The sequence below is a fragment of the Xanthomonas sp. Leaf148 genome, from assembly GCF_001423585.1.
Classification (GTDB): Bacteria; Pseudomonadota; Gammaproteobacteria; order Xanthomonadales; family Xanthomonadaceae; genus Xanthomonas.
In genome coordinates this window covers 517408-573638 of the sequence record NZ_LMOP01000001.1, presented here as the reverse complement: position 1 = coordinate 573638, position 56231 = coordinate 517408, and the positions used below count along the sequence as shown (strand labels likewise).

The following is a 56231-nucleotide window of genomic DNA, read 5'->3' as shown; positions in this document are numbered from 1 at the left end:
GCATCAGCTACGGCCGCAAGGAAGAAAAGATGGGCTGGAACAGCCAGCCCACCCGCGGGGTGACATTCAGTGATGTGCGCATCCCGGCCGGCAATCTGCTCGGCAAGGAAGGCGAGGGCTTCAAGATGGCGATGAAGGCGCTGGATGGCGGCCGCATCAATATTGCCGCCTGCTCGCTGGGTGCCGCGCAGGGCGCACTGGATGCCGCACGTCGCTACATGGGTGAGCGCCGCCAGTTCGGCAAGAAACTGGCAGATTTCCAGGCGCTGCAATTCAAGCTGGCCGATATGGCGACCCAACTGGTGGCCGCGCGGCAGATGGTGCACACCGCCGCACGCAAGCTCGATGCCGGCAGCCACGACGCCACCGTGTGGTGCGCAATGGCCAAGCGCTTTGCCACCGATGCGGGTTTTGCCATCTGCGACGACGCACTGCAGATCCACGGCGGTTACGGCTATATCCGCGAGTACCCGATCGAACGCCTGCTGCGCGACAGTCGCGTGCATCGCATCCTGGAAGGCACCAACGAGGTGATGCGCATGATCATTGCGCGGCATCTGCTCAACGGCGAGGAAGAACTGCGATGAGCGCGTGGGAAGGACGTGTGCATACCGGCTTGCAGGTCGGGCGCGATGGGCATGTCGCCATCGTCACCTTGAGCAACCCGCCGGCCAATACGTGGACCGTGCAGAGCCTGGCCGCCTTGCGCGACCTGGTGCATGCATTGGACGCCGACCGCAGCGTGTATGCACTGGTGATCACCGGCGAAGGCGAAAAGTTCTTTAGCGCCGGCGCCGACCTCAAACAGTTTGCCGACGGCGACAAGGCCGCTGCACGCGAGGCCGCGCGTCGCTTCGGCGAAGCATTCGAGGCATTGAGCGCTTTCCGCGGCGTGTCGATCGCCGCGATCAACGGTTATGCCATGGGCGGCGGTCTGGAATGCGCGTTGGCCTGCGACCTGCGCATTGCCGAGCAGCAGGCGCATCTGGCGCTGCCGGAAGCCAGCGTCGGGTTGCTGCCGTGCGCGGGCGGCACGCAGAACCTGCCGCGCCTGGTCGGCGAAGGCTGGGCCAAACGCATGATCCTGCTGGGCGAGCGTATCGATGCCGCCACCGCACACCGTATCGGCCTGGTCGAAGAGGTGGTGGGCAAGGGCGAGTCGCGTGCGCTGGCAATTGCGTGGGCGCAGCGTGCCGGCAAGCAGAGTCCGGTGAGCGTGGCCGCTTGCAAGCGGCTGGTGCAATCCACCCGCCATGGCACGCACGCCGCAGCCTTGGTTGCCGAGCGCGAAGCCTTCGTCGATCTGTTCGAGCAGGCCGACCAGGCCGAAGGGGTTGCCGCATTTTTGGAAAAGCGCGCGCCGCAGTGGAGCAACCGCTGATGACGGACGTCAGCGCAATCGACGAGGCGCCGGTGCTGTTCGAGCAGTGCGATTGTGCCGACGGGCATCGCATCGGCATTGCAACCTTGAATGCGCCCAAGACGCTCAATGGCCTGTCGCTGCAGATGACCCGGCTGCTGGACGCGCAGCTAAGTGCATGGGCCGACGATGCGCAGATTGCCTGCGTGGTGCTGCGTGGCGCCGGCGATAAAGCCTTGTGCGCTGGCGGCGATCTGCATGGGCTGTACCAGAGCATGCGCGCGCATCGCGATGCGGTACCCGACGCGGCCCAGCGCCGTGCACGGCCACAAGACAATCCGCATGCCGTCGCATTTTTCGAAGAAGAATATCGGCTGGATTACCGCATCCATACCTATACCAAGCCGCTGCTGTGCTGGGGCCATGGCATCGTGATGGGGGGCGGAATCGGCCTGATGTCCGGCGCCAGCCATCGCGTGGTCACCGAGCGTTCGCGGCTGGCGATGCCTGAGATCAGCGTCGGCTTGTTTCCCGATGTGGGCGGCAGCTGGTTGCTGCGGCGCGTGCCGCACGGCGCTGGTGTGTTTCTCGCCTTGACCGGCGCACCGCTCAATGCCAGCGATGCCATCTACGCCGGTCTGGCCGATGTGCGATTGGAGCACGCGCAATACAGCGCCGTGCTGGATGCCTTGAGCGCGCATGCGTGGACCAGCGATGCCGGCAACGATCGTGAGCAACTCGGTGCGTTTTTGCATGGAATCGCGCAGCCGCTGGAGCCGGGCCCGCTGCAGCTGCATGCGGCATTGATCGAGCAACTGGTGTCCGGCGACACGCTGGAGCAGGTGGTGGGGGCGATCCAGGCCCTGCAAAGCGAGGACAGCTGGCTGCAAGCCGCGCGCACGACCCTGGCCGCTGGCGCGCCTGGCTCGGCACGGCTGGCATGGGAACTGCAACGTCATCCCGGCACCGCGACGCTGGCCGATACCTTCCGCACCGAATATGTGGTGGCGCTGCACGCCGCCGCCCACGGCGATTTTGCCGAAGGCATCCGTGCGTTGCTGATCGACAAGGATCGCCAGCCGCAGTGGCAGCCAGCATCGCTCAGCAACGCCAATACGCAATGGGCGGCTGACTTTTTCAAAGCGCCATGGCCGGCCGCGCAGCATCCGTTGGCAGATCTTGGCGCGCAACCGGCATGACAGCCGCATGCTCCGCAGGTCTGGCGCAACCATGCAACCACCGCGCAGATTGCGTGCGCAATGCTGCGTGCGTAACGCTGTTTGCGGCGCTGAGCGGCATTGCGCGCTGAACGCCTCCCGACCCTTTTGATACCTGCTCCACTCTGGAGATCGACACGATGAGCAAGATCGCTTTTATCGGCTTGGGCAACATGGGCGGTCCGATGGCCGCCAACCTGATCAAGGCCGGGCACCAGCTACGCGTTTTCGATCTGGTGCAGGGCGCACTGGATGCGGCATCGGCCGCCGGCGCGCACGCAGCAACCTCGGCGCACGACACCCTGGCTGATGCCGAGATCGTCATCTCGATGCTGCCGGCCAGCCGGCATGTGGAAGGGTTGTATCTGGGCGATGGCGGCATCCTGATGCAGATTCCCGACGGCGCGCTGGTGATCGACTGCAGCACCATTGCGCCGGTGTCTGCACGCAAGGTGGCCGATGCCGCGCACGCGCGCGGGCTGGCGATGCTGGACGCGCCGGTGTCCGGTGGTACCGCGGGTGCCGCCGCCGGCACGCTGACCTTTATCGTCGGTGGTGACGCCAACGTGCTGGAGCGCGCCCGTCCGGTGCTGGAAGCCATGGGCAAGAACATTTTCCACGTCGGCGACAACGGCGCCGGCCAGGTCGCCAAGTTATGCAACAACATGGCGCTGGGCGTGATCATGGCCGCCACCGGCGAAGCGCTGGCGCTTGGCGTCGCGCAGGGGTTGGACCCGGCAGTGCTGTCGCAAATGATGGCGGTCAGCACCGGACGTAGCTGGGCCACCGAAGTCTGCAATCCATGGCCCGGCGTGCTGCCCAACGCACCGGCTTCGCGCGGCTACAGCGGCGGCTTCGGCAACGATCTGATGCTCAAGGACCTGGGCCTGGTGGCCGAATCTGCGGTGCAGGCCGGCGTATCGATCCCGCTGGGCGAACTGGCCCGCAACCTCTACGCGATGAACAGCACGGCCGGCAACGGCGCGCTGGATTTTTCGAGTGTGGTCAAGCTGGTGGCCAAGGTTTGAGAGCCGCTAACAAAGCGTCTACGTCCACCGTCAAGGACGCGTTGCCGGAGTGGCAGTTAGCATTCGTCTGGAGAGTTGATCAAACGGGGGCGTCGGCTGTAGAGCGGATGATCTGCGGCCTGGCTGCGAGGCCCTTGCCCGCCCACCATCACGGGACACGCCGCAAGTACGTCCGTGTAGGACCTTACGCGGCAGGAATGCCGCGTAAGGTCCCGCGACGCTGGGCGGGCAAGGACCGGTCGGGATGGTCGGTACGCGTGATTGCAAGCAGGGCAAGCAATGCATGCATGGCAAGCAGTGCATGCAGCGCGGCTGTCTGATGAGGTGCGGTCTGGTCGGCTTCTTTCCATCTGAGCAACGTCACTACCAAGACGGCATCACTCCCCGCCCGCCAACGAAGACAGTGTGGTCCGCACATTGCCGCCATTGCTGCGGCGTTCGAGAGCGTTTGTTAGCCGCTCCGAGTCGCTACTCGGCCTGGACAATCAGGCGTCGCGTCGCGCTCACGTGATGTGATGTCATCACGCGCAGGTGTAATAGTCTCCGCCATCGCACGCGCCTAAGGTGCGCGCATCGCACAAGGCCACCGCACCCCATGGGACACGATCACAACCACGCACCCAGCGAAATCCGCCACGAAACACCGTTGTGGTGGGCGCTTGGCCTCACTGCCACCTTTCTGGTGGCCGAAGTCATCGGCGCGTTCGTGTCCAACAGCCTGGCGCTGTTGTCGGATGCGGCGCACATGGCGACCGACACGCTCGGTCTGATGATCGCCCTGCTCGCGGTGCGTTTGAGCCGTCGCCCGGCGGACGCGCGCCGCACCTACGGCTATGTCCGTCTCGAAGCGTTGGGGGCATTGGTCAATGGCGCGCTGCTGTTCGGTGTCGGCGCCTACATCCTCTGGGAAGCTGCACAACGCTTCCGCGCACCACAGGAAATTTCCTCCAACGGCATGCTGCTGATCGCCGGTTTCGGCCTGGTGATCAACCTGATCGCAATGAAACTGCTGCATGCCGGCAGCGGCGAAAGTCTCAACGTCAAGGGCGCCTATCTGGAAGTCTGGAGCGACATGCTCGGCTCGGTGGCAGTCATCATCGGCGCCTTGCTGATTCGTTGGACCGGCTGGCAATGGATCGACCCGGTGCTGGCGGTGCTGATCGGCCTGTGGGTATTGCCACGCACCTGGGTGCTGCTGCGCGAAGCGATCAACGTCCTGCTCGAAGGCGTCCCCAAAGGCATCGACCTGGCGCAGGTGCGTCAGGCCTTGACCAGCTACCCCGGCGTCGACGACGTGCACGACCTGCACGTCTGGGCGCTGGCCTCCAGCACTCCCGCACTCACCGCGCACGTGGTGGTCGGCGACACCATCGACCGCGATCGCCTGCGCGACGCCCTCGGCACCTTGCTGCATGACCGCTTCGACATCGCCCACGTCACCTTGCAAGTAGAGAGCGGCGATTGCGGTACCGAACCCTGCGGTACGCCGTCCATGCAGGTTGCTGCCGACGATGGACATGATCACCCACACCAGCATTGCGCGCACAAGCACTCGCACTAGAACCACTGATGAAGCGATCGCGCAGCTGCTAGGCAAAGAAAAACGCCACCTTGCGGTGGCGTTGTCGTCTTACCGCAGCGGTGCTTAGGCCACCGCCTCCCGCAACACCGGCGAATCCCAACCCGGGCGCGGGGTGAAGCGTTCGCCATAACGGGCGTGCAGTGCCTGCAAACGTTCGAGCAAGGCATCCGCACCGACGCTGCGGATGTGCTGGATCGGGCCACCGCGGAACGGGGCGAAGCCGGTACCGAAGATCACGCCGGCATCGAGCAGGTCCGCATCGGCCACCACGCCGTCGTGCAGGCAGGCGACCGCTTCGTTGAGCAGCGGCAGGATCAGGCGGTCTTCCAGGTCGGGCGGCACGGCATAGCCGCTGGCCACTTCGGGTTTGACCGCGCGGCCGTTCTCCCATTTGTACAGGCCCTGGCCGTCCTTCTTGCCGCGCTTGCCGGCGTCCACCGTGGCAAGCGCGGCAGGAATCGGCAGGTGCAGGAACGGCGCCAGCTCGGCGCCAACGCCGGCAGCGACGTCCAGCCCCACCGTGTCGATCAACTCAATCGGCCCCATCGGCATGCCGAACTTCACCGCAGTCTTGTCCAGCACCGGTCCCGGAATGCCCTCGGCATACGCGGTGGCCGCTTCGAGCAGATACGGGAACAGCACGCGATTGACCAGGAATCCGGGCGTGCCCGCCACCGGCACCGGGAACTTATCCAGCGCCTTGCAGAACGCCGCCAGGCGCGCCACGTTGGCCGGATCCAGGCCATCGTGCTGCACGATTTCCACCAGCGGCATCATCGCCACCGGGTTGAAATAGTGCAGGCCGGCAAATTGCGCGGGGCGCTGGATGTGACCACGCAGCTCGGTCAGCGGAATCGACGAAGTATTGGTGGTCAGCACTGCATCGGGCTTGAGTTGCGGCTCGATGGACTGATACAGGTCGCGCTTGGCCTGCGGATTTTCGATGATCGCCTCGATCACCAGATCCGCCTGCGCCACGCCTGCGCCAGCCAAATCGCCACGCAGGCGCGCTGCCACCGCCGGCCGCTTGGCGTCGTCCTTCACCCGCTTGGTAAACAGCTCGCCGCCGCGCGTCAGTGCCGTATCGATAAAGCGCTGCTCACGGTCCTGCAGGGTGACCTCAAAGCCCTTGTAGGCGGCCCACGCGGCGATATCGCCGCCCATCACGCCGGCACCGATCACGTGCACATGGCGAATCGGCGGCAACGCGGCCGCTCCTGCCTCCTTGCCGCCCAGCGCCTTCAAACGTTCGGTCAGGAAGAAGATGCGGATCAGGTTGCGCGCAGTCGGCGTGCTGGCGAGCTTGACCACCGCCTTGCGCTCGGCCGCAAGCCGCGCCTGGATGCCGCTGCCGCCCGCGCGCTCCCACACGTTGATCAAGGCATACGGCGCCGGGTAATGCTCCTTACGCGCCTTGCGTGCGACCTGCTTGCGCATCTGCGGCGCGAGCAGCTTGCGTGCCAGCAACGTGTTGGTGGCCCAGGCGGTCGCGCGTTGCTTGAACGGGCGCGTGGAGCCGCTCAAGGCCAATGCGGCGGCAACATCGACCAACACCGCAGGCGCGGCGACCTTGTCGATCAGCCCCATCGCCCGCGCGGCCTTGGCCGAGACGGTGCGACCGGTCAGCATCAGATCCATCGCCGCCGGTGCGCCGATCAGACGCGGCAAGCGGGCGCTGCCGCCCCATCCGGGGAAGATGCCGAGCTTGGTTTCCGGCAGGCCGATGCGTGTGCTGGCGTCGTCCGATGCCACTCGGTACCGGCATGCCAGCGCGATTTCAGTGCCGCCGCCCATGCAGAAGCCGTGGATCGCCGCCACCGTAGGGCAGGGCAGTTCGGCCAGTTTCTGGAACACCTGTTGGCCGCGATGGATCGCATCGTTGACCGTGCCCTTGCGGTCGAAGTCCTGGAACTCCTTCAGGTCGGCGCCGGCAATGAAGCCGTTGGCCTTGGCCGAGCGCAGCACCACGCCCTTGGGCGGGTCCAGTGCCAGCCGCTCGACCAGCGCGCCCAGTTCGAGCAGCACCTCCTGCGAAAACGCGTTGACCGGTGCGCCTTGTCGATCAAGGCTGAGGACGACCACGCCGTCCTCGCGCAGGTCGGCCTGCCAATGGCTGAATCGGAGCCCGTCGAAACCTGGAAGCATGCGTCTGGCCGTCCGGCGATATAAGGAAAGGCCGTTATCATCCAGAGGTTGTTTCCATCACGTCAAATACCCATACCAGTCGACAGGACGGCATGCGCTTCGCGGGAGGCGTCGCCAGCGGCGCAGTGGAGCCGCTACCCTGCTACGTGACGATCGAACCGATCGGTATGAACTTTCCTCTTCAACGGCGGTCTCATTGCCCGACTTCGGTGGGCTGACAGGAGTGCGGCCCATCATGGCCGAAGTCGATACACCTCAGGAGCTGGACCTGGAACTGGTCCGGCGTGTGCAGCGCGGCGAGAGCGCGGCGTTCGACGTGCTGGTGCGCAAATACCAGCACCGGATCGTTGCGTTGATCGGGCGCTACATCGCCGACTGGAGCGAATGTCAGGACGTGGCCCAGGATACGTTTGTGCGCGCGTATCGCGCGATCAACAGTTTCCGCGGCGACTCCCAGTTCTATACATGGCTGCACCGCATTGCCGTCAACACTGCCAAGAACCATCTGGTTGCGCACAACCGCCGCCCGCCCACCGACGACATCGAGATCAGCGATGCCGAGCAGTTCGATGGAGCGACTCGGTTGCGCGACAACGACACCCCGGAGCGCGAATTGATGCGACAGGAGCTGGAACAAACGGTGATGCGTGCGGTCCAAGCACTGCCGGAAGAACTTCGGTCGGCCATCACCCTGCGCGAGGTGGAGGGGCTGAGTTACGAGGACATCGCGCGAAAGATGGATTGCCCGATCGGAACGGTGCGCTCGCGCATCTTCCGGGCGCGCGAGGCCATCGACATCGAGCTACGGCCTCTGCTGGAGACCGAAAGCGCTACCCGTGAGCGACACCGTGTATGAGCGATAACCCTGCCATGTCCACCACCGACAAATTCGAACGTCACTATCGGCAGCAGTTGTCTGCGCTGGTCGACGGAGAGTTGAACGCCGACGAGTCGCGCTTCTTGCTGCGCCGTCTGGCGCACGATGAGGAGCTGGCTGGCTGCCACGAGCGCTGGCAGCTGTGCGGCGATGTGCTGCGCGGTGCGGCCAGCGCGCCGGCGCCGCTGGATTTTGCCGCGCGTGTGCGCAGCGCCATTGCCGATGAGCCAGCGCCGCAGGCGCAGCCGGCACCGCGCTCGGCCGCACGCTGGCGTTGGGGTGGCGGTGCAGCGATTGCTGCGTCGGTTGCCGCAATCGCCTTGTTCATGGCGCACGAGCGCTTGCCGGAGACGGCACCGCCAGCCTCCGCTGTGCCGGTGTATGCGACTGCGGCGCAGCTGCCGCCCGCCGCCTCGCCGCCGGTTGCCCCGCAAGCACCGGCAATGCCCGCCCCGGCCAACCCCGGCGATGGCGGCGCGCTTGTCGCGGCGGTGCCGGCCGCTGCGCTGGCGTCCACGCGCCGCGGTGCCGCTACCCGCAATCAGCAGGTAGCGCGCAGTGCAGCGGCGCGGCAGCAACAGACACCTGCCCGGATGGTGGCGTCGGCTACTCCGGCTCCTGCGGCAGCGGTGAGCCCGGCAGCAACCTCCAATCCATTTACCCATCCGGACACGACACTGCAGGCGCGCCCGTGGCCACGCGCCGCGTTGTCCGGCGCAGGCGATAGCCCGCTCAACGCCAGTTTCAGCCAGAGCCGCCAGGGTCCGGCGTTCTATCCGTTCGAGCCTGCGCCCCAGGCGACCGGCAACCCTGCGCAGAGCCGGCCGCTGCCGGCGCAGGTCCCGCAGAACTGATCCGGCCGCCGATCTTCATCCAGTCGGCGCGCTTCCTCCCGTTAACTTGCCGGACCCGTGTCATCTCGCGGGTTCCGGCCCCTGTCGCCCTGCCATCGGAGGCAACTCGATGAATCACCGCATGCGTACCCAGATGTTTGGCCTGATCGCCATGACGTTGCCGCTGGCAGCCTGTGCTCAGCAAACCGCGCCAGCGCCGGCCGCCAAGGCCAGTGCGCCGATTGCCGCCAATCGCAGCACCACCCCGGCGCCGCAGTTGGTCGCCGGCCTGCCGGACTTCACCAATCTGGTCGAACAGGTCGGCCCGGGTGTGGTCAATATCGAAACCACCATCACCCGCAAGGATGCGATGGCGCGTTCGGCGCGTGGCGGGCGCGGCGGGCAAGGTGGGATGCCCGGTCAGGGCGGCATGCCGGACGACGAGCAGATGCCGGAGTTCTTCAAGCGCTTCTTCGGCCCGGATTTTCAGATGCCGGGCGGCCCGCGGCAGGGGCCGGGCCAGGGTGGTGGCGATGACGATGGCGGCATAGCCGGCAAGTCGATGGGCTCGGGCTTCATCATTTCCGCCGACGGCTATGTGCTGACCAATCACCACGTGGTCGATGGCGCCAGCGAAGTCACCGTCAAGCTCACCGACCGCCGCGAGTTCAAGGCCAAGGTGGTGGGCAGCGACGAACAGTTCGACGTGGCGCTGCTGAAGATCGAGGCCAAGGGGCTGCCGACCGTGCGTCTGGGCGATTCCAATACGCTCAAGCCCGGCCAGTGGGTGGTGGCGATCGGCTCGCCGTTCGGGCTGGATCATTCGGTCACCGCCGGCATCGTCAGCGCCACCGGCCGTAGCAATCCGTACGCCGACCAACGCTATGTGCCCTTCATCCAGACCGACGTGGCGATCAACCAGGGTAACTCCGGCGGCCCGCTGCTCAACACCCGCGGCGAAGTGGTCGGCATCAATTCGCAGATCTTCTCCGCGTCGGGCGGCTACATGGGGATCAGTTTTGCGATCCCGATCGACCTGGCCTTCAGTGCGGCCGAGCAGATCAAGGCCACCGGCCGGGTCAGTCGCGGCATGCTGGGCGTAGCGGTGGGAGCGATTGATACGCTCAAGGCGCAAGGGCTGGGCCTGCCGGATAGCCGCGGCGCGCTGGTCAACGACATCCCCGCTGGCAGCCCGGCCGCAAAGGCCGGTGTCGAGGTGGGCGATGTGATCCGTGCGGTCAATGGCAAGCCGATCGAGGTGGCCAGCGACCTGCCGCCGATGATCGGCCTGATGCCGCCGGGCGCCAAGGTCAACCTGGACATTCTGCGCGATGGCAAGCCGCGTCAGGTGTCAGTCGTGCTGGCGCCATTGCAGGATGGCAGCGAGGACGCCGCGCCGCGCACCGCAGCGGCTGACGCCAAGCCGGAGGCTCCGGCCAGTGTGGCCTTGCTCGGCCTGCAGGTAGCCGACCTGACCGCCGCCGAGCGCAGTCGGCTGGGCCTGGAGGCGGGCGAGGGCGTGCGGATTGCCGCGGTCACCGGCGCAGCAGCGCGCAGCACCCAACCGCCGCTGTCGCCGGGCCTGCTCATCGCACGCGTCGGCCGTACCAAGGTCGGCAGCGTCGCCGAACTCAACCGCGCGCTGTCCAGCTATAAGAAGGGCGACGTGGTCATGCTGCTGGTCACCGACGGCAAGGCCACCAGCTATGTGGCGCTGAAGGCCGGCGGGTGAGGGCGGCCGGGATTGGTCATTGGTGATTCGGGATTGGCAAGAGCAGGCTACCGCTCGCGGGTGCCTGCTCTTGCCTCTGACTTTCGAATCCCCAATCCCGACTCCCTAATCCCCGCTCCAAAGCGTGCGATAATGCTGCGTTACCCTGACGACGGCCCCGCCGGCGCCCACCTCAATGTCCTCTGATTCAATGCGGTACATCCGCAACTTCTCCATCATTGCCCACGTCGATCACGGGAAATCCACCCTGGCCGACCGGATCATCCAGCTATGCGGCGGCCTTCAGGCGCGCGAGATGGAGGCCCAGGTTCTCGACTCCAACCCGATCGAACGCGAACGCGGCATCACGATCAAGGCACAGTCGGTGTCCTTGCCGTATACGGCCAAGGACGGGCAGGTCTATCAGCTGAACTTCATTGACACCCCCGGGCATGTCGACTTCTCCTATGAAGTCAGCCGCTCGCTGGCCGCTTGCGAAGGCGCGCTGCTGGTGGTCGATGCCGCCCAAGGCGTGGAAGCGCAATCGGTGGCCAACTGCTATACCGCGGTGGAGCAGGGGCTGGAAGTGGTGCCGGTGCTCAACAAGATCGACCTGCCGACTGCCGACATCGCCCGTGCCAAGGCCGAGATCGAAGCAGTGATTGGTATCGATGCCGAAGACGCGGTCGCGGTCAGTGCCAAGACCGGTCTCAACATCGACCTGGTGCTGGAAGCGATCGTGCATCGCATCCCGCCGCCCAAGCCGCGCGATACCGACAAGCTGCAGGCGCTGATCATCGATTCCTGGTTCGACAATTACCTGGGCGTGGTGTCGCTGGTGCGCGTGATGCAGGGCCAGATCAAGCCGGGCAGCAAGATTCTGGTGATGTCGACCGGGCGCACGCACCTGGTCGACAAGGTTGGCGTGTTCACCCCCAAGCGCAAGGATCTGCCTTCGCTGGGTGCTGGCGAAGTGGGCTGGATCAATGCTTCGATCAAGGATGTGCATGGCGCGCCGGTCGGCGACACCTTGACCCTGGCTGCCGACCCCGCACCGTACGCGTTGCCGGGTTTTCAGGAAATGCAGCCGCGCGTGTTCGCCGGCCTGTTTCCGGTCGATGCCGAGGACTATCCGGATCTGCGCGAGGCCTTGGACAAGTTGCGCCTGAACGATGCGGCGCTGCGTTTCGAGCCGGAAAGCTCCGAGGCGATGGGCTTTGGCTTCCGTTGCGGCTTCCTGGGCATGCTGCACATGGAAATCGTGCAGGAGCGTCTGGAGCGCGAGTACAACCTGGACCTGATCAGCACCGCGCCGACCGTGGTGTACGAAGTCCTCAAGACCGACGGCTCCATCATCAACATGGACAACCCGGCCAAGCTGCCGCAGTTGAACCTGGTGGAGGAGATTCGCGAGCCGATCATTCGCGCCAACGTGCTGACGCCCGAGGAATACATCGGCAACATCATCAAGTTGTGCGAAGAAAAGCGCGGCACCCAGATCAGCATCAATTATCTGGGCAGCCAGGTGCAGATCAGCTACGAACTGCCGATGGCCGAAGTGGTGCTGGACTTCTTCGACAAGCTCAAGTCGGTGAGTCGTGGCTATGCCTCGCTGGATTATCACTTCGTGCGTTTCGATGCCGGCCCGTTCGTGCGGGTGGACGTGCTGATCAACGGCGACAAGGTCGATGCGTTGTCGCTGATCGTGCACCGCAGTCATGCCGACCGGCGCGGCCGCGAGCTGTGCGAAAAGATGAAGGAACTGATCCCGCGGCAGATGTTCGACGTCGCAATTCAGGCCGCCGTCGGCTCGCAGATCATCTCGCGTTCCACGGTCAAGGCGATGCGCAAGAACGTGTTGGCCAAATGCTATGGTGGCGACGTTTCGCGCAAGAAAAAGCTGCTGGAAAAGCAGAAAGAAGGCAAGAAGCGCATGAAGCAGGTCGGCCGCGTGGAGATTCCGCAGGAGGCCTTCCTGGCCGTGCTGCAGATGGATAAGTAGCAGGGAATGGTAAATCGGGAATCGGGAATCGTAAGGGCGCACGTGCTCCCGCTGTTCCAGTTCCCCATTCTCGATTCTCGATTCCCTTTCCGAAAGGAACATCAATGAAATGGTTTGAAATCATCCTGGTTGTGCTGACGCTGGGTACCGGCTTTATCTGGCTGCTGGACAAGCTGTTCCTGGCCAAGCGCCGTGCCGCGCGTGCCGGGCTGCTGGACAGCGAGCCGGCGATCATCGATTACTCGCGCGCGTTCTTCCCGGTGCTGGCGGTGGTGCTGATCCTGCGCAGCTTTGTGGCCGAGCCGTACAAGATTCCATCCAGTTCGATGATGCCCAACCTGCTGATCGGCGATTTCATCCTGGTCAACAAGTTCGCCTACGGTTTCCGTCTGCCGATCACCAATACCAAATTCATTCCGACCAGCGAGCCCAAGCGCGGCGATGTGGTGGTGTTCAAGCCGCCGCATGCGCCAGATCAGAACTGGATCAAGCGCGTGGTCGGCCTGCCAGGCGACAAGATCGGCTTCCACGGCGACACGCTGTATATCAACGACAAGCCGATGCGCTATACCGTCAAGGGCGAGTACATCGGCAAGGGCAAGGGTGCCGAGATGACCGGCACCACCTTGCTGGTCGAGGACCTACCGGGCCGCACGCATACCGTGCTGGAGTGGGTGGACCGCAACATGCCGGCCGGCCAGGGCGACTGGACGGTGCCGGCAGACAGCTATTTCGTGATGGGGGACAATCGCGACAATAGTGAAGACAGTCGGTTCTGGACCCAGACGCATTTCTTGCCGGAAGCCAATCTGCGCGGCAAGGCGTTTCTGATCTGGCTCAATTGCGAAGGGTGGTTCTGTAAGGGGAGTTTCGATCCGTCGCGGATCGGGACTGGAATCCAGTAAATGCACGCACGGCGTGCCGGGGATAGCACAATGAAGCGCAAGCAAAGCGGTATGACGTTGACGTCGTTCGTGGTGGTGCTGGCGGTGGTCGGATTTGGCCTGTACATCGGGATGAAGCTGTTTCCGATGTATCAGGAGTATTACTCCGTCCGCACCGCAATGAAGGGCCTGGCCAATGAGCCCGGCAGTGCCGACATGGATCCGTCAAAGCTGCAGGATCTGTTCTTTCGTCGGCTGTACATCAATTACTCGGAGAACGTCAAAAAAGAAGACGTCAAGTTCGAGCGTGTTGAAGGCGGCTGGCGGATGAAGGTCAACTACGAAGTGCGTCGCGAGCTGATCGGCAATCTGGATATTGTCGGCAAGTTCGATACCTCGCAGGACATGACGAAACGCGGTGTCGAATAGAACCTTTCAACGTGGCGATCCGATCGGTCATGCATTCGCCGATCCGGGTCTGCTCGCCCAGGCGCTGCGGCATCGCAGCGCCGGGACGCCGCATAACGAGCGGCTGGAGTTTCTCGGCGACGGCATCGTCAATCTGCTGATCGCCGAGGCGTTGTATCAGCGCTGGCCCAAGGCCGACGAAGGAGCGCTGACGCGCGCGCGCGCCGAGCTGGTGCGCGAAGGTGCACTGGCGGTGATTGGACGCACGCTCAATCTGGGCGAGCGGTTGACGCTGGGCCCGGGCGAACTCAAGTCCGGTGGTCATCGGCGCGATTCGATCCTGGCCGATGCGGTCGAGGCGATCGTTGCGGCCATCTATCTGGACTGCGGATTCGAGCGCTGTCGCGCGGTGGTGCTGCCGTGGTTCGAGTCATCGCTTGCGGCGTTACCGGTCGGCAAAGCCGAAAAAGATCCCAAGACGCGGCTGCAGGAATGGCTGCAGGCACGGCAGCTGCCGCTGCCCAATTACGCTCTGATCAGCGAGAGCGGCGACGAACATGCCAAGCAGTTCCACGTCGCCTGCATTCTGGAGCAGCCCATCGCCCGCGCCGAGGGCCAGGGCACGTCGCGCCGTCTTGCCGAGCAACAGGCGGCGGCTACCGTCATCGCACAACTGGATGTAAACACGTGAGCGAAACCACTCCCCACCGTAGCGGCAGCGTTGCCATTATCGGCCGGCCGAATGTCGGCAAATCCACTCTGACCAATGCCCTGGTGGGTGCCAAGGTCAGCATCGTGTCCAATCGGCCGCAGACCACGCGGCATCGGCTGCTGGGCATCGCTACCTTCCCGGAAGGGCAGCTGGCGCTGGTCGATACGCCCGGGCTGCACCGCGAGCAAAAGCGCGCGATGAATCGGGTGATGAATCGCGCCGCGCGCGGTTCGCTCGAAGGCGTGGACGCCGCGGTGCTGGTGATCGAGGCAGGCCGTTGGGACGAAGAAGACACCCTGGCGTTTCGCGTGCTCAGCGACGCGGGGGTGCCGGTGGTGCTGGTCGTCAACAAGGTCGACCGGCTCAAGGACAAGACTGCGTTGTTCCCGTTTCTGGCGCAGGTCAGCGAGGGCCGTACGTTTGCTGCTGTGCACCCGGTGTCCGCGCTCAAGCGCAAGGGGCTGGAAGCGTTGGTGAGCGATCTGCTCAAGCTGGTGCCCGAAGCCGAGGCGATGTACGGCGAAGACGAGATCACCGACCGCAGTCAGCGCTTTCTGGCAGGCGAGCTAGTGCGCGAGCAGCTGATGCGCCAATTGGGCGAAGAACTGCCGTATGCCACCACCGTGGAAATCGAGCGCTTTGCCGAAGACGGCGCGCTGCTGCGGATCGGTGCGGTGATCTGGGTCGAGCGCGAAGGTCAGAAGGCGATCGTGATCGGCAAGGGCGGCACCCGTCTGAAGGAAATCGGCGGCAAGGCGCGTCTGCAGATGGAACGGTTGTTCGGCGCAAAAGTGTTTCTGGAAACCTGGGTACGCGTGCGCGAAGGCTGGTCGGATGACGAAGCGGCATTGAAGGCGTTCGGTTACGAATGAAAGCGGGGCCGGGGACCCGGGACCCGGGACCCGGAAAGCGGACGCTGTCCGCCAGTTCGCCGGCAATGCTACGGACATGGCGCAGGGCGATGTCTCGGCATGCTGCGCCCCGTGTTGAGCGAGCGGCGCTCGCTCCATCCGCGGCGGAGCTCTCAGCTTTGCGGAACAATGCCGGGATAAGCGTTGTGCAAATGGTGCGCGTGTCTGTGGACCGCGCATGTAGCTCGGGCAGCGCTGCTGCGCACCGTCGCCATTCCGGAGGCGCTGCCCTTGCTGTCTACGTGTCCCGGGTCCCGGGGCCCCAGTCCCGGCAACTGCTTCCATGCTGATCGAGCACGAACACGGCTTCGTCCTGCATGTGCGCGCCTGGCGCGAGACCAGCTTGCTGGTGGAAGTGCTGAGCGAGCAGCACGGGCGGGTGGGGTTGCTGGCGCGTGGCGTGCAAGGCCCGCGCAAGCAGGCGCTGCGTGCGGCGCTGCAGCCGCTGCAACTGATTCAGTTCACCGCCGTGCAGCGCGGAGAACTTGCGCAACTGCGCCAGGCCGAAGCGCTGGATACCGCGCCGCGATTGGTCGGCGAACGCATGCTCGCCGGCTTCTACATCAGCGAGCTGTTGCTGCGTCTGGCCCCACGCAATGATGCGGTCCCCGAGCTTTATGCGTGCTACGCGCAGGCACGTGCGCATCTGGCCTCGGAGTTGTCGCTGGCGTGGGGGTTGCGCCAGTTCGAGCGCGATGTGCTGGAGGGGCTGGGGTTTGCCTTCGATCTGCAGCACGACAGCGACGGGCAGCCGATCGACCCGGCGGCGCGTTATCGACTCGATCCGCAGGAAGGTGCCATGCGGGTACTGAGCGAGCGTCTGGCACAGGATCGGCGTGAGACTGTCACCGGTGCGGCGTTGCTGGCGCTGGGGGAGGACACAATGCCGGCTACCGATGACATGCCCGGCTTGCGCCGCAGCATGCGTAGCGTGCTGTTGCATCATCTAAACGGACGCGGGCTGAAATCCTGGGAAATGCTGGAGGATCTGGCGCGTCGTCGTTGATCTGCACGACGCGGCCAAGTGCAGTGCCGCGTGTCATTTGACGAATCGCGTATCCGATCCTGTAGACACCCAGTCAGCGCCTGATCCCACGGACGGCGCTGACGACGACACCCTCAGTTCAGTGCAATAACGCCGCCACCGCCGCATGAAACTGGGTCTGCGCGGTGTGCGATTGCGGGTCGCCACGCAGCAGGCGGACCGCGCCGGCCAGCCGGGCGGCGCCGACGAAACCGCAACTGGCCTGCAAGCGATGCAGATGATTGCGCAGCGCCTGCTCATCGCTGATGTTCAGTGCCGAGGTGACCGCGTCGCGTGTGCCCGGCAGCTCTGCCAGGAACAGTTCGCGCAGTGCGTTGAGGTGATGCTGCTGGCCGTTGAGCGCGCTCAGCGCTGCCGCCTCATCCCAATCGCTGGCGGCGATGTCGACCACACCGACCGGCGCCACGCTGTAGCGGCCACGCGCCAGACCGCGACGCACCGCCTGCAGCAGGCGTTCGGTGGTCAGCGGCTTGACCAGCATTTCCAGAAAGCCATCGGACTGCAGACCACGCTGCATCGCCATGTCGCCATCGGCGGTATGCGCCAGCGCAGGCACGTCCGGGTGCAGCAGACGTAACGCGCGCAGCAGGCCGCTGCCGGTGCCATCGGGGAGATTGACGTCGATCAGCCACAGGTCGTGGCGACGTTCGCGCGCGCGGTCCAGCGCCGACGACAACGAATCTGCGCAATCCACCAGGGCCGGAAGGCTTTCCAGGGCAGCCTGCAGAAAGCCGCGGCTGATCGGGTCGTCTTCCACCAACAAGAGTCGTGGATGGGGTTCCTGACGTGTCGCCATGTTCATGCTGCCTCCTTGTCAGCGATGCCGCGTCCTGAGCTGCCGCGCGCAGGCGAAGTTTGCCTGTGTTTGCGGGGCACGACAATTGCCACGCCACGCAAGGCGGCCTCGGTCGATCGCATCTGCGACAATACGCACCCTTTTTGCCCGCAGCTTGTCGCCACGTGGCCAGAACCCGAAACCGTTTCGACCGTACCCCCTTCCAGACCGCGATCACCGACCTGAGCCATGACGGCCGCGGAGTGGCGCGCCGCGACGGCGAGGGCGGCAAGGTCACCTTCATCAGTGGCGCCTTGCCCGGTGAACTGGTGCGTGCCGAGCCCACCGCGCGCAGCCGCCATTTTGATGAAGCCAAGACGGTGGACGTGCTGGAGGCTTCGCCGCAGCGGGTCACCCCGCGCTGCACGCATTTCGGCGTGTGCGCCGGGTGCGTGTTGCAGCATCTGGAGGAGTCGCAGCAGATCGTGGCCAAGCAGCGCGTGCTGATGGACAACCTGGAGCGCATCGGCCACGTCAGCCCGCAGACGGTGCTGCCGGCGCTGGTCGGCGACACCTGGGGCTATCGGCGTAAAGGTCGCTTCTCGGTGCGGCGGGTGGAGAAAAAGGACAAGACCCTGGTCGGTTTTCGCGAACTTGACCCGCGCTTCGTGGCCGACCTGTCGGTCTGCTACACGGTGATTCCGCAGATCGGCGAAAAGATCCCGCTGCTGGCGGCTCTGATCGAAAACATGGATGGCAAGCGCGACATCCCGCAGATCGAGTTCATCGCCGGCGACGATGCGGTGGCGTTGACCATCCGCCACATGCAGCCGCTTAGCGAGCGCGATCGGCAGGCCTGGGTGGAATTTGCGCAGACCCACGGGTTTGCGATCTTCTTGCAGCCCGGCGGCGTGGACAGCGTGCATCCGTTGTGGCCGCAGGACGTGCCGCTGTCGTTCCGCCTGCCCCAATGGGACGTCGAGCTGGCGTTCCGGCCGCTGGACTTCATCCAGGTCAATGCCTCGCTCAACCAGAAGATGATTGCGCACGCGCTGGCGCTGCTCGATGCCAAACCCGATGACCGCGTGCTGGATCTGTTTTGCGGGTTGGGCAATTTCACCCTGCCGCTGGCAAGAACGGTGCGCGAGGTGGTCGGCGTGGAAGGCGATGCCGGCTTGGTGGCGCGCGCCAAGGAAAACGCGCAACGCAATGGCCTGGACAACGCGCAGTTTTATGCAGCCGATCTGACCCAGGATCAGCGCAATACGCCCTGGATGCGGCAGGGCTTCGACAAGCTGCTGCTGGACCCACCGCGTTCGGGCGCATTGGAAGTGCTGCAGCAACTGCCGCTGAAGAAATTCGAGCGCATCGTGTATGTCAGTTGCCACCCGGGTTCGCTGGCGCGCGACGCCGGCTACCTGGTCAACGAGCAGCGCTTTACGCTGGTGTCAGCCGGTGCGATGGATATGTTCCCGCACACCGCGCATGTGGAAAGCATTGCGGTGTTTGAACGGCGGTGAATGGTGAATAGGGAATCGGGAATGGTGAAGGCGGTTCGCCGTATGCTGTTGCGATTCCCGATTCCCGATTCCCGATTCCCATGCCTACAGAAATCGAACGCAAGTTTCTTGTCACCGGCGACGGCTGGCGTAGCGCTGCGCATGCGGTGATCCCGATGGCGCAGGGGTACATCAACGATCAGGCGTCGTTGCGCAGTGGCGCGCAGAACGCGTCGGTGCGCGTGCGCATCCAGGGCGAAAGTGCGTTTCTCAATCTGAAGTCGCGCGAGGTCGGGCATACCCGTCAGGAATTCGAGTACCCGATCTCCCTCGCCGATGCGCGCGCGCTGCTGGCGTTGTGCGTGGGCGGCTTGATCGACAAGCGCCGGCATCTGGTCGAGTACCAGGGGCATGTGTGGGAAGTGGATGAATTCCTGGGCGATAACGCAGGGTTGGTGGTGGCCGAGATCGAGCTTGGCAGTGCTGACGAGGCGTTCGCCAAGCCGCAATGGATCGGTGCGGAAGTCACCGACGACGTGCGCTATTACAACCTGGCACTGGCCTCCCATCCGTTCTCGCAGTGGGTGGAGAGCCGGGACTCGGGATTGGGCATTCGGGATTCGTAGAAGCCAAGGCGCATGCGTCGGCCCTGGGCGATGCCTTGCGCATCACCAATCACGATTCTCCAATCCCTGTCTCGGTATTGGGCTTATGCTTTGCGAATCCTAAAATCCCCACCGACGAATCCCCGCTCATGCGCATCGACATCTGGTCCGACGTGGTCTGCCCCTGGTGCTGGATCGGCAAGCGCCGTTTTGAACAGGCGGTCGCTGCGCTAGGGGCGCAGCTGCCGGCATTGGACATCCATTACCACGCGTTCGAGCTCGACCCGGATGCCGGTGCCGAACCGGTGCCATTGCGCGATGCGTTGGCGCGCAAGTTCGGCGGTGCGGCGCGCGTGGATCAGATGCTTGCGCAGACCCAGGACACCGCACGCGCGGAAGGCCTGCCATTCGACTTCGGGCGTGGCCAGGTACAGGTCAGCACGTTGCGGGCGCATCGCTTGCTCTGGCTGGCCACGCACGAGGGCGATGTCGGTGCGGTGATGGAAGCCTTGTTTCATGCGCATTTTGCGCAAGGCCAGAACGTGGCTGCCACCGACACGCTGCTGCGTGCGGGTGAGGCCGGCGGGCTTGCAGCCTCGCGCGTGCAGGCGATGCTCGACTCCGACGAAGGCATTGTGGAGGTACAGGCACAGTTGGCACAGGCCAGCGCGCTGGGCATCCGTGCAGTGCCCAGCTTCGTGATCGACGGGCGTAGCCTGATCCAGGGCGCGCAGCCGTCGGAGACGTTTGCGCAGGCGCTGCTGCAATTGGCGGCCGAATCGGTGCCGATTGGCGGCGCCGATGCGTGCGGGCCCGATGGATGTGCGGTGTGACAGATCGCCTGCGTCATGCCCGTGCCGGCGACTGACCGGGCGATGCAGCCACACCGCCCGCGAACGGTTGCGGTGATCGGCGCCGGCCTGGCCGGGCTCGCGTGTGCCAAAACGCTGCAGGCGGCCGGCGCGGTAGTGACGGTGTACGAGCAGAGCGATGCGGTTGGTGGGCGCATGCGTGCTCGCATGGGCGCCGGCTGGCAGTGCGATGTGGGCGCGCAGTATTTCACCGCACGCGATCCGGATTTTGCCGCAGTGGTGAACAGCTGGGTCGCCGCCGGCGTCGCGGCGCGTTGGCCTGCGCGCATCGCAAGCTGGGATGGACGTGCAATGCGCGCTTCGCACACCGCGCTGACGCGTTTTGTCGGAGTGCCGGGGATGGCCGCTCCCGCGCGTGCGCTGGCGGCAGGGCTGGATGTTCGGTTGCAGGCGTCTGTCCGCAGCTTGCAACGCAGTGGCCAGGGCTGGGCGTTGGGCGTGCACGGCGTGCCCGCGCTGCATGTGGTCGATACGGTGTTGCTCGCGCTTGCTGCGCCGGATGCGGCCGCGCTGTTGGCAGAGAACGCGCCTGCGCTTGCGACCATCGCACGCGATGCAAACATGCAGCCGGCCTGGGCGGTGGTGTTACGGTTCGATGCGTGCATCGATCCTGGCTATGACGCGTTGTTCGTCAATGCAGGACCAGTGCGCTGGGTGGCGCGCGACGCCAGCAAACCGGCACGGCACGGCGCCGAGACCTGGCTGCTGCATGCCACCGCCGACTGGAGCCAGCTGCATTTCGATGCCAGGCCAGAGGATGTCATCGCCACGCTACTGCCAGAATTGGCCGCGCTCGGCCTGCCGCCGCCGCAGGCCTGCGACGCCTATCGGTGGGAGGTGGCCAGCACCGACCCGCCGTTGCAGATCGGCTGTGTCTGGGATGCGCCGCTTGGCCTTGGCCTGTGCGGCGATTGGCTGGCGGGCGGCAAGGTCGAGGGCGCGTGGCAAAGCGGAACCGCCTTGGCGCAGCGGGTGTGTGCCGACGGTGTCACGCACCATGCAGATGCATAAGCCGGTGGTGCAGTCGTGGTGTTTGAGCCTTAATGTCGCCCAATGGCAGAGCGGCTTTTGCCTTGCAGACAGCGCAGATGCACAGATGCCGTGCGCAGCGCTGCCGAATGCCTGCCCGAGCGCCTGACTGATGCAAGCGCGCCCTGTCTGCATGCGTGAGCTCAGCACCAATGCGTGACCCCGATACGACCACCAGCGCTTCACAAACGCCTGCACACACGCTACGCCTGATCCTGGGCGATCAGCTCAACCCGCAGCACAGCTGGTTTGCGACGCACGACCCCGGCGTGGTCTACGTGCTGATGGAGGTGCGGGAGGAAACCGATTACGTGCTGCATCACGCGCAGAAGATCCTGGCGATCTTTGCGGCAATGCGCGCGTTTGCCGCGCGCTTGCGGCAGCACGGGCACCGCGTGCGCTATGTCGCGATCGATGCCCCCAGTAATCGGCAATCCATTCCGGCCAATCTTGAAGCCTTGATGGCGCATTACCGCGCCGAGCATCTGCAGTATCAGGCGCCGGACGAATGGCGGCTGGATGAGGCGCTGCGCCACTGGAGCGCGGGCTGTGCATTTGCCACGCGCATGGTCGATAGCGAGCATTTCCTGACCGAACGCGATGAGGTGGCGGCGTGTTTCCGCGCCGGAAGTCAGTGGCGCATGGAGGTCTTTTATCGACGGATGCGCACGCGCCATCGCATCCTGCTCGATGCCTCCGGCCAACCGGAAGGTGGGCGTTGGAACTTCGATCACGACAATCGCGCGCCGTGGCCCGGCGATCCGCCAGCGCCGCAGGAGTGGCGTGCCGCGCACGACCATGGCGCGTTGTGGCAATGCATCGAAGCTGCCGGCGTGCGCAGTTTCGGTATGCCGAATGCGCAGGCGCTGCCATGGCCGCTGGACCGCGATGAAGCCTTGCAACATCTGGATGCCTTCATCGCCACTGCGTTGCCGAATTTTGGCCGCTACGAAGATGCGATGAGCACGCGCAGCCCGCGGCTATTCCATTCGCTGCTGTCGTTCGCGCTCAACGTCAAGATGCTGCACCCGGCCGAAGTGATTGCGCGTGCCGAAACGGCGTGGCGGCAAGGACACGCGCCGCTGGCCTCGGTGGAAGGTTTTATCCGGCAGATCCTGGGCTGGCGCGAATATGTGCGCGGCGTGTATTGGTCGCAGATGCCCGGCTATGCGCAGTCCAATCAGCTCGATCAGCATGCGCCGCTGCCGCAGTGGTTCTGGGACGGGCAGATCGGCATGCGGTGCCTGGCCGATGCCGTCGGTAACTCGCTGGCCAATGCGCATGCGCACCATATCCAGCGGCTGATGGTGATCGGCAATTTTGCGCTGCTGGCGGGGCTGGACCCGCAGGCGCTGCATCGCTGGTATCTGGGTGTCTACATCGATGCGTTCGAGTGGGTGGAGTTGCCCAACACGGTGGGCATGAGTCAGTTTGCCGACGGTGGCCTGCTCGGCAGCAAGCCGTATATCAGTGGTGCGGCCTATATCGATCGCATGAGCGATTACTGCAGCGGCTGCCGCTATCAGCGCAAGGCGCGCATCGGTGCGCGGGCCTGCCCGTATAACGCGCTGTACTGGGATTTCCTTGCGCGGCAGCGTCCGCTGCTAGGCACGAACGAACGCCTGGCGATGCCGTATCGGCAGCTCGATGGCATGGCACCCGAGGTGCTGGAAGGCATCCAGATCCAGGCCGCACACTGGCGGGCGAATCTGGACCGTCTCTGAGGCGGCGAAGACCGAAGTCGTCTGCTGGACGGCCAGCGCGGTCGTGAACCGGCCGCATGCGTCCTACTGCAGACCGCCGCACGCCTCACGCCGGTGGCGAGCCGGGCAGTACAGCCATGGTGTCTGCCCGGGGAAGCAGGCTGTTGCGTTCGCGGTGCGAATGACGGCACCGGTGCTGCCAGCGCAGGGACGCGAGCTCAAAGGCGATCACGTGGTTGTCGGTATCGATGCGCGGGCGCCGCAACGGCTGGCCGCAAGGCGCTTCGGTCAGTGGACGTCAGCCCCGCCTGAATGCGCGATCTGACGCTGCAACGCGCATCTGCGACAATGCCGCGCTGCGCCCTCGTGGCGCCTGGCCCGGGAGTCCCCCAACATGCTTCTGATCGGCGTTGCCGGTACCGAACTCAGCGCACAGGAACGCGACTGGCTGCAGCACGATGCCGTTGCCGGCGTGGTGCTGTTCAAGCGCAACTTCGCCTCGCGCACCCAGGTGGCCGAGCTGTCGGCATCCATCCGCGCTGCCGCGCCGCGCCCGGTGTTGCTGTGCGTGGATCAGGAAGGCGGCCGCGTGCAGCGGTTTCGCGACGGCTTCAGCGCGCTGGCGCCGTTGCAAAGCTTCGGTACGCAGTATCTGCAGGATCCGCAAGGCGCGCTCGCCGCAGCGCGCGCGCACGCGCAGCTGATGGCCACTGAAGTGCGCGCCAGCGGCGTGGACCTGAGCTTTGCGCCGGTGGTGGACCTGGGCCGCGGCAACCGCGCCATCGGCGATCGCGCCTTCAGCGACGACCCGCGGATCGTGGCCACCTTCACCCGCGCCTATGTGCAGGCGCTGCACGGTGCCGGCATGGCCGCCACGCTCAAGCATTTCCCCGGCCACGGCACGGTGCTCGAAGACACCCATGTGGATCACGCCAGCGACCCGCGTTCGCTGGAGCAATTGCAGGCCGACGATCTGCTGCCATTCGTGGCCGGCATCGAGGCCGGTGCCGACGCAGTGATGATGGCGCACGTGGTTTACCCGCAGGTCGCGCCGGAACCGGCCGGTTATTCGCGGTGCTGGATCGAGCAGATCCTGCGCGGCCAGATGGGCTTCCGCGGCGTGGTGTTTTCCGACGACATCGGCATGGCCGCCTCGTTCAGCGCCGGCGGCGTGGCGGGCCGGGTGCATGCGCACCTGGATGCCGGCTGCGACGTGGTGCTGGTCTGCCATCCGGAACTGGTCGACGAATCGCTGCAGGCCGTGCAAGGCCGCAGCCTCAATACCGCAGCGCTGATCGGCTTGATCGGTCGCGGCGCGCTCGGCTGGGACGGCCTGCTTGCCGGCACCGATGCCTCTTTCAACACTCCTTCCGCCCCTTTCGGATCAATTGCCTGATGTCCACGCTCACCATTTCCCAGGCCCTGGCCCAAGCCGATCTGCTGGTCGACCGCCCGGCCATCGATGCCGCCGTCGGCACCATTGCCGATGCCATCGCGCGCGACTATGCCGGCGAAGTGCCGGTGTATCTCACCATCATGCACGGCGCGCTGCCGTTCTCCGGCCAGTTGGCGCTGGAGTTGGGCGCACGTGGGCAGGATCTGCAGTTCGATTACCTGCATGCCACCCGCTACCGTGGCGAAACCGTCGGCGGCGAGCTGGTCTGGAAGCACCGCCCGGCTACCGCACTGTTCGGCCGCCGGGTGATCCTGGTCGACGACATTCTGGATGAGGGCTACACGCTGCAGGGCGTGCGCCAGTGGTGCCTGGAGCAGGGCGCCACCGACGTGCGCGTGGCAGTGTTGACCGTCAAGCGTCACGACCGCTGCGTGCCGGGCGTCACCGCCGATTACGTGGGCGTCGAAGTGGCCGACCGCTATGTGTTCGGCTTCGGCATGGACGTCAACGAACAGCTGCGCGGTATTCCCGCCATTTATGCGATGAAGCAGTAAAGCGCGCGCGGTGATCAGCAACGCGGCGGCGTAGCCGCCAGGCGGACGCGGCCGCTGCGCGCCATCGGCGTGCACGGCTTTATGTCTCCCGGTGTTGCTTGGCGCCCATCGCCGCCGGACGATCGCTCGCTACGCTTTACTGGTCGCTTTTGAATCACTGGCCCGCCACTGCGCGGGCACTCGTGCGCGCTTGCGCGCTTCCACGTCCGTTACGTTGCAGAGGTCGGTTGTGTCTTCCAATTCCATCGCATTGGCCGTTATCGGCGGCACTGGTGTCTACAAGCTCGCGCAGCTCGATGACGTGCAGGCCCACGAACTGGACACGCCCTACGGCGCGCCGTCGGGGCCGATCCGCGTCGGCATGCTGCTCGGCCATCGGGTGGCGTTCCTGGCCCGGCATGGCGAAGGCCATTCGCTGCCGCCGCACAAGGTCAATTACCGCGCAAATATCGCTGCGTTGCAGCAAATTGGCGCCTCGCGCGTGCTTGCGCTCAACACGGTCGGTGGCATCACCGACCAGTTCGGCCCGCGCGTGCTGGCATGCCCCGATCAGCTGATCGATTACACCTGGGGGCGCGTGTCCACCTTCTGCGAAGAGCCGGGTAGCGAGGTGCAGCACGTGGATTTCGGTCATCCGTATTCGCCAATGTTTCGCAGCAAGGTCATCGCTGCGGCCAAGGTGACCGGCGTCACGATGGTGGCCGGCGGGTGCTACGGCGCGACGCAAGGGCCGCGTTTGGAAACGATTGCAGAGATCGCCCGCATGCGTCGCGACGGCTGCGATCTGGTCGGTATGACCGGCATGCCCGAAGCCGGGCTTGCGCGCGAAAAAGGCCTGGAATATGCGTGTTTGGCGATCGTGGCGAACTGGGCGGCCGGTTGCGGCGACGCGCAGGAAATCACCATGGCCGAGGTGTTGGCCAACGTGGATGCCGCCTCGTCCGGGTTGCCCGAACTGATTGGCGAACTTGCACGCGGGTGATTGTCATTGGGGAATAAGCTTTGCATACTCGGCGCGTACGCACCGCCGTACACCACCCATTAATTATTGCAAAGGTCTCGCATCACCATGCCGAACGGTACCGTCAAGTGGTTCAACGACGCCAAGGGATTTGGCTTCATCTCACCGGAGGACGGCAGCGCCGATGTCTTCGCGCACTTCTCCGCGATCAATTCCAAAGGCTTCCGCAGCCTGCAGGAAGGCCAGCGCGTCAGTTATGACGTGACCCAGGGTCCCAAGGGTGCCCAGGCTTCGAACATCACGCCGGTCGAGTAATCTGACTCGATTGTGCGGTTGAAGAACCCCGCCACGGCGGGGTTTTTTTTGCACCGGTCCACGCAGGACGGTGTTCGCGAACCAGAGCAGGGACGATGCAACAAGCATTACGGATTGCGGTAGTGGGCTATGGAACGGCAGGGCAGGCGCTGGCGGTCTTGCTGGGCGCCGATGGTCATCGACTGGACGTCTTCGAGCGCGCCGCCAAGCCGGGGCCGGTCGGTGCCGGCTTCCTGCTGCAGCCCAGCGGCCTGCAGGTGTTGTGGAAGATGGGTTTGTTGTCGCAGGCCCTGATGCATGGCGCGCCGGTGCGCCGCCTGTACGGCGAAACGCCATGCGGGCGCGCGGTGATGGATATGCAATACCGCGATCTGGATGCCCGCCTGATGGGTCTGGGCATGCAGCGCGGTGCGTTGTTCTCGCTGTTGTGCGATGCCTGGCCCGAGTACGCGCAGCTGCAGACCGATACCCAGATCACCGCCATCGATCACGAGGGCAGGCGCGTGCAGGATCAGCGCGGGCAATGGCATGGTCCGTACGATCTGATCATCGCCGCCGATGGCTCGGCTTCCACGCTGCGCGCGCAGGTGCAGGGCACCCGGCTGGATCGGGTGTATCCGTGGGGTGCGCTGTGGTGTCTGTTGCCGCGCGAGGATTGGCCATTTGTCGACGAACTGCGCCAGCGCTACATCGGTGCGCGCAAGATGATCGGGCTGCTGCCGGTGGGCACGCGCCCTGGCGACGACACCCCGCGCCTGAGTTTTTTCTGGAGCCTGCCGTGCAGCGATTTTGCCGCCTGGGAGCAGCGCGGCATCGGCGCGTGGCGCGATGAGGTGGCGCAGATGTGGCCGGACGCGCATCTGCGTCTGGACAGCGTGCAGGTGCACACCGCGCTGGCACGTGCCAGCTACCGCGATGCGGTGATGACGCGCTGGCATCGTGGCCGTTTCGTTCTGGCCGGCGACGCCGCACATGCGATGAGCCCGCAGCTGGGCCAGGGCGTCAACATGGCATTGCTGGATGCATTGGCCATGCGCGATGCTTTGCGCGCGGGCGAGGATATCGATGACGCCTTGCAGCGCTATCAGCGCGAGCGCCAGGCGCATGTGGCGATCTATCACCGCTGGAGCCGCTGGCTCACGCCGCTGTTTCAATCCGAGCGCGATGTGTGGGCACGCGGGCGCGATCTGTTGCTGCAGCCGATGGGGCGCGTACCGGGCGGTCGTGGTCACATGCTGCGCGTGCTCAGCGGCACCCAGCATGGCTGGTTCGGCAAGTTGGCGCTGGCGCCGGAGTTCGTGGACGCGTTGTCGCAACCATTACCGGAAGCGCTGCCACGGCCGCAGAGCGTTGCCAACAGCGGCTGAGCGGACGCAGGTGCTCGCCCCGCGCGGCGGGTAGTTGAAAGAGGCAGGTATCGCTGGACGCTTCGGTGTCGAGCGTACCGGCCACACCGCTCGACGATGGTTCGGGGCGGTGTGTGTGGTGCCATTACGCGTCTTAGCAACGCTGACGTAGCGGGTGTACGCACGGCTGCCAGGAGCAGCTAAAAAGCCTGGCCAGCAGGCGTCGGGTGTAGACGGCGCACTCAGAACCGGAGTGCGCGAGTAGGAGTGCGCGAGGAATCCATACCGCGCAGAGCGCCGGCTGCGCCCGCCTGGCAGTGCGCAGTCCTTCTTGTTGGCTGTGCCCAGCAGCGCAGTGACTAACGCACTGGCAAGGCCACCGCATCGCCTTCCACACAGGCCACCAGACGCTCACCTTCGAGCAGTGTCGGCACCACGCCCGCGGTGAAGTGCGAGAACGCCGGCAGGATGGTGACGCGTTCGCGCAACCAGAACGCCGGCCAACGCCGCGAAAGGCCCGGCAGTGCCGCCAATGGATGCAGATGCCCGCACAGCACGTGGCCGGTGGGATGCGGCAATGGGTCGTGCCGCAGCACGAACGGCCCGTCTTCGACCTGTTCGCCGGCCGCTTCGATCTGCAGATCGGCACCGGCCACGGCGCGGTCGTGGTTGCCGCGGATGGCAATTACGCGCAGGTCGGCATGCTGCTCGCGCCACGCGCTCCAACGGCGATGCCAGGCTGCGCGCGGCGCAGGACCATGCAACAGGTCGCCGAGTATCCACAATGCCTCGACCTGGCGCTGCGCGAGCAGTGCATCGAGGCGCTCGAGATCGTGCGCGGTGCCACCTGCGGGCAGGCCGATACCGGCGCGTCGGAACACGTCGGCCTTGCCCAGATGCAGATCGGCGATCAGCAAGGCCCGCTGCGCGGGTCGATACAACGCACGTTCGCCGAGCAGTTCCACCGTTTCGCCGGCCAACTGCAGCTGCACGCTATCGCCCATGCTTGCGCTCCAGTTGCTCTGCGGCGCGCAACACACGCGCCTTCCAGTCCTCGGTACTCAATTGACCACGCATGCGTTCGGCCCACAGCGGGAACGACAACGGGGTGAGGCTGCGTGGCGTGCACAGGCGGAGGTCGCGGCGTGCGCAGTCCTCTAATGCATGCGCCAGGCGTGCCAGTTCGAGTTGGCCTTCAAAAACTTCGCGCTCGGCCTGGGCCAGCAACAGATGCTCCGGATCGAAGCGCTGCAACACGTCGTAGAGCAAGCCGCTGGAGGCCTGCAGCTGGCGCAGGCTGCGTGGTGCACGGCCGGGCAGGGACGGCGACAGCAACCCGGCCACGCGCGCGATCTCGCGAAACTGCCGGCGTGCCAGCTCGCCCAGGTTGAGACTGTCGCGCAGATCGTCCAACAACCCGGCCGGCGACAGCAAGGCGCGTAGCACGTCGGCGTCGATCTCCACATCCTGCGCGGGCGAGAGCACAAAGCCGTAGTCGTTGGCGGCGAAGCTGAAGGTATTGCGCTGACGTCGGCCCCAGCGTGCGGCAAGCAGCGCGGCCAGCCCTTCGTTGACCTGCCGTCCGGCGAATGGATACACGAACACGTGCCGGCCATCGCGCGCCTTGATGCTTTCTACCAGCAGGTGATCCGGGCCGGGCAGCGCCGAGAGCGATGCCTGCAAGTGCAGCAGCGGGGCCAGCGCCTGCATTTCAGGCGCATCGCCGGGCGCGGCGAACAGCGCTTCCACTTCGCGGCCCAATGCCGACGACAACGGCATGCGCCCGCCCATCCATTTGGGCACCACACCGCTGCCGCCCTTGGCCACACGCACGTAGGCGGTCATGTCTTCCAGACGCACCAGTTCCAGCAAACGTCCGGCAAATTGAAAGCGATCGCCGCGGCGCAGGCGGCCGACGAATTGTTCTTCCACCGCACCGAGTCGGCCGCCACGCAGGAACTGCACGCGCACGCTGCCATCGCTGGTGATCGTGCCGATGGATAAACGATGCCGCAGCGCGACGCGGCGGTCGGTGACGCGATACACGCCGTTCTCGTCGCGCACCACTTTGTGGAAATCCGGGTAATGCGCCAATGCGCTGCCGCCCTGCACGATGAAGTCGAGCACTGCGTTCCAGGTGGGTATGTCCAGCGCAGCGAAGGCATCGGTGCCGCGCACTTGCTCGAACAATGCAGCGGCATCGAAGCCGCCGCCCAGGGCGAGGGTGACGCAGTGCTGGGCCAGCACATCCAGCGACAAACGCGGTGGCGGCCGCGCTTCGATATGGCCGTGGTTGATGGCGCGACGTGCCGCGGCGTATTCGACCAGTTCCAAGGCGTGCGAGGGCACGCACACCACATGCCCGGATTCGCCGGGACGGTGACGCGCGCGGCCGGCGCGTTGCAGCAGGCGCGCGATGCCCTTGGGACTGCCGACTTGCAGCACTTGATCCACCGCCGGGAAATCCACGCCCAGATCCAGACTGGAAGTGGCGACCACGCAACGCAGGCTGCCGTCGCGTAGCCCCTGTTCGGCGGCGGCGCGCAGACTGGGGTCCAGCGAGCCATGATGCAGCGCAAGCGTGGCGAGATCGTCCGGCCATACCGCACTCAACGCTTGGTGCCACAACTCGGCCTGTGCGCGCGTATTGGTGAAGACCAGGCTGGTGCGCTGCTGCATGACTTTTTGCAGCACGCGCGCCAACTGCGCCAGACCCAGATGGCCGGCCCACGGAAAGCGTTCGCCGCTGTCGGGTAACAGCGTCTCCAGCGTCATGGCGCGCGGTTTGACCCCCGACACCAGCGCCGCATCGGGGCGATGCGGCAGCAGCACATCGCGTGCCTGCGCCAGATTGCCCAGCGTGGCCGACAGGCCCCAGATGCGCAGCGCAGGCGCCCAGCCGCGCAGGCGCGCCAGACACAGCTGCAGCAGCACACCACGCTTGTTGCCGAGCAGTTCGTGCCACTCGTCGACGATCACGCAGCGCAGCGCGGATAGCTGCGGTGCGGTGTCCGGATACGACAGCAACAAGGCCAGCGATTCGGGGGTGGTGACCAGCACATCGAGCTTGCCGCTGCGTGCCAGCCGCTTGTCGCGCGCGCTGGCATCGCCGGTGCGCAAACCCACCTGCCAATCCAGTCCCAGCGCGTCCACCGGTTCGCGCAGTGCGCGTGCGGTGTCGGCGGCCAGCGCACGCAGGGGCGTGATCCACAGCACCTGCAAGTTGCGTTGTTGCTGTCGGCGTGCGGCAGCGGCAGGCTTGGCCGATGTGACCGGCAGCGTGCGGCCACGCGCGGCCAGGGCGTCCAGTAATGGGCCGCCGAATGCTGCCAGCGTCTTGCCGCTCCCGGTTGGCGTGTGCAGCAAGCCGGATTCGCCAGCGAGATAGCGCTTCCATACATCGCGTTGAAACGGCAACGGCGCCCAGCCGCGCTGTGCGAACCAGTCGCGCCACTGCTGCAATGGCGTGTTGCGTGCCTGCTGCGTCGCCGTCACCGCGCCAATGCCTGCAGAGTGCTCAGGTGATCGGCCTCGGCAAACGGCTTGTCGTGCCGCCAGCGCAGGATGCGCGGAAACCGCACCGCAATGCCGGATTTGTGCCGCGCGCTGCGGTTGACCGCTTCAAAGCCCAGCTCGAACACATGCTGCGGGCTGACCGCGCGCACCGGACCAAAACGCTCGGTAGTGTTGGCGCGAATCCAGCGGTCCAGTTGCAAAATCTCCTTGTCGTCCAGCCCCGAATACGCCTTGGCGATCGGCACCAGTTGCCCCTCGTGCCACAGCCCGAAGGTGTAGTCGGTATACAGCGTGCTGCGGCGGCCATGGCCGGCCTGCGCATACAGCAGCACCGCATCGATGGTGAGCGGGTCGATCTTCCATTTCCACCAATCGCCCCGTCGGCGGCCGGCCTGATACACCGAGTTGGCGCGCTTGAGCATCAGCCCTTCCACGCCGCGTTCGCGCGCTTGCACGCGCAGCTGTGCGGCGGCGTGCCAATCGCCGGCTTGCACCCGTGGCGAGGCGACGATGCGCGGATCGTCGAGCGCGGTGAGCACGCCCTCCAGCAGCGCACGCCGCTCGTGCAGGGGGAGCTCGCGCAGATCCACGCCGTCCAGTTCGAGCAGGTCGTAGGCCACCACGCGCGCGGGCGCGGCCGCCAATGTCTTGGGGCCGGGCTTGAGCCGCTGGATGCGCGTTTGCAAGGCGGTGAACGGCATCGGCACCGGCTGCTCCGGTTGCCAGGCCAGCAGCTCGCCGTCGATGACGGTGCCGTCGGGCAACTGCAGCGCGGCGTGTTCGATTTCCGGGAAACGGCCATCCAGGCGTTCTTCGCCGCGCGACCACAGCGCCGCTTCGCCGGCGCGTCGAATCAGCTGCAGGCGGATGCCGTCCCATTTCCATTCCAGCAGCCAGTCGTCGATGGCGCCCAGTGTGTCGACCTCGGCTTCGAGCGGCGAGGCGAGAAAGAACGGGTAGGGCTGCTGACGATCGCCCGGCAGTTCTTCGCTGGTCAGCAGATCGGCAAGATAGGTCGGATGCGGTCGCCAATTGCCGAGCATGCGCTGGGCGATGCGTGCGATGTCCACGCCCGATAGTTCGGCCAGCGCTTGTTGCACCAGCCGCTGCGAAACGCCCACGCGCAATGCGCCGGTCAACAGTTTGTTGAACACCAGCCGCTCATCGAAGGCCAGGCTGCGCCAGGCCTGCACGATGCATGCCTTGCGCAGTGCAACGTCCTGGTTGGCGACCGGCAGCAAGCGCTGTTCGATCCATTCCGCCAGCGGCAGATCGGCCGCTTCGGTGATCGGGTCGTCCAGCAACAACGCCAGCGTTTCGGCCAGATCGCCGACATGGTCGTAGCTGTCGGCGACCAGCCAATCGGCAATGCCGGCGGTGTCGGTGATCCACTCGCGCAGCTCGCCGCTGCTGGCGATGCGCATGCGTGTGCCGGCGACCTTGCCGCCGGCCAGCAGATACAGCGCCCAGGCCGCGTCCAGCGCTGGCGCTTGGCGAAAATACGCCACCAGCGCAGCGCGCTTGTCGAGCGTGCCGGTGCTGCGGTCGAGGGTGCGGTACAACGCGGCAAAACGCTTCACGGCCGCGCCTGGGGCGTTGTGTCGGGAGTTGCAGCGCATAGCTCCAGCGCACGGCGCGTACATGCGCCTGACATGCGCACACGGCGCAGCAGGCGGAGTGGGCCGATTGACGCAGCCGGAGCCCAGCGATGCGCGCGACAAGCCAGTGCATGCCGGCCAAACGCCAGTGCGCCACTCAAGTGCGGACGCAGACGCGCGCGTGCATCGCTGCAGGCGGGGACCGGGTTCATTCTTCGGCTCCAAAATCGGTGCGGAAGGCTTCCGCCGCAACGCCGCGCTCGCGCAGGTGCTGGATCAACGCATCGGTATTGCCGTGGGTGGCGATCACTCGGCGCGCACCGGTGTCTTCGATGGTGCGCAGCAGATCCGGCCAGTCGGCATGATCGGACACTACAAAGCCGCGGTCGTAATTGCGCCGACGTCGATTGCCGCGAATGCGCATCCAGCCCGATGCGAATCCCTGTTGCGCATGCCGGAAGCGGCGGATCCAGGGGCTGCCCGCCGCCGACGGCGGCGCCAGCACCAGTTGGCCGGCATAGTCGGCGCCGCGCGCATGCTCGCTCACCGGTTGCGTGTCCAGCATCGCGATGCCGGCCTGGCGATACACCTCCACCCCGGCCGCAATCGCACCGTGCAACAGCGCAGGCTGGGTGTCCCAGGCGCGCAATTCGGCCAGCACCCGCTGCGCCTTGCCTAATGCGTAGCAATACAAAATGGCGGCCTCGCCGCGCTCGGCGCATTCGCGCCGCCAGGCGACGATATCGGCTGCTACTTCAGATGTTTCCGGCCAGCGATACACCGGCAGCCCAAAGGTCGCTTCGGTGATGAAGGTGTCGCACGGCACCACTTCGAACGGCGTGCAGGTGGGGTCGTGCTGGCGCTTGTAATCGCCGGACGCCACCCAGACCTCGCCATCCACTTCGATACGCACCTGCGCCGAGCCCAGTACATGTCCTGCCGGATGCAGCGAGACGCGCGCGCGTCCCAACGTAAACGCTTCGCCATCGGCATGCGTGTGATAGACCTGCTCGCCCAACCGCCATTGCAGGATCGGCAGACTGTCGCGCGTGCAGTGGTATTCGCCCATGCCGCCACGCGCGTGATCGCCGTGGCCGTGTGTGATCACCGCACGCGGCACCGGCCGCCAGGGATCGATATGAAAGTCGCCCTGCGGGCAATACAGCCCCTCGGGGCCAAGCACCACCAGATCGCCGCGTGTGTTCGTGTCGTTGCCGTTGCGCATGCCTGCAACTCTGGCCAAGCCGGTGTGCAGATCCTGAGAATGGGAATGGCGCGTATCGGCGCGACCATGCAGATGCGGCGGGTGCGCCGAGTCGCCATGTAGCGCGCGTACGCTCCGGTGCTGAGCGCGCCGTCTACACTCGCCTGACGATTGCTCGCTAGGTGGTGTTAGCCGCTCCAAGCTTTGGAGTGCGATGCCGATAGTCGGCCTGCGTCGGCGCGCAGCGGCAAAGCGATACGCGGCTTTGCGATGGACGCCGTTGTCCTCAGCGTCACTGCTGTTGCGAAAGCTGCGCCGCCGCTGCGCCAGTCTGATTCCACAGCGGCGATGCCGCACCCAGCGCGTTAATGGCGCGTCCGTCGTCCCGATCCACGCACCGCGCTAGCTTCCACCGCCAGGGTAAATCCGCGTTCTTCGCCGCCATGCATCGCGCCCACATCGACCACGTGGCGGCGGATCTCCTCACCCTTGCCGTTACGCACCACCACCACCACGGTGTATTCCCACGGATCGCCGTCGGCGGGATGACGGATGGTGCCGTCGACCTTCAACGGCACGATCGGCGCCGGCTGCGCGTGTTGCGCAGCCGCCGAGTCGAAGCGCAGATGATGCTTGCAGGCAGGGCAAATGATGGCGCTTTCCAGAATCGTCGCCTTGCAATGCGGGCAGCTGCGCGTGGCTCCGGGCGTGCCCGGGCGGGGTGCACTCATGTGGCGTCGCTGTCTCCGCTCACCACCGGCTTGGGCGTGGCGGTCGGTTTGCCGGTGTCCTCGCCCCAGCCGAAGTCGGCCTGGCCGCGCATGCGGGCGCCCGACGCCACGGTGAGGCTGCCGGCCTTGACGTCGCCGACCAGCACGCCGGAGGTCTGCAGCTCCACCTGCGCCGCCGATTCGATATTGCCTTCCAGCTCGCCGGCGATGATGACCTTGTTGGCGCGCACGCCACCATTGAGCTTGGCGCCGCGTTCGATGGTCAGATCGCCCTTGACGTTGACATCGCCCTTGAAGCGGCCGGCCAGGCGTACGTGGCCGGCGCCTTCAATCTTGCCTTCGATGCTGATGTCGGCGGCGATCAGCGATTCCTTGGCTTCGCTCTGGCGTTGCGGCGGCGCGGCGGTGGGCACGACGCTGGGCGTGGCGGCGGCGGCCGGCACCGGCGGGGCAGGGCTGGCGTCGGCGTTGAACAGCCGCCCATCGGCGGCAGGAACATCCGGCGCTGCGGGAACGCCGTCTTTCTTGTTGGGACCTTGATCGCGCCACATCGACATCGGATTGCCTCGCTTCGGGGGTCAAGGCCGACTATCGCCGCGTCAATCGATCTTTTGTGTGACAGAGCGCGCAATCCGACATCGACGCCGTGCCTGCTCACGCCTCCGCGTCAGTCCCGCGCGGCTGTGCGGCACCATGACGCTCGACCCGGTTGCGCCCACGATGCTTGGCTGCGTACAGCGCTGCGTCGGCTTTCTGGATCAGACCTGCGCCGAGTTCGCCATCGACCGGAAAGCTGGCCACGCCGATCGAGGCGGTCACGCGCGGCAACGCACGCTGGCCATCGCTGACCGCCAGCGCCGCGATATGGCCGCGGATCTGCTCGGCCACGCGCATGGCTTCCTCGCTATCGGCCTCGGGCAGGATCACGGTGAATTCTTCGCCGCCATAGCGGCAGGCCACGTCTTCGGCACGCAACCGGGTCAGCAACAGCTCGCCGACCGCTGCCAGCAGCAGATCGCCGCCGGCATGCCCCTGGCTATCGTTGAATTGCTTGAAGTGGTCCACGTCCAGCATCAGCACCGACAACGGCAGGCCGCGCCGCGCGCAGCGTGCCAGTTCGTGACTCAGCGATTCCTCCAGATAGCGGCGGTTGTACAGCCCGGTCAGCGCGTCGCGGATCGATTGGCGGCGCAGCGACTCGCGCAGGCGCAGATTGCTCAACGCCAGCGACAACTGCTCGGCGGCCGCCTCGGCGATTTCCAGGCGCGGCATCGGCCCGGGACCGGGCGACGACAAGAACAGAAAGCCGAGCTGTGTGCCCTGCGCCGACATCGGCAGGCATGCGGTGGTGATCGGTGTCTGAGTGTCCGGCACGTCGATATGCGCGCACAGCGCATCGCGCGCGAGGTCCTCAATGATGTGCGGCTGGCCGCGGCGTAATGCCCAGCATTCTTCCGGCAAGAGATGCGGCGCGCTCTGTACCAGTGGCTCGCCCCAGTGGCTGATCGCTTCGGCGCGATCCTGCGAAGCGCGCAGCAGGTACACGCTTCCGGCAATGCCCGGCAGCAGGCTGGCCAGGGTGCGGCTGGTCACCACCAATGCTTCTTCGGCGCTGATGCAGCTTTGCAGCAGGCCGGTGTAACGGCTGAGCAGATTGAGATCGGCAGTACTGCGCTGCAATGCACCGACGCTATCGCCCAGCTCGCGATTGGCGTTTGCGGCAAGGCGTTCGGCCTGCGCGCGATGCCGCAGTTCGCGCATCAGCAGCGCATAGACGCCGCCGACCACCAGCAGCCCGAACGGAATGCCGGCCAGGGCCAGCGTCAGCAACAAGGTGGCGCTTTGTCGGCTGCTTTCCGCGCGCTGTGCCAGCAGCTCCTGCTCGCGTTGCACCATCGTCAGCGCCTGCTCGCGGATGGCACTGGTGGTGCGGAACGCGCTCTGCCGGATGCCTGCGCGTGCCGGTTCCAGGCCGCCCTGTGCATAGACATCCAGCGTGTGCTGGATTTGCCGCAGCCGCGTCTCCACCAGGGTTTGCAGTTGATCCAGATGCTGCTCTTGCGCAGGGTTGTCGACAATCAACCTGCGCAGATTGCTCAATAAGATCGGCAGGCGTTCCACACTGGTCTGGTAATCCAGTAAGTAGGCCTCGTTGCCAGTGAGCAGGAAGCCACGTTGCGCCGATTCGGCATCCAGCAAGCGCGCCTGGATCTCGTCGACCCGCCCGATTACTTCATGCGTATGCGAGACCAACGCCGCATCGGCCAGCGAGCGGCGCGCGCCGACAAAGATGCCGATGCCGATGACGATAAAGATCAGCGCAGAGAAGGCCAGCGCCAGCTGATTGCGGCGCCGCGATGTAAAAGAAGTGGGCATGCCGAATGCTAGCCTGCCAAGCTCGACAACACGAGGTCAATCTCGACGCAAGACGTGTGCATCGGCACGAAATTGTCTGCGAGCAGACGCAGCAGTGTGAGCGGTTCATAGCAGCTGACATTGCTTGCAGGCTGCAGTCGGCTGGCTGGCTGGCTGGGGTTGCGCTGGCACTCATGTGCATGAAGAAACGCCACTCTTGCGGCAGGCTGCGCCCACCTGTCGGTGAGCGCAGCGCGGTTTTCGGTGTGCTTAGTGCTGCGGATGCTCGGCGTCGTGCTTGTCGGCGTTCTGCTCGGCCTTGTTGGCCATCTCGCGGGTCTTGTCGGCGGTGGCGTCGGCAGCGTTTGCGGTCGCGCGGCTGGCGTCTGCAGCCAGGTCGCGTGCGGCTACGCGCGCATCGGCGGTGGCGGCCTTGGCCTGTACCGCAGCGCGGTCGGCAGCCTGCTCGGTGGCAGCGGCAGCGTGTTTGGCAGCGGACGCGGCATCGCGACGCGCTTGCTCGGCATCAGGGCCCTGGCAGGCGGCGAGAGTGAGTGCAGCGATGGCACTCAGCGACAGCATGCGGATCGTCTTCATGGGTGGTCCTGTTCCTGTTCCGGTGTTGGAACGCGGAGCTTATGCAGGGGCCGATGCAGTCCGCGTCAATACGCGTTTGCGCATTCAGCTCACGGGCAGCATACGGACTGGAGTGGCCAACCGAGCAGCCGCGCCACCGTGCAAACCGGCGGTCGCGCCCGCCGTGCAGGCAAAGAAAAAGCCGCTGGAAACCAGCGGCTTTTTCCGAACTCGCTTGGAGCTAAGAAGTAATTACTTCTTGGCTTCTTCGGCGGTGTCCTTAGCAGCTTCGGCGGTGTTTTCAGCCGTCTTGGCAGCGTCAGCAGCCTGGTCGGCAGCAGCGTCGGTCGCGGTGCCGGAAGCAGCCTGGGCAGCGTCAGCAGCGGTGTCGGCCGAAGCAGCGGCGGTGTTGGCAGCAGCCTGAGCGGCGTCAGCCGACTGCGAGCCCGAGGCAGCAGCCTGGTCAGCAGCGGTCTGAGCGTCGGTTGCAGCTTCGTTAGCCGAAGCAGCAGCGTCCTGAGCCTGTTCCGGCTTCGAGCAAGCGGTCAGGGCCAGGCCCAGAGCCATTGCGATCAGCAGCTTGTTGATGGTCATTGTTTCAATCCTCGTCGATTAGATTAGGCAACGCGCTATTGCGCGCCCCAGACATGATGACGGCCCGAAGACGAGTGTCAAGCGCGCGCCCATTCAGCTTTGCAAAATCGCTGTTAATGGCAATTAAATCAATTCGATAGCAATGGCGGTCGCTTCGCCGCCGCCGATGCACAGCGTTGCGATTCCGCGCTTGCCGCCGCGCGTGCGCAACGCATTCACCAATGTCACTACCAGCCTTGCACCAGACGCGCCGATCGGATGACCCAACGCGCAGGCACCGCCATGCACGTTGACCTTGGCATGCGCGATGCCCAGTTCCTTGATCGGTGTCATCGCCACGACGGCGAAGGCTTCGTTGATTTCGAACAGGTCTACCGCGTCCAGCGTCCAGCCGATCTTGTCGACCAGCGACTGGATCGCCGCCACCGGCGCGGTGGTGAACCATTCCGGGTCCTGCGAATGGGTGACGTGGCCGACGATGCGCGCCAGCGGCGTCACGCCACGGCGCTGCGCATCGTCGGCGCTCATGAGCACCGTGATTGCCGCACCGTCGGAAATGCTCGACGAACTTGCCGCCGTCACGGTGCCGTCTTTCTTGAAGGCCGGCTTCAGGGTCGGGATCTTGGCAACGTCGGATTTGCCCGGCTGCTCATCGCTGTCGACAACAATCTCGCCCTTGCGCGTGACCACGGTCACCGGAACGATTTCATCGGCGAACGCGCCACTGCGCTGCGCGGCCTGCGCGCGCTCGACCGAGGCGATGGCGAAAGCATCCTGATCGGCGCGGCTGAAGCCGAACTTTTCTGCGGTGGCTTCGCCGAACACGCCCATCGCCTGGCCATCGTAGGGATTGGTCAAGCCATCCCATGCCATGTGATCCACCGCCTGGAAATTGCCATAGCGATTGCCGGTGCGCGAGTTCGGCAGCAGGTGCGGGGCATTGCTCATCGACTCCATGCCGCCAGCCACCACGATGCTGGCCGAACCGGCCTTGATCAAATCGTGTCCGAACATGATTGCCTTCATGCCCGAGCCGCACACCTTGTTGATGGTGGTGGCGCCGGTGGATGTCGGAATGCCTGCAGCGATGGCCGCCTGACGCGCCGGGGCCTGGCCGAGGTTGGCCGGCAACACGCAGCCAACGATGACCTCGGACACGTCCGCCGGTGCGATTCCCGATTGCGCCAGCGCGCCTTCGATGGCGGCAGCGGCGAGCGTCGGCGCCGGCACCCCGTTGAATTGACCGAGAAACGAGCCGATGGCAGTGCGTTTGGCAGCAACGATGACGATGTCGGACATAAAGGGGATACCGTTTAAAGTGAAACGATTATCTGCCTCATGGCCGATTCGCGCCAGCAAGCTGACGTGCGGCTGCAGACCCGAAGCGATGCCGTATATGATGAGACTAGGGCCCGGGATGGGGCCCAATCCATGGAATGGGTTCGGGGAGAACACTTGAATGAAGAAGAGAAACGTCGCCAGGACTGTCCTGGCCTCGGCGTTGGCTGTGGCGTTGACCGCGTGTGGTGGAGGCGGTGGTGGAGGCGGTATTCGTCCGACCACGCCGACTGCACCGCCACCGACCTCGCCACCACCGCCGCCGCCCACCTCACCGCCGCCGCCGCCACCGCCGGTCACTGCACCGCAACCGGCAATCGACGCACATCTGGCGTTGACCAATGCACGTGCAGCGCAGGCGCTGGGGTTCACCGGCGCGGGCTATCGCATCGGCATCATCGATAGCGGTATCAATACCAATCATCCGGCCCTGCAGGGGCGGGTGAGCGACAGCTTCCTCTATGTCGACCCGCGCACCAGCAATGTCGCAGTGGGCGATGTGCTCGGGCATGGCACGGCTGTCGCCGAGCTGGCGGCCGGGCGCGCGGTGGGGCAATGGCCAGGCGGCATTGCGCCGGGTGCAGGCCTGGTGTCTGCGCGGATCATCAGCGACCGCGCGCCGGTGGACGATGGCAGTGGCCAAGGCAATGAAGTCGACGGGCCGCTCGGTCTGGGCCCAGTGCATGCCGATCTGATCAGCGCCGGCGTGCGCATCATGAATAACTCATGGGGCGGCCTGTATTGGAACGACCCGACGGTCACCAATCAGATCGCGCAGGAATACCGCGCCTTCATCATCGGCAACGATGGGCTGGTGGTATTTGCCTCGGGCAATGAGTCGCGTGCGCAGCCGTCCGATACTGCGGCGCTTCCCAGTCAGTTGGGTCCGAACGGTACGCTTCCGGCCGCAGACCTGGAGCGTGGCTGGCTAGTGGTTGGCGCGCTGGATACCGCCAATCCCACGCAGCTGGCGTCGTACTCCAATGCATGCGGCGTGGCAATGCGTTATTGCCTGGTGGCACCGGGCACGGCGCTGTTTATCGATCCCGATGCAACCGCCAGCAACATCCGCTATTTCTATGGCAGCGGTACGTCCTACGCTGCGCCGCTGGTATCGGGTGCGGCGGCATTGGTGTGGCAGGCGTTTCCGTATTTCAACAACGATCTGGTGCGTCAGACGTTGCTGGGAACAGCCACCGATCTGGGCGCGGCTGGTGTCGATCCGACGTTCGGTTACGGCCTGCTCAACGTGGGCAAGGCGGTGCTGGGGCCTGCGCGGTTCGATTGGGGGACGGTGGATGTCGAGGTCACGACCTTGCGTTCGACCTGGGCCAACGACATTACTGGCAGCGGCGGTTTAACCAAGCGCGGATCCGGCACGCTGATCCTCAGCAGTAGCAACAATACGTTTGCCGGCGATACCCAGGTGCTGGATGGCACGTTGCAAACGGCCAGTCTGCAGAGCGCGCGGGTTGACGTCCTCAATGGTGCAACGTTGATCGGAGCAGGACGCATTGCCGGCACGGTCTCCAATCGCGGGAGTACGCTGCAGGTCGGTGGCGCGGTTTTGGCAATCGGAGGTAACTACACCCAAGATGACTTCGGACGCTTGGCATTAAATGTGGGCGACCGCTTGAACGTAAGCGGTACAGCGACGATCGACGGTGACCTGCAGTTGCTCGGGCGGCGGGATTATGTGGTCAACAACACTACCTATCCTGTGCTGCAAGCAACCAACGGTCTGCAGGGAACGTTTGCCAGTCTCAGCAACGGGCCTGCAGTCACCTTTCTCAATGCCACGTTGAGCTACGACGCCAATAACGCGTACGTGTCGCTGCAGCGCATGGATGTCACGGCCGTTGCCGCATCGCTGGGCGCAATCGGCACGGCATCGATGGAGTCGGCAATTCGCGTCGAACAGGCGTTCCAGAAGGTGGACGCGCAGCAGCTGCAGGGCAACGGCGGCATCAGTGGCGACTTCATTCGTGCCGCGGCAGCGTTGCAGCAATCACCCGATGCCAAGACCGCAGCGGATTCACTGCGCAGTCTGTCCGGACGTGCGCATGCGGCGTCTGCGGCGATGACCTTCGACACCATCGATCTGGGCCGGCGCGCGTTGGCCGCGCATTTCGATGGTCTGTCGCAACAGCCGCGCCTGCTGGGCACCTGGCAGCGTGCACTGGGCGGGCCGGGCGAGGGTGGGGTGACTACTGCAGGGTTTGCTACCTCCGGCTGGATGATGGGCAACGATCTGCGCTTGGCGTCTGGCGCAGTCACCGGCTTTGCTTTCGGCGAAACGCGTTCCAACAGCCTGGGCGATCTGGATGGCGCACGCGGCCGCGATCGGCAGGTGCAGGCGCAGCTGTACTGGGGCACCACGTTGGGATCGGCGTATACGCTGGGCCAGCTGGGCTTCGGTAACGTCAACCGGCAGATCGAGCGCACTCTGCAATTGGGCGAAGACCGCAGCAGTGCCTTCAGCGATTACAGCGGCAGCTATCTCAGCGGCAACCTGGAAACCGGGTATCGCTGGGGCCATGCAGCTGCGTCGCTGACGCCGTACATGGGCCTGGATTACGTGCGTCTGCGGAGCGAAGGGTTCCGCGAAAGCGGTGGCGATGGTTTCGGCTTGCGTGCCAATGCAAGCACGTCCTCGCGCACGCAAGTGCTGGCCGGCATGCGTTCGGCCTATCGCTGGCGCAGCCTGCAGTTGGGCGGTTATGCCGAATGGCAGCAGGCGTTGAGCAGCCAGGGCTTAATGCTGGATGCCAGCTTCATCGGTGTGGAGGCATGGGCACCGCTGCGCGGCATGCAGCCGGCGCGCTCGGGCGGCGTGTTCGGCATTGCGGCCTCGGCGCCGTTGGGCCAGCAGAGCCAGCTACGCTTCGGCTACGACCAGCGGGTGGGCGAGCGCGGCGACGACCGTGCGGTGAGCCTGAAGTACAGCGCCGATTTCTGATCGGTGTGCATGACGCCCGGGCGCAATGCCCGGGCGTCGTATGTGCGGCCGCGGTTGCGTCATCGCACGTGTCGTTAACTGCGGCCCGCCTGTTGGCGTGCTTATTCGCCGCGCAATTTATGCAAAAAACGCGGTGCAGTGCGGCCCAGCGGCAGTTTGAGTTTGCTGATGGCCTCGATGCGCGTTTCGGCAATTTGATCGGCTGCCTGCTGCGGCGACACGTTCAACTGCGTGGACAGGTCGAAGACCTTTTCCAGATTGTGATAAATGCTGCGGATCAGGCGCATGGCGCGTTCGCGGTTGTAGCCGTCGATCTCCAGCGACACATTCATCACCCCGCCGGCATTCACTACGTAATCGGGCGCATACAAAATGCCGCGCTTGTGCAGCTCGTCACCGATCGCAGCGCTGGCGAGCTGATTGTTGGCGGTGCCGCAGATGATCTTGGCCTTGAGCTGCGGCAAGGTGTTCTCGTTGATCGCACCTTCCAGCGCGCACGGTGCGAACACGTCGGCCGGCACCTGATGGATTTCGTCCGGGCGCACGGCTTCGGCGCCGTACTCGGCCACTGCGCGATCCACCAGCGCCTGATTCAGATCGGCCACATAGAGCTTTGCGCCGCGTTCCTTCAGCAATTTCACCAGTTCCATGCCGATATGGCCCAGGCCCTGGATCGCGATGCTCGCCTTGCCCACCTCTTCGTGGCCGAGCTTGCGATTGAGCGAGGCCATCAGCGCCTGCAACGCACCGTAGGCGGTGAAGGGCGCCGGGTCGCCGGAGCCGCGATGCACCTGATGCACGCCGGTGACGTACTCGCTCTCCAGGTAGATCTGTTCCATGTCGTTGACGTCGGTGCCGACATCTTCGGAGGTGATGTAGCGCCCGCCCAAGGTGTCGACAAAACGGCCGAATGCGCGGAACAGCACCTCGCTCTTGTCGGTTTTGGGGTCGCCGATGATCACCGCTTTGCCGCCGCCGACATTCAGCCCCGCCAACGCGTTCTTGTAGGTCATGGTGCGGCTGAGCCGCAGCGCATCCGTAAGCGCCGCTTCGCTATCGGGGTAGGGGCGCATGCGTACACCGCCCAGAGCCGGCCCGAGCCGCGTGCTATGCAAGGCGATGATGGCTTTGAGGCCGGCGTCGCGGTTGTGGCAGAAGATCACCTGCTCGTGACCGGTGGTATCGAGGGTTTCGAAAAGCATCGAAGGCTCCGCGGGGCTGCGTGATGTGCCTCCCCTGACACCGGGCATGCACCCGTGCAATGGGGAAACAAAAAAACGACGTCTGCAGACCCTGTCCGATCACGTCGCGCTGCAACATTTTAAACCACGTCAGTGGGGCGCAGTGTATGAACCTGTTCACCAATCCCGATAGCGTCGCTGCCGGAACCACAGCGTCGCCAGCCACTTGTTCCCGGCCGCGACCGGCAGGCCGGCATGCAGCGAATCAGGATCGGGCCGGCCATCGGCGTGCAGGTTGTCGAAACACACCACCGACCCTGCGCACGGCGGCACGCAGACACCTGCAACCGGAAAATCGGTCTGGCCTCCTGCCTCGACCGCATTGAGATACACACAGACGGTGCGCAGGCGATCACCGGCAGCGGGACGATCAGCGGCAATTCTGCTGGCCGGCAGGTAGTCGCGATGCGCGCGATAGTGCTCCCCTGGTGCGTAGCACAGCACCGACAATGGCTCGGCATGCGTCAGCGGTAGCCGCGCACAAGCCGCCAGCCTCGCCTGCGCAGCGCGGGCGGCGAAGTCTTCCAGAATCGGGTCCAGCGTCGCGCCGCGGCTGGTGCGGATCGGCGTGCGCTGGCTGCTTGCATCATTCGGATCGACCACCTGGGAGGCGCGCAGATGTGGGCGAGCCAGCAGGATCAATAGCCGGCACTCGTCGGCGGACAGCACCGCGGAGTGGCTTTCGATCGTTGGACGCTGGTGGAGCCGCGTCGGCGCGCCGCGAGGGGTGAAGTGCATGTGCGCGGGCGCGCTGTCATCGACCGGATCGGGAGGCGCGATCTGGACCTCGGGGAGGGCCGTGATTCCCAGCGGCTGCAGTTGCCGCAGCAGGTGCTCGGCTGCGTCGGGCTGGGCGGCAATGCCTTCGCCGCGCAGCAGGCGCTCGGCGAGCAGCACCGCGGCTGGCACATCGCCAGCCGATGCAGCCTGCTCCAGCAGGCGCACACAGTGTTGTTGCTGATGCGGGTGATCGATTCGACCGTATTGAATGGCTAGCGCGCGCAGCGCCGGCGGGTAGTGTGCGTCTGCTGCAGCGTGCAACCGCGCATGCGCTTGTGTTCCCAACTGCCCAGGGTCCTCGCCCATAGCCAGCGTCGCCAGCAGATACGACGCTGCAGCCACGCCGTTGTGCTCGGCGTGTTGCCAGTGCGCGATGGCCTGAGCGACATCCACCGGACCGCCGATGCCGTAGGCCAGCATGCGGCCGGCTTCGATCTGGGCGGTGGCATCGCCTGCGGCTGCGCCACGGATGTACCAGGCGAGAGCTTGCTCCGTCTCACCGGCGCGCACCAGCGCCTGCGCCAACGCATTGATGGCCGCGGGCTGTTGGCCTTGTGCGGCGAGGGTGAGTTGCGCGAGGGACGAGGCGTGCATGGCTGCATCCTAATCGGTGACCCGGCACAACGCGATCAGCTGTCTGCTGCGAGTGCCAGGTGGGTCAGATACAGGCGCAGGTCGAATTCGAGCTGGTGGTAGTCCGGGGTCATGTGGTTGCACAGCTGATAAAAGGCCTTGTTGTGATCGGCTTCTTTCAAGTGCGCTAGCTCGTGGGCGACGATCATCTGCAGGAAGGGCTCCGGTGCATCCCGAAACACCGAGGCAATCCGGATTTCGCGACTGGCCTTGAGCCGGCCGCCGTGCACGCGCGAGATGGCCGTGTGCGTGCCCAGCGCATGCTTCACCACCTGCAGGTGGTTGTCGTAAATCGCCTTGTGCAAGGTGGGCGAGGAGCGCATGTAACGCTCCTTCATCGCCTTGACGTAATCGTACAGATGGCGATCGGTGCGAATGCTGTGCCGCTCCGGATAGCGCCGCGCCAGGACCGCGGCGAGCTTGTCCTGTGCGATCAGCTCGCGCACCTGATCCAGGACGGCGGGCGGGTAACCGGTGAGATAGCGAAGAGTGTCCATGGCGATCGACTGCTGCAAGAGCTGCATGATCGCCGATGCTGGCGAATCTGTCTTAACAGTGAGGAGCAGGCGCGCTGCAGAGCGTTCGGGTGGTTCCCGACGATTGCGGTCAATGACATCAGCTTCATGCAGGCAAGCGCGATCAGCTCGCCTGCTGCGTGGTCGCTATCGACTCGATCAGTCTTGAAAACACCATCGATCGAAAGTTGCCTGGTGACGTCGACGAAACGTCAACGCGCAGGGTCTTTGCAGGAAACCTGCGCGCCGTTAGCGCTGAACGCCGTCTGCGTGTGGCAGCGTGTGTCAGGTGTATTCACGAATGCGGCACATGTGGATGGGTAGCGTGCAGCGCATGTTTTGCGGCGATGTGTCGCAAGCACACGATCGAACAACGGCAGCGTGCCGGATTAGGAGACAACAATATGATCAAGTGGGCCATTATCTTCGCCATCATCGGACTGATTGCCGGTGCGCTCGGATTCGGCGGGATGGCAGGCGCTGCGATGGGAATTGCCAAGTTCCTGTTCTGGGCCGGCATCATCATCGCCATCGTGCTGTTTGTGCTGGGCATGACGATCGCCAAGAAGGTGACCTGACGCGCAGTGTGCAGCTGGACAGTGTTGCGCTGTCAGCTGCACTGCTGCAAAAAAGAGCGGCCATTGGCCGCTCTTTTTCTATCAGCGCGTTGTACAGCGCGATCGCTGAAGGCGATCTCTACCGTAAGCATCGAGCGGGCCTGCGTCAGACGCCGGTATCGTCAGCGGTCGTATGCAGGGCGATATTGAGCTGGTCGATGGTCACGATCCAGTCGGCATCGTCGAGACGTTCTTCACGCAGCAGCTGCGCTTGTGCGGGCGTCCAGAACGGCGCTTCTTCCAGGCGCATATCGCCCGGCAAGGGCGAATGTTCGGCGATGAAGGTGCGAATGCTGGCCTCATCGGATGCCAAGCCAAGTTGGGCGAACAATTCGGAGAACGGGTGGACAGGGTGTTCCATTGCAAATCCCTCGTGGGTGCGGATGACTGAATGTTAGAGCACCCAGTTTGAGGGCACTGTGCACGGCCGGCTTGGATTTGCCTGCGCCAATGACCATCTATCTAACCTGACCAGATAAGGGTGAGACGATCATGGCGACCGGATGGGCGGGTGATGGGGCAGTGCAGGACCAGATCGATGCCACCGTCGAAGACGCGATCAAGCGTGCGCGCAGTCAGCTGCACCAAGGGCCGAGCCTGACCCATTGCGAAGCCTGCGATGCGCCGATTCCCGAAGCGCGACGCAAGGCCGTGCCTGGTGTGCAGTTGTGCGTGAACTGTCAGGAGGCGCACGACCTGGAACAGGGCGCGCAAGGCGGATTCAACCGTCGCGGCAGCAAAGACAGCCAACTGCGTTGAGTGCGTTGAGTGCGTTGAGTGCGTTGGTGCGCTCGCAAATGGCGGGTGTGTTGTTGACCTCAAACATGCGTTGCCGAGAGCACGTTGTTCCGGCGGCGCTGTGGACGTTCGGGAGCTTTGCGGTCGGCAAGAACGGTGGTCCATTCCCTCCACGTCACTGCGTGCTCAGTTCGCGTTGAAACCGCTGCTTTCGCGCCACCGACGCGTGGTGCGCTGGAAAAACAGGCTGTTTGGGACCTGCAGTACACTGCCCGCATGGTCGCCGGTTTCTTCCAATGTCGTGTAGATCACGTTGATATCGATCACCCGTCCCTTCAGGCCCGGCTTGTCGCCACCTTCGAGCAGCTCGATGTGATCGTGCAGTCGAAACGGACGTGTGGTGATGATCAGGAAGGTGCAGAAGATATTGGACAGCACGCTCCATGCGGCGAAAAACGCCACCGCGCCAACCGCAGCAAAGCCGGTGAATGCCGTCCATAGCGTTTCGCTAGAGACACCGGCAACGTGCAAGACCATCAGCAACGCGCTGGTCGAAATGATGAAACTGCCAACGCGGCGAATACCGATCATCATCTCGGCGGGCACGTTGTAGCGCGTGCATACGCGTCGCAGCAACTGCCGCAACAACAGGCGTAGCAAGCCCGCCAAGGCAAGTATCAGCACGATCTTGATCGTTGGCACTGCGACTGCCAGCCACTCCGGGTTCCAGTGAGGCAACAGGCTGCGGATCATGGCGGGCAAGGGGTCGGACGCGGACATCAGATCAGGCAAAAAGCGGGGTGGACCGCCATTGTAACGGCGCAACCTGCACGCGACAGGTGCAGGGGATGAACGTGTGTGCGCGTCTGAGTCATCCGGCTGTAGCAGGCGCTGTTGCTACACCTCGTGCTTGTCCTGTTTTTTTTGAGGTGAGTGAGGTAGATGCGGACTTGCAAAACCGACGGTGTTCCTGCGGCGCGGCGCTGCTCACGGCCGCGGCGACGCTAGATGCGCCGAACCAGGTGCCTGGCATTACAGCGCCGTACAACGCTTGCCGAGCGGCTCTACAGATGCGCTGGTGGTCGGACCTTTAGACATTCGCGTCCTGCCGATTGCGGAGGTGCGCTGGCTGGGAGCTAACCCGTCTTCGCTGTACCCGATCGCTGCCATTCAGTGCCGATACGCACGTCATGCGCGACCAAGACCGCCAAGCGCCGCCAGGTCTGCGCAACCGCGTGGACCGGTGCCCACTCATCCGGTCTACTGGCACCGATGCAGGAGGCCTGCTCCAAGGGGGCATGCAGTAGGCAGACGTCGATCCGGGCAGGCGTCACCCTGAGCTGCACTGTGTCCAGTCGCTGCACTTGGGGGCAGTGGGGCGTGCACAAGGCCAGAGCCAGTCCAAGCAGGGGTGGCATGACGATCTCCAACGTAAACCAGGCGCCACGCCGCGGTGGCGTCGGCGGGCGGCGATGCGGCGCGGGAGTGCGCCATTGCAGACTTGGATGCGGCGGCCGGCCAAAAGGTTTAGAGCTGCGAACATGCGTACTGCGCTTACCGGCAGGCGGCCGTGGCCGGGAATCGGCAGGTACCACTCGTACGCCCGGCTCTGAGTGCGTTGCCCGCGCACCACCTGACGATTGCTAGGTACGCTTTATCGGCCGCTCTCGCAGTGGTGATCGGCTGCTGCACTGAGGATTAGCGAGCACTGCAGCGATTGCAGTGGTGAGACGGCTGTTCGCCACGGATCCAGCCGTGCGGCACCGCCAGCACACCAGCCAGGGCTCGCGCCGTTCTGCGGGCTTCCAAAAAAGTTTGCGCGGGTTTAAACCATTGCGCTGTTCGGTGCATCCAACTGGCTATGCTCGACACCTCCGTGCCCATCGATGCCCTGCCGTGCGCCACCCCCGCCGACCGCGACGATGCGGCGTTGGCGCGTGCGGCAGCGGCTGGCGAACGCGCTGCGTATGAGGCGATTTATCGCCGCCATTCGCCGCGGCTGTATGCGCTGGTCTGGCGCTTGTGTGGCGGCAATGCCGCGCGCGCCGATGACGTATTGCAGGACACCTTCATCGCCGCGTGGAAGGCATTGCCGCAGTTTCGCTTCCAGAGTGCCTTGGGCACCTGGTTGCATCGGCTTGCCGTCAATACCGCGTTGATGGAGCTGCGCGCGCGTGCGGCGTTTGGCGATCACGCCAGTGACGACACCGATGCGATGCTTGCGGCAGTTCCCGACGCAGCGGGTTGTCACTCGATCCGGATGGATCTGGAGCGCGCCTTGGAAACGCTGCCGCCGCGCGCCAGGGCGGTGCTGGTGCTGCACGATATCGAAGGCTGGAAACACCAGGAAATTGCCGATCAACTGCAGATGGCAGTCGGCAGTTCGAAGGCACAACTGCATCGCGCGCGCGGTCTGCTGCGCGCGCGGCTTGGAGAACACGCATGACCCCCGACCACCCCGACCACCCTGATCGCATCGAAGCCGAGTCCCGGGCCGAAAACGCTGCGCTGGTCGCGCGCTTGCAGGCATTGCCGCAGCAGCGCTTGCCGCCTGCGCAGCTGTGGGAGCGCATCGCGCCGGCGCTGGTGCCGCATGCCACTGCGGTGGCACGTCGGCCGGGTCGTCGTCGCTGGGCGCTGCCGGTGCTTGGCGTTGCGTTGGCAGCGGTCGTGGCCTTGGTCGCTGTCGTGCCCGGCATCAGGCAGCACACACCGCCGCCGCGTGCAGCGAAGCCGGCGCTCGTGGCGCAGGCGCAGGCGCTGGCCGGGCAATACCAGCAGGCCATCGCCCAGGTGCCGCTGCAGCAGGTGCCGGCCGATCTGCGGCCTGCGCTGGATGAGCTGGATCAAAGCGCGCAGGCCATCCACGCGGCCATCGCGCAGAGCCCGCAGTCCGCCTTTTTGTTGTCGCAACTGCAGCGCACCTACGCCAAACGGCTGCAATTGACCCGTCTTGCCTCTCAGGGCGAGACATCCTTCCCAAGTTGAGGAGCATGTTCATGCGCTACGCACATCTTTCCCTGTTGCTGTTGGCTGCGGTTTGCGCTGCGCCGGCGGCGGCCCAAACTGCGGTCAATCAGAGTCATCCGTTGGCACGTGGCGGGCGCGTGGAGCTGGAAAACATCGCCGGTCAGATCCGTGTGCGTGGTTGGGACCGCGACGAGGTGGCGCTGACCGGCACCTTGGGCGAGGGCCAGCGGCTGGAGGTCGATGCGAGTTCGAATCGGCTGCAATTGGAAGTGATCTATCCGCATACCAGCCGCAGTAGCAAGGGAGCGCAGCTGGAGTTGCGCGTGCCGCGCGGCGCCATGCTGCAGGTGGCTGCGGTCAGTGCGTCGGTCGATGTGGATCAGGTCGATCTTGCGCAGCTGCGGCTCAAATCCGTCAGTGGCGACGTAGTGGCGCGCGGTCGTGCCAAGGAAGCGCAGCTGGAGACGGTCAGCGGGACGTTGCGCAGCACGGTGAGCAGCGGGCGGGTGACGCTGGGCACGGTTAGCGGGCAAATCGACGCGCAAGCCGGTGCCAGCGGGGTGGTGTCGGCCGAGTCCGTTTCCGGTGATATCCGGATCGGCGCGGGACAGGTCTCGCAGTTGCGTTCGCAAAGCGTGTCTGGCTCGGCCTCGGTCACGGTGGCCGGGCTGGCGCCGGGCGGCAGCATCTCTGCAGAGAGTGTCAGCGGCACGATCACGCTGGGCGTGCCGCGCAACGTCTCGGCGGCGCTGAATGTGGAGGTCTTCAGTGGCGACATCCACTCGGTGGCCGGGCGGGTGGAGCGGCCTGAGTACGGCCCTGGCAAGAGCCTGCGCGCGACGCTGGGGGCCGGCAACGGCGATATCAAACTGGAGTCGCACTCGGGTTCGGTGCGTATCGACTACAGCAACTGACGCCGAAAACAGACGTGCCACCTCGCGGTGGCACGTCGGTAACACTTCAAGGCAACCCTTGGCTGCAACTGTCGCGAGCGCGCGCTGCGATGCGGGCGCAAGCGACAGCGTGCTCGCTGCTTACGCGATCTTGTCGCCGTCGTTGCGGGCGGGGCCGAAGTTGGTGGTGAGCACTTCGATCCGGCCGCCGGTCTTGCGGAACGCGGCGATGTCGGCAGCAATACGCTCACGACTGAGCGGCTGCGACTTGCCTTCGCTGCGAGCGATGCTGGGCTGGGATTTCTGCTTGGTCGCGGGACGTGCCATGTGGCCTCCTGTAGCGGGGAAGTGCAATGACACCGCGTGCGGCGAGGGTGGTGCGCGCGAAAGCGGTGTCGAGAAGTGCGATCGCGTTCGGTGCGCAATCGCGGCGGCACGACGGGCGTGCCTTGCAGGCGAGACGGCTGAGCGTCAGGCAGCAACCGCGCATTATAGGCGCTGAGCGCCGATTTGTGTTAACCGTCCGACGGGCGGGCGCCCTGAGCCGCTGCCCAAGCCAGGCCCTGCACCACGCCGAACGAGGGATCGCCATGCACCATGCGCGATTCCGGAAAGGCCGCCGCCACGGTGTCGCGGATATAGCCGGCGCGCGACATGCCGCCCGTCAGGAACAGGGTGGCCGGCGGTGCGGCCATGTCGGCCCGCACCTGCGCAAGCAAACCTTCCAACTCGCGCAGATAGCTGGAAGCGGACGCCACCAGTGCGCTGGCCTGCACGTCCACGCCCAGCCCGCGTTCGATGAACTCCAGCGATGCCTGGTGCTGGTCGAGCTCGCTGAGCGCGATCTTGCAGGCTTCCACGCCGCGATACAGGCGCGCGGTATTGCCGGTGTCCTGCAATGCCTGCAGGCGCTTGTCGAACGGGGCAGGCACGTCCTGGTATTTGTGCAGGCGGAATTCGCGTTGACGGGTCATGTCCTGCACCATCGCCGCTTCCACATAGTGGTGCGCCGGCACGCGGGTGATGCCGCGGCCGAACAGCGGCATATAGGCGGCGAGACTGAGCGCCAGATCGATATCGGTACCGCCGCGCGGAATGCCCCAGGCGCGGTGCACCTGCGGCGGGGCACTGCCGCCGACGCTGGCATGCGCGATGTCGGTGGTGCCGCCGCCGATGTCCACCACCACCGTGTCGTGCCGGGTGTCGTGGCTGACGTGATAGTGCATCGCGGCCGCTGCGGGTTCTTCGAGAAACTCAACGCTGTCGAAACCGGCGGCGATGGCGGCGGTCTGCAAAATCTCCAGTGCCTGTGCATTGCCGGCTTCGCCGATCGAACTGCGAAATTGCACCGGACGGCCGAGTACGGCGTTGCGGATGTTGAGATCGAACTGGCGCGAGGCGGTGAGACGGATATGTTCCAGCACGTGCGTGGCGATGCCGGTGATGGTCTGACGCGCGCGCGGGTGCAGGTTGTAGCCCAGCATCGACTTGGGGCTTTGCACCAGATTGCCTTCGCCTTCGAGGAAGTAGGCATCCAGCGCGTCGTCGCCGTACACCGCGTTCTGCAGCAGCGCCGCCGAGCTGCGCGGCTCGCGCACCTGCTCTTCCATCCATTGCCGGCGCACGATGCGCAACGCCTCGCGGCGCAGGCTGTCCTGATTGGGGGTACGGCCGGCGGCAGTCGCATCGCGGCGGGCGGAGTCGATCAAGCGCTCCATCTCGTATTCCAGCGCGGGCGTGAGGCTGAAATTCTCCGGATCGCGCATGGTGTCGGGGAAATATACAGTGGTGCGGAACTGCAAGGCCTCACCGAAGCGCACCGGTTGCACCTGCCCGTCGACAATCGCCGCGGCGGCGGAGTTGCTAGTACCGAAGTCGATGCCGAGTTTCATGCAGAGTGCCTGAGAGCGGGCCGCGCACTTTACTACGGCTGCCGCGTCCACCGTCCAGACCGGCGCGCAGGCATTGCGCCCGGGCCGATGTGCCGCGTGCCGGGCGGCACGCGGCATCTTGCATCAGGCCGCGATGTCGTCGACGTGGCCCTGGTTCAATTCATCGGTAGTGGCTTCGCGCACTTCAACCACTTCGACTGCGAAGTGCAGGGTCTGCCCGGCCAGCGGGTGATTGCCGTCCACAGTCACCTGCTCTGGGCCAACGTCGGTCACGGTCACCAGGACCGGGCCCTGTTGGGTGCGGGCTTCGAACTGCACGCCGGGCACGACGTCGACATCGGTGGGGAAGGCATCGCGCGGCACGTGCTGGATCAGCTGTTCGTGACGTGGGCCATAGCCTTGTTCGGGCGCAACATCGGCAGTGAGCGTGTCGCCGATGCGCTTGCCGTCCAGTGCTTGCTCCAGGCCGGGAACGATGTTGCCGGCACCGTGCAGATAGCTCAGCGGGGTGTCCGGGGTGGAGCGGTCCAGTACCAGGCCGCTGTCATCGGACAGTGTGTAGTGAATGGTCGCAACGCGACCTTGGCTGATTTCCATTGGAAACCTCCATGACGGGTGATCGAGGGGAGTGCATCGGCTGATTCACGATGCGAAGAGATGCTGCCTGCACACCGTAGGCAATCGCAGTGGATCATGCAACCGCAGCAGGCGTTGCGGTTTGGGCGAGGATCAGTTTGGTGCACTGCATGGCACGACGCTGCTGCAAGCCAGTGCCGTGCCACGCAGGCTTGTGTGCGACGTTCGTGCGGTTCGGCTCGCTACACGGCCCGTGTATCAAGAGCGGCGCTTGCAACACATAGCGAGCAGTGGTCAGAGAGGTGTGGACGGCGTGCTCAATACCGGAGTGCACGCGTGGTCCATGTCGCACCGAGCAACGGCAGCGCTCGCTTGGCGGTGAGTACAGTCGTTTTGTTGGCTGTTCTAATGCGTTTGCTGCCGGTTCGCTGCGTCACGGTACAGCGCGCATGGCGCTAAAACGCGCACATCGAGCGCGCAGCGCAGCTACATTAGCCGACTGTGTGCGCATTCACTCCGTCTGCGCACCACGCTCGATCTGTGCGCGGCGCGCGTGCCAGGTTTCCGGTGTCTGCGGTTTGATGAACAACGCGGTGAGCTCGGGATGCTGGCGCTTGGCTGCCGTTTCGATGCGCCCGACGCAGGCCTCGATCTGCGGCGTGGTGCGGCTGTCTTCGAACTCGGCGCTGAGCGCGGCAACCACCTGGTTCGGGCCCATCTGCATGGTCAGCACGCCGTTGGCGGCGCGCACATCCGGGTCGCTGGCGGCAATGCGCAACAGCGACTCGGTGACATGCGCATGCGCGGGTTCGCCGATCAGCAAGCCCTTGGTTTCGCGCGCCAGCAGAAACGCGGTGAAAGCGAGCACACCGGCAATGCCGATCGATGCGATGCCGTCGAGCTCGGGCATGTCGAACAGCTGTGCGCCGGCCAGGCCAAGCAGTGCCATGAACAGGCCGATCAACGCTGCGCTGTCTTCCAGCAAGACAGTAAAGGTGCTGGGATCCTTGCTCTGGCGAAACGCCTCGAAATAGCCCATGCGGCCCTTTTTGGCGCGGAATTCGCGTAGTGCCACCACCCAGGAAATGCCTTCAAACACGATCGAGACACCGAGCACGCAGTAGGCGACAAGATGGCTCTTGGCCGGCTCGGGATGACGCAGATGCACGATGCCTTCGTAAAGCGAGACGCCGGCGCCCATCGCAAACACCAACAACGCGACGATGAAACTCCAGAAGTACAGCTCACGCCCGTAGCCGAATGGGTGTGTCGGCGTGGGTGCTTGCGCGGCACGACGCAAGCCGTACAGCAGCAGTACCTCGTTAACGGTGTCCACCAGCGAATGCACACCTTCGCTGAGCATGGCCGAGCTGCCGGAAATGCCTGCAGCAATGAATTTGGCCACTGCGATGGCCAGATTGCCGGCCAGCGCGACGTAAACCACCAGGTGCGAGCCCTTGGGCTTTGCAGGGCCGCCGGATCCGGCATCGCTGGGTCCGCCGTCGGCGTTGCCAGCGTGTGCGGCGCTCGATGTGGGGGGCACTGGCGGGTTGGACACGTGCGACCTGCGGGGTATTCGATAAGCGCTGCACTATCGCGCCGTGGCCGTGCCGGGTGCGTGATCGCAGCGCCGGGGAGCTACAATCCACGCCCGTTTCGACCAAGGAATCGCATGTCTACCGTTCCCGCCTGCCCGCAATGCGGCCAGGACAACACCTATGCCGACGGCGCGTTGTCGATCTGCGCGGAGTGCGGTTTCGAATGGAGTGCAGGCGAGGCCACCGCGAGCGCGACCGTCGTGCGCGACAGCAACGGCAACGTGTTGCAGGCTGGCGACACGGTGACGGTGATCAAGGATCTCAAGGTCAAGGGGGCGTCGATTCCGCTCAAGCAGGGCACGGTGATCCGCAATATCCGCCTGGTCGAAGACGATGCCGAACATATCGAAGGCAACTCGGAAAAGATCAAGGGGCTGGTGCTGAAGACCTGCTTCTTGCGCAAGGCGTGAGCGTCACTCGCGGGTAAGTCGCTCGCGCAGGAATACGCTTGTGCGCGATGGCTCTAGTGGAAGTTCATCGCGCTCCCGCGGTGCAGTGCAGCGCCTGTCTTGCAGGCGTCGTCAATCGCGCGGATACACCGCCGCCACCATGCAGCTCTGGCGCATCCGCGCAAACTGCCCGCCGCGCATGGTGCTCAGGTCGCCTTGCTGGCCCGTTCCGACGCCTGCGCCGGCAAGGCCGATTTCGTCGAGGACATCGACCTTGTCGCCGGGATTGCCGCAGATCGCATTCAAGCCCATGCCGGACACGAAGCGGATCGGCGGTGCGCCGCTGAGTTCGCGGCAGCTGTCCATCAACTCGACGCGATAATGGCGATGCGTGCCGGGATGGCGTGGCGACACTTCCACCACCAGGCCCTGCGCGTCTTCCGACCATGCGCGCAGCATGCTGGGATTGAAGCAGTAGCTGGACGAGCCGGCGAAGTTGCGACGACGTGCTTCGCGCACGCTGACGCCTTCCAGTGTGGGCACACCGTCGCGGTCGCGCTGCCGGGCAATGCCGGCGTAGTCGCGCGCGCTGAGCGTGGTGACCTGGCTAATCGCGCACCGTTGCTGCCCGGCGCTGACATACGCCTGCGCGCCATTGCAGACCCAACCGTGCGGCGCGAGCAGATTGGCATCTGCCTGCGCGGCGAGCTGTGGGCAGTCCTGCGCCAACTGCAGGCGGAACAGGCGT

54 protein-coding genes and 2 other RNA genes (2 of these 56 only partly in view) are annotated in these 56231 nt (G+C 65.1%); 32 read left to right on the top strand and 24 right to left on the bottom strand.

Annotated features, from left to right (window positions below; all coding sequences use genetic code 11):
* The 5 genes from ASF90_RS02405 to ASF90_RS02385 form a co-directional block, all read left to right on the top strand.
* Positions 1-587 carry the final stretch of an acyl-CoA dehydrogenase family protein gene (locus ASF90_RS02405; protein ID WP_055845381.1) on the top strand. It extends 595 nt beyond the left edge of the window, so only the last 587 of its 1182 coding nucleotides appear in the window; its start codon lies beyond the left edge, outside the window; it ends in the stop codon at positions 585-587.
* Positions 584-1381 (top strand): enoyl-CoA hydratase, encoded by a 798-nt coding sequence (locus tag ASF90_RS02400; protein ID WP_055845378.1) that lies wholly within the window; start codon positions 584-586, stop codon positions 1379-1381. Before ASF90_RS02405 ends, ASF90_RS02400 begins: the two co-directional genes overlap by 4 nt.
* Positions 1366-2559: an enoyl-CoA hydratase/isomerase family protein gene (locus ASF90_RS02395; protein WP_193552563.1), complete on the top strand. Its 1194-nt coding sequence runs from the start codon at positions 1366-1368 to the stop codon at positions 2557-2559. The genes ASF90_RS02400 and ASF90_RS02395 overlap by 16 nt, the downstream gene beginning before the upstream one ends.
* 143 nt (positions 2560-2702) lie before the next feature.
* The gene (gene mmsB, locus ASF90_RS02390; protein WP_193552587.1) at positions 2703-3605 is read left to right on the top strand and encodes a 3-hydroxyisobutyrate dehydrogenase; all 903 of its coding nucleotides are present in this window, start codon (positions 2703-2705) and stop codon (positions 3603-3605) included.
* Between the two features lie 595 nt (positions 3606-4200).
* A complete protein-coding gene (locus ASF90_RS02385) occupies positions 4201-5166 on the top strand; it encodes a cation diffusion facilitator family transporter (RefSeq protein WP_055845373.1) in 966 nt (321 codons plus the stop codon).
* 84 nt (positions 5167-5250) lie between these two features.
* On the opposite strand, the gene ASF90_RS02380 is transcribed toward ASF90_RS02385, so the two are convergent.
* Positions 5251-7332: a 3-hydroxyacyl-CoA dehydrogenase NAD-binding domain-containing protein gene (locus tag ASF90_RS02380; RefSeq protein ID WP_055845370.1), complete on the bottom strand. Its 2082-nt coding sequence runs from the start codon at positions 7330-7332 to the stop codon at positions 5251-5253.
* Between the two features lie 235 nt (positions 7333-7567).
* On the opposite strand from ASF90_RS02380, the gene rpoE reads away from it, so the two are divergent.
* The 9 genes from rpoE (at position 7568) to recO (ending at position 16676) form a co-directional block, all read left to right on the top strand.
* A complete protein-coding gene (gene rpoE / locus ASF90_RS02375) occupies positions 7568-8188 on the top strand; it encodes an RNA polymerase sigma factor RpoE (protein ID WP_005991949.1) in 621 nt (206 codons plus the stop codon).
* Positions 8185-9063 carry a sigma-E factor negative regulatory protein gene (locus ASF90_RS02370; RefSeq protein ID WP_055845365.1) on the top strand — a complete coding sequence of 293 codons (879 nt, stop codon included), beginning with the start codon at positions 8185-8187 and terminating at the stop codon, positions 9061-9063. Before rpoE ends, ASF90_RS02370 begins: the two co-directional genes overlap by 4 nt.
* A gap of 109 nt (positions 9064-9172) precedes the next feature.
* The gene (locus tag ASF90_RS02365) at positions 9173-10774 is read left to right on the top strand and encodes a DegQ family serine endoprotease (protein WP_055845364.1); all 1602 of its coding nucleotides are present in this window, start codon (positions 9173-9175) and stop codon (positions 10772-10774) included.
* 190 nt (positions 10775-10964) lie between these two features.
* A complete protein-coding gene (gene lepA, locus ASF90_RS02360; RefSeq protein WP_055845361.1) occupies positions 10965-12755 on the top strand; it encodes a translation elongation factor 4 in 1791 nt (596 codons plus the stop codon).
* A gap of 104 nt (positions 12756-12859) precedes the next feature.
* On the top strand, positions 12860-13660 hold the full coding sequence (gene lepB / locus ASF90_RS02355) for a signal peptidase I (RefSeq protein ID WP_055845359.1): 801 nt from the start codon (positions 12860-12862) through the stop codon (positions 13658-13660).
* Complete coding sequence (locus ASF90_RS02350) at positions 13661-14068, top strand: DUF4845 domain-containing protein (RefSeq protein WP_115512207.1); 408 nt, start codon at positions 13661-13663, stop codon at positions 14066-14068.
* Entirely contained in the window at positions 14058-14738 is a 681-nt protein-coding gene (rnc, locus tag ASF90_RS02345) for a ribonuclease III (protein WP_055845353.1), read from the top strand. The genes ASF90_RS02350 and rnc overlap by 11 nt, the downstream gene beginning before the upstream one ends.
* The gene (gene era / locus ASF90_RS02340) at positions 14735-15631 is read left to right on the top strand and encodes a GTPase Era (RefSeq protein WP_055845351.1); all 897 of its coding nucleotides are present in this window, start codon (positions 14735-14737) and stop codon (positions 15629-15631) included. The genes rnc and era overlap by 4 nt, the downstream gene beginning before the upstream one ends.
* Positions 15632-15953: 322 nt before the next feature.
* Positions 15954-16676 carry a DNA repair protein RecO gene (gene recO, locus ASF90_RS02335; RefSeq protein ID WP_055845349.1) on the top strand — a complete coding sequence of 241 codons (723 nt, stop codon included), beginning with the start codon at positions 15954-15956 and terminating at the stop codon, positions 16674-16676.
* Positions 16677-16794: 118 nt separating this feature from the next.
* Here the strand turns inward: recO and ASF90_RS02330 are convergent, their stop codons facing one another.
* Positions 16795-17517, bottom strand: coding sequence for a response regulator (locus tag ASF90_RS02330; protein ID WP_055845347.1), 723 nt, complete (start codon positions 17515-17517; stop codon positions 16795-16797).
* A gap of 158 nt (positions 17518-17675) precedes the next feature.
* Here ASF90_RS02330 and rlmD point away from each other — a divergent pair, with 158 nt between their 5' ends.
* The 10 genes from rlmD (at position 17676) to ASF90_RS02280 (ending at position 27791) form a co-directional block, all read left to right on the top strand.
* The gene (gene rlmD, locus ASF90_RS02325; RefSeq protein WP_055845344.1) at positions 17676-19010 is read left to right on the top strand and encodes a 23S rRNA (uracil(1939)-C(5))-methyltransferase RlmD; all 1335 of its coding nucleotides are present in this window, start codon (positions 17676-17678) and stop codon (positions 19008-19010) included.
* A gap of 80 nt (positions 19011-19090) precedes the next feature.
* A complete protein-coding gene (locus ASF90_RS02320) occupies positions 19091-19615 on the top strand; it encodes a CYTH domain-containing protein (protein WP_055845341.1) in 525 nt (174 codons plus the stop codon).
* A gap of 128 nt (positions 19616-19743) precedes the next feature.
* A complete protein-coding gene (locus ASF90_RS02315) occupies positions 19744-20427 on the top strand; it encodes a DsbA family oxidoreductase (protein WP_055845338.1) in 684 nt (227 codons plus the stop codon).
* Positions 20428-20469: 42 nt separating this feature from the next.
* Entirely contained in the window at positions 20470-21477 is a 1008-nt protein-coding gene (locus ASF90_RS02310; RefSeq protein ID WP_055845336.1) for an FAD-dependent oxidoreductase, read from the top strand.
* A gap of 170 nt (positions 21478-21647) precedes the next feature.
* Positions 21648-23219, top strand: coding sequence for a cryptochrome/photolyase family protein (locus tag ASF90_RS02305; RefSeq protein ID WP_055845333.1), 1572 nt, complete (start codon positions 21648-21650; stop codon positions 23217-23219).
* A 373-nt stretch (positions 23220-23592) separates the two neighbouring features.
* On the top strand, positions 23593-24594 hold the full coding sequence (gene nagZ, locus ASF90_RS02300) for a beta-N-acetylhexosaminidase (RefSeq protein WP_055845330.1): 1002 nt from the start codon (positions 23593-23595) through the stop codon (positions 24592-24594).
* A complete protein-coding gene (locus ASF90_RS02295; protein WP_055845328.1) occupies positions 24594-25148 on the top strand; it encodes a hypoxanthine-guanine phosphoribosyltransferase in 555 nt (184 codons plus the stop codon). Before nagZ ends, ASF90_RS02295 begins: the two co-directional genes overlap by 1 nt.
* Positions 25149-25377: 229 nt before the next feature.
* Positions 25378-26130 (top strand): S-methyl-5'-thioinosine phosphorylase, encoded by a 753-nt coding sequence (locus ASF90_RS02290; RefSeq protein ID WP_055845325.1) that lies wholly within the window; start codon positions 25378-25380, stop codon positions 26128-26130.
* A gap of 87 nt (positions 26131-26217) precedes the next feature.
* On the top strand, positions 26218-26424 hold the full coding sequence (locus ASF90_RS02285) for a cold-shock protein (RefSeq protein WP_003488188.1): 207 nt from the start codon (positions 26218-26220) through the stop codon (positions 26422-26424).
* 95 nt (positions 26425-26519) lie between these two features.
* Entirely contained in the window at positions 26520-27791 is a 1272-nt protein-coding gene (locus tag ASF90_RS02280) for an NAD(P)/FAD-dependent oxidoreductase (protein ID WP_055845322.1), read from the top strand.
* A gap of 338 nt (positions 27792-28129) precedes the next feature.
* Here ASF90_RS02280 and pdeM read toward each other — a convergent pair whose 3' ends face one another.
* Genes pdeM through ASF90_RS02260 form a run of 5 tightly spaced genes read right to left on the bottom strand, consistent with a single transcriptional unit; the run spans position 28130 to position 34109 of the window.
* A complete protein-coding gene (gene pdeM, locus ASF90_RS02275) occupies positions 28130-28774 on the bottom strand; it encodes a ligase-associated DNA damage response endonuclease PdeM (RefSeq protein WP_055845319.1) in 645 nt (214 codons plus the stop codon).
* A complete protein-coding gene (locus tag ASF90_RS02270; RefSeq protein ID WP_055845316.1) occupies positions 28764-31265 on the bottom strand; it encodes a ligase-associated DNA damage response DEXH box helicase in 2502 nt (833 codons plus the stop codon). Before ASF90_RS02270 ends, pdeM begins: the two co-directional genes overlap by 11 nt.
* The gene (locus ASF90_RS02265) at positions 31262-32866 is read right to left on the bottom strand and encodes an ATP-dependent DNA ligase (protein ID WP_055845314.1); all 1605 of its coding nucleotides are present in this window, start codon (positions 32864-32866) and stop codon (positions 31262-31264) included. Before ASF90_RS02265 ends, ASF90_RS02270 begins: the two co-directional genes overlap by 4 nt.
* A complete protein-coding gene (locus ASF90_RS23765) occupies positions 32863-33096 on the bottom strand; it encodes a hypothetical protein (protein ID WP_082473375.1) in 234 nt (77 codons plus the stop codon). Before ASF90_RS23765 ends, ASF90_RS02265 begins: the two co-directional genes overlap by 4 nt.
* On the bottom strand, positions 33093-34109 hold the full coding sequence (locus tag ASF90_RS02260; RefSeq protein ID WP_055845311.1) for a ligase-associated DNA damage response exonuclease: 1017 nt from the start codon (positions 34107-34109) through the stop codon (positions 33093-33095). Before ASF90_RS02260 ends, ASF90_RS23765 begins: the two co-directional genes overlap by 4 nt.
* A gap of 96 nt (positions 34110-34205) precedes the next feature.
* Between ASF90_RS02260 and ASF90_RS21190 the strand changes: the two genes are divergently transcribed.
* A non-coding RNA gene (locus ASF90_RS21190) (sX9 sRNA) lies at positions 34206-34282 on the top strand.
* Positions 34283-34453: 171 nt separating this feature from the next.
* Here the strand turns inward: ASF90_RS21190 and ASF90_RS02255 are convergent.
* The 6 genes from ASF90_RS02255 to ASF90_RS02230 all read right to left on the bottom strand — a co-directional run bounded on the left by ASF90_RS02255 (position 34454) and on the right by ASF90_RS02230 (position 39643).
* Positions 34454-34819 (bottom strand): hypothetical protein, encoded by a 366-nt coding sequence (locus ASF90_RS02255; RefSeq protein WP_055845308.1) that lies wholly within the window; start codon positions 34817-34819, stop codon positions 34454-34456.
* The gene (locus tag ASF90_RS02250) at positions 34816-35376 is read right to left on the bottom strand and encodes a polymer-forming cytoskeletal protein (protein ID WP_055845305.1); all 561 of its coding nucleotides are present in this window, start codon (positions 35374-35376) and stop codon (positions 34816-34818) included. The genes ASF90_RS02255 and ASF90_RS02250 overlap by 4 nt, the downstream gene beginning before the upstream one ends.
* 97 nt (positions 35377-35473) lie before the next feature.
* A complete protein-coding gene (locus ASF90_RS02245) occupies positions 35474-37195 on the bottom strand; it encodes a diguanylate cyclase (RefSeq protein ID WP_055845303.1) in 1722 nt (573 codons plus the stop codon).
* Between the two features lie 249 nt (positions 37196-37444).
* Positions 37445-37771: a hypothetical protein gene (locus ASF90_RS02240; protein WP_039406588.1), complete on the bottom strand. Its 327-nt coding sequence runs from the start codon at positions 37769-37771 to the stop codon at positions 37445-37447.
* Positions 37772-38002: 231 nt separating this feature from the next.
* Entirely contained in the window at positions 38003-38344 is a 342-nt protein-coding gene (locus ASF90_RS02235) for a hypothetical protein (RefSeq protein WP_055845300.1), read from the bottom strand.
* A 123-nt stretch (positions 38345-38467) separates the two neighbouring features.
* Positions 38468-39643, bottom strand: coding sequence for a thiolase family protein (locus ASF90_RS02230; protein WP_055845297.1), 1176 nt, complete (start codon positions 39641-39643; stop codon positions 38468-38470).
* Between the two features lie 160 nt (positions 39644-39803).
* On the opposite strand from ASF90_RS02230, the gene ASF90_RS02225 reads away from it, so the two are divergent.
* On the top strand, positions 39804-42641 hold the full coding sequence (locus tag ASF90_RS02225; RefSeq protein WP_055845294.1) for a S8 family serine peptidase: 2838 nt from the start codon (positions 39804-39806) through the stop codon (positions 42639-42641).
* Positions 42642-42742: 101 nt separating this feature from the next.
* On the opposite strand, the gene ASF90_RS02220 is transcribed toward ASF90_RS02225, so the two are convergent.
* The 3 genes from ASF90_RS02220 to ASF90_RS02210 form a co-directional block, all read right to left on the bottom strand.
* Entirely contained in the window at positions 42743-43843 is a 1101-nt protein-coding gene (locus tag ASF90_RS02220) for a Glu/Leu/Phe/Val dehydrogenase dimerization domain-containing protein (RefSeq protein ID WP_055845291.1), read from the bottom strand.
* Between the two features lie 156 nt (positions 43844-43999).
* Positions 44000-45256 carry a 2OG-Fe(II) oxygenase gene (locus ASF90_RS02215; RefSeq protein ID WP_055845289.1) on the bottom strand — a complete coding sequence of 419 codons (1257 nt, stop codon included), beginning with the start codon at positions 45254-45256 and terminating at the stop codon, positions 44000-44002.
* A 35-nt stretch (positions 45257-45291) separates the two neighbouring features.
* On the bottom strand, positions 45292-45819 hold the full coding sequence (locus ASF90_RS02210; RefSeq protein ID WP_055845286.1) for a M48 family metallopeptidase: 528 nt from the start codon (positions 45817-45819) through the stop codon (positions 45292-45294).
* Positions 45820-46214: 395 nt separating this feature from the next.
* Here ASF90_RS02210 and ASF90_RS21185 point away from each other — a divergent pair, with 395 nt between their 5' ends.
* Positions 46215-46388, top strand: coding sequence for a DUF1328 domain-containing protein (locus ASF90_RS21185; protein WP_003489471.1), 174 nt, complete (start codon positions 46215-46217; stop codon positions 46386-46388).
* A 145-nt stretch (positions 46389-46533) separates the two neighbouring features.
* Here ASF90_RS21185 and ASF90_RS02205 read toward each other — a convergent pair whose 3' ends face one another.
* Positions 46534-46788 carry a DUF2789 domain-containing protein gene (locus tag ASF90_RS02205; RefSeq protein WP_055845283.1) on the bottom strand — a complete coding sequence of 85 codons (255 nt, stop codon included), beginning with the start codon at positions 46786-46788 and terminating at the stop codon, positions 46534-46536.
* A 131-nt stretch (positions 46789-46919) separates the two neighbouring features.
* Here ASF90_RS02205 and ASF90_RS02200 point away from each other — a divergent pair, with 131 nt between their 5' ends.
* Positions 46920-47186: a DksA/TraR family C4-type zinc finger protein gene (locus ASF90_RS02200; RefSeq protein WP_055845280.1), complete on the top strand. Its 267-nt coding sequence runs from the start codon at positions 46920-46922 to the stop codon at positions 47184-47186.
* Positions 47187-47351: 165 nt separating this feature from the next.
* Here ASF90_RS02200 and ASF90_RS02195 read toward each other — a convergent pair whose 3' ends face one another.
* Entirely contained in the window at positions 47352-47945 is a 594-nt protein-coding gene (locus tag ASF90_RS02195; RefSeq protein ID WP_055845278.1) for a mechanosensitive ion channel family protein, read from the bottom strand.
* Between the two features lie 1081 nt (positions 47946-49026).
* On the opposite strand from ASF90_RS02195, the gene ASF90_RS02190 reads away from it, so the two are divergent.
* Genes ASF90_RS02190 through ASF90_RS02180 form a run of 3 tightly spaced genes read left to right on the top strand, consistent with a single transcriptional unit; the run spans position 49027 to position 51049 of the window.
* A complete protein-coding gene (locus ASF90_RS02190; RefSeq protein ID WP_055845275.1) occupies positions 49027-49611 on the top strand; it encodes a sigma-70 family RNA polymerase sigma factor in 585 nt (194 codons plus the stop codon).
* A complete protein-coding gene (locus ASF90_RS02185) occupies positions 49608-50153 on the top strand; it encodes a hypothetical protein (protein ID WP_055845272.1) in 546 nt (181 codons plus the stop codon). Before ASF90_RS02190 ends, ASF90_RS02185 begins: the two co-directional genes overlap by 4 nt.
* Positions 50154-50164: 11 nt before the next feature.
* On the top strand, positions 50165-51049 hold the full coding sequence (locus ASF90_RS02180; RefSeq protein ID WP_055846246.1) for a DUF4097 family beta strand repeat-containing protein: 885 nt from the start codon (positions 50165-50167) through the stop codon (positions 51047-51049).
* A 120-nt stretch (positions 51050-51169) separates the two neighbouring features.
* On the opposite strand, the gene ASF90_RS02175 is transcribed toward ASF90_RS02180, so the two are convergent.
* The 5 genes from ASF90_RS02175 to ASF90_RS02160 all read right to left on the bottom strand — a co-directional run bounded on the left by ASF90_RS02175 (position 51170) and on the right by ASF90_RS02160 (position 55039).
* Positions 51170-51355, bottom strand: a complete 186-nt coding sequence (locus ASF90_RS02175; RefSeq protein WP_010366034.1) for a hypothetical protein — start codon at positions 51353-51355, stop codon at positions 51170-51172.
* Between the two features lie 188 nt (positions 51356-51543).
* On the bottom strand, positions 51544-52920 hold the full coding sequence (locus ASF90_RS02170; RefSeq protein ID WP_055845269.1) for an Hsp70 family protein: 1377 nt from the start codon (positions 52918-52920) through the stop codon (positions 51544-51546).
* A gap of 123 nt (positions 52921-53043) precedes the next feature.
* Positions 53044-53517 (bottom strand): peptidylprolyl isomerase, encoded by a 474-nt coding sequence (locus ASF90_RS02165; protein WP_055845266.1) that lies wholly within the window; start codon positions 53515-53517, stop codon positions 53044-53046.
* A 247-nt stretch (positions 53518-53764) separates the two neighbouring features.
* Positions 53765-53841: non-coding RNA, sX9 sRNA (locus ASF90_RS21180), on the bottom strand.
* Positions 53842-54007: 166 nt separating this feature from the next.
* Complete coding sequence (locus ASF90_RS02160; RefSeq protein ID WP_055846243.1) at positions 54008-55039, bottom strand: cation diffusion facilitator family transporter; 1032 nt, start codon at positions 55037-55039, stop codon at positions 54008-54010.
* Positions 55040-55168: 129 nt separating this feature from the next.
* Between ASF90_RS02160 and ASF90_RS02155 the strand changes: the two genes are divergently transcribed.
* Entirely contained in the window at positions 55169-55504 is a 336-nt protein-coding gene (locus ASF90_RS02155; protein ID WP_055845263.1) for a zinc ribbon domain-containing protein YjdM, read from the top strand.
* Between the two features lie 111 nt (positions 55505-55615).
* On the opposite strand, the gene ASF90_RS21175 is transcribed toward ASF90_RS02155, so the two are convergent.
* Positions 55616-56231 carry the 3' portion of a hypothetical protein gene (locus ASF90_RS21175; RefSeq protein ID WP_082473374.1) on the bottom strand. Its footprint extends 185 nt past the window's final position, so the window shows 616 of its 801 coding nt (coding positions 186-801); its start codon lies beyond the right edge, outside the window; it ends in the stop codon at positions 55616-55618.

Bases quoted from the DNA above. Each gene is read 5' to 3' on its own strand.
- ASF90_RS02400 (WP_055845378.1), top strand. From the start codon at position 584: ATGAGCGCGTGGGAAGGACGTGTGCATACCGGCTTGCAGGTCGGGCGC.
- ASF90_RS02385 (WP_055845373.1), top strand. From the start codon at position 4,201: ATGGGACACGATCACAACCACGCACCCAGCGAAATCCGCCACGAAACA.
- ASF90_RS02380 (WP_055845370.1), bottom strand. From the start codon at position 7,332: ATGCTTCCAGGTTTCGACGGGCTCCGATTCAGCCATTGGCAGGCCGAC.
- rpoE (WP_005991949.1), top strand. From the start codon at position 7,568: ATGGCCGAAGTCGATACACCTCAGGAGCTGGACCTGGAACTGGTCCGG.
- ASF90_RS02370 (WP_055845365.1), top strand. From the start codon at position 8,185: ATGAGCGATAACCCTGCCATGTCCACCACCGACAAATTCGAACGTCAC.
- ASF90_RS02365 (WP_055845364.1), top strand. From the start codon at position 9,173: ATGAATCACCGCATGCGTACCCAGATGTTTGGCCTGATCGCCATGACG.
- lepA (WP_055845361.1), top strand. From the start codon at position 10,965: ATGCGGTACATCCGCAACTTCTCCATCATTGCCCACGTCGATCACGGG.
- lepB (WP_055845359.1), top strand. From the start codon at position 12,860: ATGAAATGGTTTGAAATCATCCTGGTTGTGCTGACGCTGGGTACCGGC.
- ASF90_RS02350 (WP_115512207.1), top strand. From the start codon at position 13,661: ATGCACGCACGGCGTGCCGGGGATAGCACAATGAAGCGCAAGCAAAGC.
- recO (WP_055845349.1), top strand. From the start codon at position 15,954: ATGCTGATCGAGCACGAACACGGCTTCGTCCTGCATGTGCGCGCCTGG.
- ASF90_RS02330 (WP_055845347.1), bottom strand. From the start codon at position 17,517: ATGAACATGGCGACACGTCAGGAACCCCATCCACGACTCTTGTTGGTG.
- ASF90_RS02320 (WP_055845341.1), top strand. From the start codon at position 19,091: ATGCCTACAGAAATCGAACGCAAGTTTCTTGTCACCGGCGACGGCTGG.
- ASF90_RS02315 (WP_055845338.1), top strand. From the start codon at position 19,744: ATGCGCATCGACATCTGGTCCGACGTGGTCTGCCCCTGGTGCTGGATC.
- ASF90_RS02310 (WP_055845336.1), top strand. From the start codon at position 20,470: ATGCAGCCACACCGCCCGCGAACGGTTGCGGTGATCGGCGCCGGCCTG.
- ASF90_RS02305 (WP_055845333.1), top strand. From the start codon at position 21,648: ATGCGTGACCCCGATACGACCACCAGCGCTTCACAAACGCCTGCACAC.
- nagZ (WP_055845330.1), top strand. From the start codon at position 23,593: ATGCTTCTGATCGGCGTTGCCGGTACCGAACTCAGCGCACAGGAACGC.
- ASF90_RS02295 (WP_055845328.1), top strand. From the start codon at position 24,594: ATGTCCACGCTCACCATTTCCCAGGCCCTGGCCCAAGCCGATCTGCTG.
- ASF90_RS02285 (WP_003488188.1), top strand. From the start codon at position 26,218: ATGCCGAACGGTACCGTCAAGTGGTTCAACGACGCCAAGGGATTTGGC.
- ASF90_RS02280 (WP_055845322.1), top strand. From the start codon at position 26,520: ATGCAACAAGCATTACGGATTGCGGTAGTGGGCTATGGAACGGCAGGG.
- pdeM (WP_055845319.1), bottom strand. From the start codon at position 28,774: ATGGGCGATAGCGTGCAGCTGCAGTTGGCCGGCGAAACGGTGGAACTG.
- ASF90_RS23765 (WP_082473375.1), bottom strand. From the start codon at position 33,096: ATGAACCCGGTCCCCGCCTGCAGCGATGCACGCGCGCGTCTGCGTCCG.
- ASF90_RS02260 (WP_055845311.1), bottom strand. From the start codon at position 34,109: ATGCGCAACGGCAACGACACGAACACACGCGGCGATCTGGTGGTGCTT.
- ASF90_RS02255 (WP_055845308.1), bottom strand. From the start codon at position 34,819: ATGAGTGCACCCCGCCCGGGCACGCCCGGAGCCACGCGCAGCTGCCCG.
- ASF90_RS02250 (WP_055845305.1), bottom strand. From the start codon at position 35,376: ATGTCGATGTGGCGCGATCAAGGTCCCAACAAGAAAGACGGCGTTCCC.
- ASF90_RS02245 (WP_055845303.1), bottom strand. From the start codon at position 37,195: ATGCCCACTTCTTTTACATCGCGGCGCCGCAATCAGCTGGCGCTGGCC.
- ASF90_RS02240 (WP_039406588.1), bottom strand. From the start codon at position 37,771: ATGAAGACGATCCGCATGCTGTCGCTGAGTGCCATCGCTGCACTCACT.
- ASF90_RS02235 (WP_055845300.1), bottom strand. From the start codon at position 38,344: ATGACCATCAACAAGCTGCTGATCGCAATGGCTCTGGGCCTGGCCCTG.
- ASF90_RS02230 (WP_055845297.1), bottom strand. From the start codon at position 39,643: ATGTCCGACATCGTCATCGTTGCTGCCAAACGCACTGCCATCGGCTCG.
- ASF90_RS02225 (WP_055845294.1), top strand. From the start codon at position 39,804: ATGAAGAAGAGAAACGTCGCCAGGACTGTCCTGGCCTCGGCGTTGGCT.
- ASF90_RS02220 (WP_055845291.1), bottom strand. From the start codon at position 43,843: ATGCTTTTCGAAACCCTCGATACCACCGGTCACGAGCAGGTGATCTTC.
- ASF90_RS02215 (WP_055845289.1), bottom strand. From the start codon at position 45,256: ATGCACGCCTCGTCCCTCGCGCAACTCACCCTCGCCGCACAAGGCCAA.
- ASF90_RS02210 (WP_055845286.1), bottom strand. From the start codon at position 45,819: ATGCAGCTCTTGCAGCAGTCGATCGCCATGGACACTCTTCGCTATCTC.
- ASF90_RS21185 (WP_003489471.1), top strand. From the start codon at position 46,215: ATGATCAAGTGGGCCATTATCTTCGCCATCATCGGACTGATTGCCGGT.
- ASF90_RS02205 (WP_055845283.1), bottom strand. From the start codon at position 46,788: ATGGAACACCCTGTCCACCCGTTCTCCGAATTGTTCGCCCAACTTGGC.
- ASF90_RS02200 (WP_055845280.1), top strand. From the start codon at position 46,920: ATGGCGACCGGATGGGCGGGTGATGGGGCAGTGCAGGACCAGATCGAT.
- ASF90_RS02195 (WP_055845278.1), bottom strand. From the start codon at position 47,945: ATGTCCGCGTCCGACCCCTTGCCCGCCATGATCCGCAGCCTGTTGCCT.
- ASF90_RS02190 (WP_055845275.1), top strand. From the start codon at position 49,027: ATGCTCGACACCTCCGTGCCCATCGATGCCCTGCCGTGCGCCACCCCC.
- ASF90_RS02185 (WP_055845272.1), top strand. From the start codon at position 49,608: ATGACCCCCGACCACCCCGACCACCCTGATCGCATCGAAGCCGAGTCC.
- ASF90_RS02180 (WP_055846246.1), top strand. From the start codon at position 50,165: ATGCGCTACGCACATCTTTCCCTGTTGCTGTTGGCTGCGGTTTGCGCT.
- ASF90_RS02175 (WP_010366034.1), bottom strand. From the start codon at position 51,355: ATGGCACGTCCCGCGACCAAGCAGAAATCCCAGCCCAGCATCGCTCGC.
- ASF90_RS02170 (WP_055845269.1), bottom strand. From the start codon at position 52,920: ATGAAACTCGGCATCGACTTCGGTACTAGCAACTCCGCCGCCGCGGCG.
- ASF90_RS02165 (WP_055845266.1), bottom strand. From the start codon at position 53,517: ATGGAAATCAGCCAAGGTCGCGTTGCGACCATTCACTACACACTGTCC.
- ASF90_RS02155 (WP_055845263.1), top strand. From the start codon at position 55,169: ATGTCTACCGTTCCCGCCTGCCCGCAATGCGGCCAGGACAACACCTAT.